Here is a 56,240-nt window from a genome sequence, read left to right as displayed (position 1 = left end):
GGGCGCCTGCGGCGAGGCCTGCGTCTACGACCCGGTCAAGGCCAAGCAGCTCTACGACAGGTCGGGCGGCTTCAAGGGCACGCTGGAGCTGTACTTCTCCAACGCGCAGCCCAGCTACGCGCAGTGGATGCAGATCGTGGCGAACTCGCTGCGGCAGAACCTCGGCATCAAGGACATCCAGTTCCGGCAGCTGCCCGCCTCCGACTACTTCTCCGCGATGTCCAAGCGCACCCAGAAGGGCCCCTACCGGCAGAACTGGGAGGCCGACTACCCGAGCGCCCAGAACTACCTGCAGAACATGTGGGGCGAGGCGGGCAACAAGATGGGCTGGCGCAACAAGGAGTTCAACGACCTCATCGCCAAGGGCAACGCCAGCGCCGACCAGGCCGAGGCGCTGAAGTACTACAACCAGGCCGAGGACATCGCGATCCGCGAGATGCCGCAGATCCCGCTGTGGACGTGGGCGGGCCAGGGCGGGCGCTCGTCCCGCGTCGACAACGTCGTCATCACCCCCTACGCCACGGGCATGCTCGCCTACGACGTGACGGTGAAGTGAGCCGCGGATGTGGCGTTACGCCCTGCGGCGTCTCCTCCAGGCCGTCCCGGTCTTCCTCGGCACCACGCTGCTCATCTACCTGATGGTGTTCACCCTGCCGGGCGACCCGATCACCGCGCTCGCCGGGGACAAGCCGATCCCCGCGTCCGTCGCGCACGCGCTGCGGGAGCGCTACAACCTGAACGACCCGCTGCTCGTCCAGTACGCCAAGTACATGTGGGGCCTGCTGCACGGCGACCTCGGCGAGAACTACGACGGGCAGCGCGTGGCCGACATGCTCACCGGACGCTGGGGGGTGACGGCGCGGCTCGCCGTCACCGCCTGGCTGTTCGAACTCGCCGTCGGCGTCGCGCTCGGGGTGTGGGCCGGGCTGCGGCGCGGCAGGCTCGCCGACACCCTCGTGCTCGGCGGCACCACGTTGATCATCGCGGTGCCGGTGTTCGTGCTGGGCTACAGCGCGCAGCTGCTGTTCGGCGTGAAGTGGCCGATCCTGCCGTCGGCGGGCACCGACGACGGCTGGCCGGTCAGCTACCTGCTGCCCGGCATCGTGCTCGGCTCGCTCGGGCTGTCCTACGTCGCCCGGCTCACCCGCACGAGCCTCGCCGAGAACCTGCGCGCCGACTACGTGCGCACCGCCCGCGCCAAGGGCCTCCCGTGGCGGCGCGTCGTCGTCCGGCACGCCCTGCGCAACTCGCTGATCCCGGTGGTCACCTATCTCGGCATCGACTTCGGCTCGCTGATGGGCGGCGCCATCGTCACCGAGGGGATCTTCAACCTGCCCGGCGTCGGCCAGCAGGTGTTCCAGTCGATCCAGCTCAAGGAGGGCCCGGTCGTGGTCGGCGCCGTGACGCTGCTCGTGCTGGTGTTCATCGTGGTCAACCTGCTCGTGGACCTGCTGTACGGGCTGCTCGACCCGCGCATCCGGTACCAGTGAGGGAGGGGAATGTCCGTCCAGGAACCCGAGACGGCGGCGGTCGCCGAGGCCGGCGGGCCCATCGCCGACGGCCGCGCCTCGCTGTGGAGTGACGCCTGGTACGAGCTGCGGCGGCGCCGCCTGTTCTGGGTCTGCGTCGCGGAGCTCGCGCTCGTCGGGCTGATGGCCGCGGTGCCGCGGCTGTTCACCGGCCGGGCCGTCAACACCGACTGCGACCCCAACCAGGCCAAGGCCGGGCCGTCGGGCGCGCACTGGTTCGGCACCGACACCGCGGGCTGCGACTACTACGCCCATGTCGTGCACGGCGCCCGCCCGACCCTGCTGATCGGCCTCACGGTGACGCTGTTCGCGCTGGTCATCGCGGTCGTCCTCGGCTCGCTCGCGGGCTACTACGGCGGCCTGCTCGACGCGGTGATCGCGCGGATCACCGACGTGTTCTTCGGGTTGCCGTTCGTGCTCGGCGCGACCGTCATCCTCGTCGCCTTCCCCGGCCACGGCGTCGGCGCGATGACGCTGGTGCTGGTGCTGCTCGGCTGGACGACGATGGTCCGCATCATGCGCGGGCAGGTCATCGCCGTCCGGGACGCCGACTACGTGCAGGCCGCGCGGCTGCTCGGCGCGTCCGACCCGCGGATCATGCGCAGGCACGTGCTGCCGAACGCGATCGCGCCGGTGCTGGTCGTCGCCACCCTCAACGTCGGCAACGTGATCGCGGGAGAGGCCACGCTCGACTTCCTGGGCGTCGGCCTCCAGTACCCCCAGGTGTCGTGGGGGCTGCAACTCAACCAGGCCCAGTCGTACGTGCTGGACCACCCGCACCTGCTGCTGTTCCCCGCGGTGTTCCTGACGGCCACGGTGCTCGCCCTGCTGCTGCTCGGCGACGCCGCCCGCGACGCCCTCGACCCGAAACTGCGGTGACCATGGACGACAAGGAGAGGACGCCGCGCGACGCGCCGCTGCTGGAGGTGAGCGACCTGCGCGTGGAGTTCACCGTGCGGGGCCGTACCTTCCGCGCGGTCGACGGCCTGTCCTACACCCTCGCCGAGGGCGAGACGCTCGCGGTCCTGGGAGAGTCGGGGTCGGGCAAGAGCGTCGCGGCGCAGGCCGTCATGGGCATCCTGGACAGCCCGCCCGCCCGGATCACCGGCGGCTCGGTCCGGCTGCGCGGCGAGGAACTGCTCGGCATGCCCGAGAAGCGGCGCCGCGCCTACCGCGGCGACCGCATCTCGATGATCTTCCAGGACGCGCTGACCGCGCTGAACCCGGTGCTGACCGTCGGCGACCAGATCACCGAGATGCTGCGCGTGCACCGGGGCCTGAAGCGCGCCGCCGCCCGCGAGGCCGCGGTCGAGCTGATGGAGCGCGTCCGCATCCCGTCGGCGCGCGGCCGCCTGGCCGACCACCCGCACCAGTTCTCCGGCGGCATGCGGCAGCGCGTCATGATCGCCATGGCGCTGGCGCTGGAGCCGGACGTGCTGATCGCCGACGAGCCCACCACCGCGCTCGACGTCACCGTGCAGGCGCAGATCATGCGGCTGCTCGCCGGGATGCGCGACGAGCTGCGCATGGGCATGGTCCTGATCACCCATGACCTCGGCGTCGTCGCGGGCGTCGCCGACCGGATCGTCGTCATGTACGCCGGGGCCGTCGCCGAGCAGGCGCCCGCCCGCGCCCTGTACGCCCGGCCCGCCCATCCCTACACCGCCGGGCTGCTCGCCTCGGTGCCGCGCCTGGACCGCCCCCGCGGCGCGCTCACCCCGATCACCGGCGCGCCGCCCGACCCGGCGGCGCTGCCGTCCGGCTGCCCGTTCCGGCCGCGCTGCCCGCGCGCCGAGGCCGTCTGCGCCGCCGAGCGGCCGCCGCTGGTCACCGTCGCGCCCGGGCACGCGGCGGCCTGCCACTTCGCCGAGGAGGTGCACGGTGCCCGGTGACGCGCCGATCCTGCGGGTCGACGACCTGGTCAAGCACTATGCCGTGACCCGGGGCGTGGTGTTCAGGCACCGCGTCGGGACCGTCAAGGCCGTCGACGGCGTCTCCCTGGAACTGCGGCCCGGGGAGACCCTCGGGCTCGTCGGCGAGTCCGGCTGCGGCAAGTCGACCCTCGCCAGGCTGCTGCTGGCCGCCGAACGGCCCACCTCGGGCACGGTGGACTTCGACGGACGCGACGTCTCCGCGCTGCCGCGCCGCGAGCTGCGCGCCCTGCGCCGCCGTATCCAGCTCGTCCTCCAGGACCCCTACTCCTCGCTCAACCCGCGCATGACGGTCGGCGACATCGTCGGCGAGCCGTTCGAGATCCACCCCGACGTCGTGCCGAAGGAGCGCCGCCGCGACCGCGTCCGGGAGCTGCTGGAGCTCGTCGGGCTCGACCCCGGCCACGTCAACCGCTACCCTCACCAGTTCTCCGGCGGCCAGCGCCAGCGCGTCGGCATCGCCCGCGCCCTCGCGCTCGGCCCCGACGTGGTCGTGTGCGACGAGCCGGTGTCGGCGCTGGACGTGTCGGTGCAGGCCCAGGTCATGAACCTGCTGGCGAGGCTGCAACGCGACCTCGGCGTCGCCTACGTGTTCATCGCGCACGACCTGGCCGCCGTCCGGCACATCTCCGACCGGGTCGCGGTCATGTACCTCGGCCGGATCGTGGAGACCGGGCCCGCCGGGGAGATCTACGAACGCCCCGCCCACCCCTACACGCAGGCCCTGCTGTCGGCGGTGCCGGTGCCCGACCCCGAGGCCGCCTGGGCCGGCCGGATCGAGCTGGAGGGCGAGCCGCCGTCGCCGATCGACCCGCCGTCCGGCTGCCGGTTCCGCACCCGCTGCTGGAAGGCCGCCGACGTGTGCGCCGAACGCGACCCCGCCCTGGAGGTGCGCCCCGGGACGGCCCACCCCGTCGCCTGCCACTTCGCCGAGGCCCGCCCGGCGGGGGCCCCGGCCGCGGAGACGGGCGCCGGGCCGGGCTCCCCGCCGAGGCCCTGACCCGGCGCTCAGCGGCGCGCGCCCTCCCGCGCCTCCAGGAGCGGCAGGCCCGCCGCGAACCGGCGGAGGAAACCGGCGGTCGGGGTGTCCGCCGCCGCGACGGTGTCCGGGGCGCCCTCCGCGACCACCGCTCCCCCGTCCGGGCCGGCTCCCGGCCCCAGGTCGATCACCCAGTCCGCGGACGCGGCGACGGGGATGTCGTGTTCGGCCACGACGACGGTGTTGCCCGAGTCGAGCAGCACGTCGAGCGCGTCCACCACGCGCTGGACGTCGGAGGGGTGCAGGCCCGAGACGGGCTCGTCGAGGACGACGAGCCCGGCCCTGCGGCTCGCGGCGCCGCGCTGGATCGCCGACGCCAGCTTCAGCCGCTGCGCCTCGCCGCCGGACAGCTCCGTGGCGCTCTGGCCGAGCTGGAGGTAGCCGAGCCCGACCCGGTTCAGGGCCCCCAGGGTCTCCGCGAGCTGCGGGGGCTCGGGGAAACGTTCCACGGCCTCGGCGACGGTCAGCTCCAGCACCTGGTCGATGGCCAGCCCCCGATACCTGATCTCCAGGGCCTCGGGCCCGTAGCGCCGCCCCTCGCACGCGTCGCAGACCACCCACACGTCCGGCAGGAAGTGCATGTCGACGAGCTTGCGCCCGTAGCCGGTACAGGTCTCGCAGCGGCCGCCACCGGCGGTGTTGAAGCTGAACCAGGAGGCGTTGACGCCGCGTGCGCGCGCCGGGCCGGTCTCGGCGAACAGCTTGCGGACGATGTCGAACGCCTTGCTGTAGGTGGCCGGGTTGGACCGCGGCGTGCGTCCGAGCGGCTCCTGGTCGACGACGGCCACCCAGCCGAACCCCTGGAGACCGGTGACCTCCCCCACGGTGTCGGTCGCGGCCCCGTTCAGGGCCGCCTCCACGCCCGTCCCGAGCGCGCCGAGCAGGCTGCTCTTGCCGCTGCCGCTCACCCCGGTCAGGCAGGTGAGCCGGCCGACGGGGAAACGCACCCGGTCCGCGGTCACGTTGTGCGCGCGCAGGCCGTGGAGCTCCACCCAGCCGGTGCCGTCCCCGACCGGGCGGCGGGTCCGGCGCAGCCGCGGTCCCTCACCGGCCAGATAGCGCCCGGTCAGCGACTCCGGGTGGGCGACCGCGTCGGCGGGCGGCCCCGACACCAGGACCTCGCCGCCGAGACGGCCCGCGCCGGGCCCCATGTCGATCACCCAGTCGGCCCGCGCGACCAGCTCGGGGTCGTGCTCGACGAGCAGCACCGTGTTGCCGGCCTCGCGCAGCTCCAGGGCGATGTCGAGCAGGTGCGCCTTGTCCGCCGGATGCAGCCCGGTCCCGGGCTCGTCCAGGACGAAGATGACGTCGCTCAGCTCGGTGCTGAGCTGGGCGGCGAGCCGGGTCCGCTGCGACTCGCCCCCGGACAGCGTCGCCGCGCTCCGGGAGAGCTGGAGATGGGCCAGGCCGAGCCGGTCCAGGATCCCGAGCCTGCGGTCCAGGTCCTGGAGCAGCGGCTCCCCCACCTCGCGCTGCCGGGGGTCCAGGGCGTCCGCCACGCGCTTCACCCAGCCGCGCACCTCCCGCACCTCCACCTCGATCAGCTCGGGGTAGGCCAGCCCGCCGAGCCGCACGGACCGGGCCACCTCGTCGTACCCGCTGCCGCCGCAGGTCCCGCAGGGCTGCTTGCGCATGTACGGCAGGTAGCGCTGCTTGGCGCTGGCCGTCTGGGCGTTCACGAACACCCGTTCCACCTCGGCGAGCGCGCCCCGCATCGGCTGGTTCGAGGTGTAGGTCATCCGGGCCGTCTCGTTCCTGTTGGGTACCTCGACGGTCGCCTCGATCCTCTCCTCGCCCGTGCCGTACAGCACGCAGCGGCGGAACCCCTCCGGCAGCGACCGCCACGGCAGGCCGAGATCCACGCCCCGCTTCTCGGCGAGCGCCGGTACGAGCGCGTGCTCCCCCGACCGCCACTTCGCGAACCAGGGCGAGGCCCCCTCGAACAGCGGGAGCTCCGGGCGGGTGATGACCAGCTCCTCCCGCGCCCGCCAGCGTCCGCCCACCCCGTGGCAGTCCCCGCAGCCCCCCTCCGGCGTGTCGCGGTCGAAGTGAGCGGTCGTCAGGTGCCCGTCCCCGCCCCCGGCCGCCGGGTCCGCGCCGATCTGCGGAAGGCGGGAGTACAGCAGCCCCAGGTGCCCGTCGATGCCGGTGATCGTCGCGACCGTGGAGCGGGGGTTGCGGTTCAGGCGGCGCTGGTCGACCGCGAGCGTCACGCCGAGCCCCAGGATGCGGTCGACCCGAGGCCGGTTGCGCTGGGTGATGTACTGCCGCACGAACGGCGAGAGCCCCTCCAGGTACCGTAGCTGGGCCTCGTTGTGCAGGGTGTCGATGGCCAGGGAGGTCTTGCCGCTGCCGCTCACTCCGGTGAACGCGACGAGCCTCCCCTTGGGGATGCTCACCGACACGTCCCGCAGGTTGTTGGTACGGGCCCCCACCACGTCGATGGTCGCGTACCCCATGCTCGCGACGTCCCGTACGAATGCCGTCAACCTTCGTCCACCCTCTCGCACCACAACGGGGTGGGGGCTGGCACGCCCCCACCCATGCCGAACGGACCGGTCACACCGTCACGCGGTGGCCGCTTCACCAGATCTCTCGTCCCTCACCGACCCCGGACCGGGCCGCCGCTCAGGACCGGGACGCCGCGGTGATCCTCGCGATGTCGGGGGCGTAGACGCTCATCCAGTGCGGACGCAGCCGGTAGTAGACCACCTCGTCGTCCCAGTCGAAGGAGTCGTCACCGTAGAACTCCTTGAAGTAGGCGAGCAGGTAGGGCCAGTCGGCGGCCGGCTCGCCGTCCCGGGGGTTGAGGATCTCCACCGTGCCGTGCGTGAACACGCCCAGGTCCTCACCGCGCATGTGCGCGGCACTGACGGCGGGACGGGCGGCCAGGTGGCGGGCCTTGGCGGCGCCGGGCGCCGTGCCGAAGTGCCACCTGCCGTGCAGGAAGTGCCCGTCCACAGCGCTGATCCGCGGTTCGCCCGTCGCCGTCACGGTGGACAGCGCCAGGGTGCACATGCCGGTCAGCACCCCGGTGAGCTGCTCCGCGGTCAGGGTCGTCTCGGCGTTGATGATCGAGCGAAGGTGCGAGGTGGAGCGGGAGAGGGAGGAGTCGAGGAGGGCCTGGAGCTCCTTGAGCTCTTCCGGCGTTTCGCGCATGGAAATCCTTGCCTGACTGTGCGGTGTCTGTCCGTGGGACCGGTCCGCGTCCGTCGGCGGCGCCGACCGGTGGAACCACCCTCGCATCGAAACCTGACAGCCTGTGTCAGGCTTTATCGCCCATGGGACGGCGAAGGGACGAGAACCGCCGAGCCTGGCGCGTTCGAGGCCGGCGTTGTGCCCGGTGGTCCTAGGCCGTGTTTCAAAGCCCTGGCCCACGGCGCTCGCCTGGCGGCTCGCACCTCACCAGGGCTCGGCGAGCGCGACATCGCTTCGCGATCTGACCTGCGGGCCCTCGCCTCCGGCGTCGGGCCCGCAGGTCAGGTAACGCGCTCGCGTGCGCGGCTGAGGCCCACTTTGAAACAGGCCCTAGGCGTTCCCCGCCAGGCCGCGCTTCATCCGCAGGGACCGCTTCGAACGTCCCCTGCAGGGTTGTCGTTGGTGGCGATGGACCGGCCAGAACCGTGGCCCTGGGTCCGGTAGGTGATGCCTATCCACAGTGCCGTCCGGCGCGACCTGCATCGCACTCCGGGTCCGCGGACGACCCATGGCGCGCCCACCCGGCGAAATTGGAGGCTTGACGCCGCTGGCATGATCGCCGCATGGCGGAAATGACGTTGCGGGCGTTGACGGCCCGGCTGGTGGAGTTGGGTCTGGTGACGCCGCAGCAGGCCGAGAACGCGTTGGCGTCGGCCGACTACGCCGACCTCGAGCAGTCTCCCGTTCACCTTGTCGGCGAACTCATCGAGTATGGCCTGGGGGTGCATACCGACCACGGCGACGTGGACAGCCTCCAGGAGGAATACGAGGACATCCTCACGGAGGCCGCGGCGTGCTCGGGCCTGACCGTCTCCGACGTCGAGCTGGTCGAGAGCGCCGAGACGGCGGACCAGGAGACCGGGGGAACCCACGAGGTCGATCTCCTGCGTTTCCACCTCGACGGCGAGCCCCGTGCATGGGAGGTGGAACACCTGTCCGACGAGTACATCGACCATATGGCGCTCGTGTCCCATCTCAGCGATCTCGAACCGGGCGGCGACGACCAGCGCTGCTTCCACCCGGTGGGTGAAGCAGAAGAGGTCCCCTTCATGTACCTTCTGGCCACCCCCGAGCACGCACGCATCCTGCGGGACGAGTTCGGCTTCCCCATCGATGTCGAGGAGGCTCCCGCGGAACAGCCCACCCCACCTTCACTCCCCCGAACGGCTCACGGCTCATAACGGAGTTCGGGTGCGACACCTTCCCGGGACGCCCGTGACGTCCAGGTGGTGAAGGGGCTGCTCTGACCGGCTCGAACAAAGTCAGGCTGGAGGGGGCCGACATCGAACTGCGCACACCGCGCCTGATCCCGCGCCGACGGCTTCCCGAGGATCACGAACGTTACGTGGAGCTGTTCACCGACTCCGAGGTAGCCCGGCACATCTTCCTGGGCCGCCCGAAGGATCTGGTTCGGCGCTACGGCTTCAGACGGTTCCGTGGTGTCCTCCTCCGAGGTAGCCCGGCACATCTTCCTGGGCCGCCCGAAGGATCTGGTTCGGCGCTACGGCTTCAGACGGTTCCGTGGTGTCCTCGCCCTCCGAGCGGCTCATCGGGGAGAGCCGGGAGCTGCTGATCTGGAAAGTCGGCGGTTCCGTGGTCACCCGTCGTCGGTGGTCGGGTCGGCGAGGTCGACGAGCAGGTCGACGAACGCCAGGGCGGGCGGCGTCTGCCCGGTGGCGGACCACAGGACGCTGTAGTCGAGGGTCGGCCCCTCCTGGAAGGGCACGAACTCGCTGAGCTGGAGGTCCAGTTCGCCGCGGCGCAGCGGTCCGAACGGGTCGTCGAACTGGATCTCCTGGATCCGCACGGCGCAGTCGTCGTCCCTGCCCCGGAGCACCTCGACCGCCCGGAAGGCCAGGTCGGCGCACCAGGGGGTGGTGTGGCCGACGCGCAGGGCGCCGGTGATGCCGCGCGCCTCGGCGACGGCCCGGTCGACGGCCTGCTGGATTTGCAGGTGGGCGGGGAGCAGGTCGTCGCGGAGCCGCTCGCCCAGCGGGGTGAGGCGGACCGTGCGGGAGGTGCGTTCGAACAGCGGCCCGCCGATGCGGCGTTCGGCCTGATCGTGAACCTGATGGTCATCGCTGTGCCGGCACAACTCGCATCGATGACCGGCCGGGCAACGCTGTCTTGCCGACATCGCCGTTGTTCGACGGTGGTCCTCCCGCCAGGCTGTTGGCAGGCGCCCTCGCCCTGCGGGGCGGCGCGCCTCTGGTCGGGCTTGTCGGGGATGGAGTGGACATGAGCAGGTGGGCGTTGGCCCCGGGAGCGGATCTCGCCGATCCGGCGCTGGAGGGGACGGGCCGGTCGGAGGAGGGCCGGGCACCGCGAATCGGCGACGGCCCGCCGGTCATGCGGTCCGTTTCGTTCACCGGCGACGCGGGGCTCGGGCGCCGGGGATGACGAAGACCGCCATCAATGCCCGGCCCTGGCCGACGCGGGTGCGCGTCTCCCGCGTCGAGCCGGCGCGGGAGGAGCCGGACGGGCCTCGCGTGCGGGCCTGGCACGCGGTGGTCGCCGCGTCCATGGCCCAGGACGCGCCCGGTACCGCGCCCGCGGCCCCCGGCCGGTTCCACGCCGACCTGAACGCCGGGACGACGGTCGTCTGGGCGGCCACCCGCGCCGGACAGGTCGTGGGACTGGCGGTGCTGCGCCTGCCGTCCACCACCGTCACCGGGCGCGCGCAGGTGCACGTCCACCCGGCCCATCGACGTCGCGGCATCGGCGGCCGGCTGGTGGCCGCGCTGACCGCCGAGGCGCGCGCCCGCGGCCTGTACGGCGTCATCATGGCCGTGCCCGCGGGCGGGACCGGCGACGCCTTCTGCCTGCGCCGCGGCCTGACCCGCCTGCGCACGCTGCACCATCTGCTGCTGTCGCTGCGCGAGCTGCACCCGGGCTGGCTGGACGAGATGGTCGCGGTCGAGCACCCCGGCTACCGGCTGACCGAGACGGCGCGGATCGCTCCGCCCGGCCGCCAGGACGCCGTCCCGGGCGACGTGCTGCTGACCGTCGCCGCCGAGCACGGCCGCAAGGTCGTCGGCTGCACCGAGGTGGTGGTCCCCAGGGACAGCGGCCCCCAGGCGACCCAGCACGACCGCCCTCCGGTCGACGGCCACCACCTGGGGCTGGACCTGTGGGTCAAGGCGGCGATGCTACGCCTGCTGTACGACCGGTACCCGCAGGTCACCCAGGTCGCCACCGACAACCTCGAACACGACGCCGCCCTGCTGGCCGTCAACCGCCACCTGGGATTCCGGCTGCACCACCGCATCACCGAATACCGCCTCGACATCCCCGGATCGCCGGCCACGAACTGATCGGCCATGACATCCCTCATCTGCGTCCCGCGTCGTGTCGCACGGTTACGATCGTCTGAGTGTCGCGACATGAGCCGGTGAGGGGGACCTCCGATGGTCACCGATCCAACGATCATGCGAATCGGCCAAGGGGTGGAACTGCACCACCAGCAAGGCCGGCGTGAGGACGCTCGCGAACTCTTCGCGCGGATCTGGGACGACGTCGGCGGCGAACAAGGCGACCCGTTGCACGTCTGCGTCCTTTCCCATGCGATGGCCGACGTGCAGGACGACGTGCGTCAGGAGCTGGTCTGGGACCGGCGGGCGCTCGCCGCCGCCGACCTGATCACCGATGAGCGGGTGGCGCGGGCCGGGGTGACGATCTCGGTGGCCGCCCTGTACCCGTCGTTGCACCTCAACCTGGGCGAGTGCTATCGCAAGCTGGGAGAGCTCGACCGTGCGCGTGAGCACCTCCAGCAGGCGCGGGCCACGGTCGGCGCGCTTGACGACGACGGCTACGGGCGGCTCATCCGGGGTGGTCTGGAACGGCTGGAGCAACAGCTGGCCGCCGAGTGAGCGCGTTCCCTCGCACGGCCGGCCGTCGTCGAGGCGCGGCTGCGCGGAGCCTCGCGTTCACCAGCTGATCCCGGCCGCCACCGGCCGGTGGTCGCTGCCGGTGGTCGGCAGCACCCGCGCGTTCACCGGCTCCACGCCCCTGACCAGGATCTGGTCGATCCGCACCACCGGGAACCCCGCCGGCCAGCTGAAGCCGAAGCCGTCCCCGGCCACCTCCTGGGCCGAGCGCATCCGCGAGGTGATGCCGTCGAACGCGCGGTCGTCCATGGTGCCGTTCAGGTCGCCGAGCAGCACCACCCGCTCATTCCGCTCGGCGGCGATGGCCCTGCCGAGCGCCTGCACGCCCCTGTCCCGATGGGCCGTCCCGAAGCCCGCCCTCGGATTCACCCGTACGGACCCCAGGTGGGCCACGTACACCGCCAGTGGGCCCCGGTCCGTGGCCACGGTGGCGCGCAGCGCCCGGTTGTAGGTCATCTTGACGTCGGTCGGCTTGGTGGCCGCCAGCGGCCCGTAGTCCATCTGGATGTCGACCGGCCGGATGCCCGACAGCGGCAGCCTGCTCCACAGCCCGACCGTGCCCTGCACCGTGTGGTGCGGGTACGCCTTCGCCAGCTCCTTCTCGTAGGTGCCCCGGGCCTGGTGGCTCAGCTCCTGCACGGCCAGCACGTCCGCCCCGGAGGCGGCCAGGTCGCGGGCGGTGCCGGCCGGGTCGGGGTTGTCGGCGCCGACGTTGTGGCTGGCCACGGTGAGGTCGCCGCCCGGCCGGGACCTGTCGCCGAGCAGCCCGCCGAACAGGCTCAGCCACACCGTGACCGGCAGCAGCAACGCGGCCACGGCGGAGGCGGAGCGGCGCCACAGGGCCCCGGCCAGCAGCACGGGAACGAACAGGCCGAACCACGGCAGGAACGACTCCACCAGGCTGCCGAGGTTCCCGACCCGGTTCGGGATCCGCGCGTGCAGCAGCATGAGCAGGCCCAGCAGCAGCGCCAGTGCCGCGAGGACCAGGCCGCGCCTCCAGGGCTCCGGCCGGGAGCCGTTGCGGATCGCCCTGCGGACGGCCGCGCGCCAGGTACCGGCACCGGTATCCGGACGTTCGGCGTCGCCCTGGCCGCTCTCCGCCGTCTCGACCCGCACCATCGTCTGTCCTCGCTCGCTGTCGGTCACTGCTGCATCCTCGGGTCCTGGGTGGGGTCGGCGTACACACACGGGCAACCGCGATCGATCGCTTCGGGGCGTAGTTCGTAGTGCCAGGGCTCGTTGCGGTAGATCGGGCACACCCCGTACCGAGCGCCGTGTTCGGACAGCCACGCCGTCGCGTCGGAGCGCCCGATGTCGACCGCGTCCCCCGACACGTGAGGAGATGTCGCCGCGGTGGCCACCCATCGGGCGGCGGCCTCTTGCGACCCGTACCGGGAGACCGCCTCGCGAAGAAGCCGGTTCTGGTACTCCGGGGAACACCAGCCGCTGTTGACGCGGAACTCGACTCCGTCGTCCGCGGCGTCCGCCGCGGCCCGGCGGAGGGCCCTGAGCAGAGCCGGGTCGAGGTTGGCCACGGCCGGAATCGCGTCATCGAAGACCGTCACGCCGTCGGGAACGGCACCGTCGGCCTCGCCGAGCGCGCCACGGCGCTCACCGCGGGGAGCGTTCGAGGGTGACGCGGCCGAGGACGAGGAGGGCAGGACGGTCGAGGAGTCCTGCGCCCGGCAGCCGAGGGCCGTGGTGATCACTGCTGTGACGACCATCAGGCCGACGGCGAGGAACCGGTGGATCCGGCGCGCCGCTCTTGGTGCCGATGGTGGGGTTGGGGCCATGCCGCCAGTCAAGGCGGCGTGGTGTTGCCAGCACGTATGCGTTTTTCGATACGCCGACGATATGTGCCCGCTCGTAGCATCGACGGCATGCGCGTGCCGGCCGTCGCGGGCGGGCCCTCCATGGCGGGAGCCGTCCGCGAGGGCCTGCGCCTCGAAGCGATCGCGGCCGACATCGCCGCCGTGTCAGGCGTCGGCCACCGCATCCGCCCCCGGCCGGAGGCCGGGCCTGAGGGAGGCGAACGTGGACAGGGCACCCGGGTTGAGCGTTCGTCTCAAACTCACCGTCAGCTACGCCGGATTCCTCATGCTCGCCGGTGTCCTGCTGCTCGCGGCGGTGTGGATGTTCCTCCTGCGTCACGTCCCCGAACGCGCGCTCCTCGTCTCCTCCGACACGCCCACGTACGGTGTTTTCCCCGTCCGGTCCAACCTTCTGCGCGTCTTCGCCCCGAGGGCGGCCGCGGTGCTGGCGTTCCTGCTGGCGTTCGGCCTGGTGGGAGGGTGGATCCTCGCCGGCCGGATGCTCACTCCCCTGACCCGCATCACCAACGCCACCCGCCTGGCCTCGGCCGGGTCGCTCTCCCAGCGGATCCGGCTACCGGGCCGCACGGACGAGTTCCGCGAACTCGCCGACGCCTTCGACACGATGCTCGCACGCCTCGAAGCGCACGTCGCCGAGCAGCGGAGGTTCGCGGCCAACGCCTCGCACGAGCTGCGCACCCCGCTGGCGATCTCCAAGGCGCTCCTCGACGTGGCCCGCACCGACCCGGGCCACGACACCGGCCAACTCATCGACCGCCTCCACGCCGTCAACACCCGGGCGATCGGCCTCACCGAGGCGTTGCTCCTGCTCAGCCGCGCCGACCAGCGGTCCTTCCCCCGAGAGCCCGTCGACCTGTCGCTCGTCGCGGAAGAAGCCACCGAAACGCTCCTCCCCCTGGCGGAGAAGCATGGCGTCACCGTCGAGACCAGCGGCGACGTCACCCCCACGGTCGGCTCCCAAGCGCTCCTGCTCCAGCTGGCCACGAACCTCGTGCACAACGCGATCGTCCACAACCTGCCCGAAGACGGCACCGTTCGGGTCGACACCGGCGTCCGCCCCGAGACCGTGGTGCTCTCTGTCGAGAACACCGGCGAGAAGCTCACCCCACAGCAGGCCTCGACACTCACCGAACCCTTCCAGCGCGGCACCGAACGCGTCCACACCGACCACGCGGGCGTCGGCCTCGGCCTGGCGATCGTCAAGACCATCACCCACGCGCACGACGGGACGCTCACCCTCACCCCGCGCCCTGCCGGCGGCATCCGCGTCACCGTGGAGCTACCCCGGACCACCCCGGTGTGACGGAGAGGAGTGGTGTCGATTCCTACCGTGACGCATACTCGGTTCCATGGCACCGCCCACAGGTCCGGTGGACCACGCGCTGGCACCGGCGGCGCAGGCGGCACCGCGGCCGAGTTCGGCGCGGAACCGGCCCGCCGGCTGGGCCGATGGGTCCCCCACGACGGCTTCCAGATGATCATCCTGGACCCGCTGTCGCGGGCGGGCCGCCTGTACGCCCAGCGCGACTGCTACAGCAACCAGGCCAGCCACGCGTTGAAGATCCCCAGAACATGACCGGGAGCAGCGGGACCCCCTTCGGCCGCTTGCTGGGCGGCCGTCCCGTCGAGCTCCTCGCCCGCCTGACCGCCTGAGCCTGCGGGTCGCCGCGTCCGTAGCGCCCTCATCGGCGTTGATGGCAGGAGCTAGGGTCGTGCGACGGTGACTCGGCCGTTGGCGGCCACCAGGGAGACCTGGGGGCCGCCTTTGCCGCAGTGGGGTCCGTTCGCGTAGACGGCCTGCGGGGTCGTGGTGATCTGCTGCTTCAGAACGCTCTCGCCCTGCGCGTCGCGGAGCGTCAGTGTGACCTGCACCGGGGACTCCGGCAGGTCGTTGACGTCGGCGAACCCGTTCTTGGCTCCGGTCGGGGAGGCCGTGGCGGCGCAGGCTCCGTCGGGCCCGTCGGCGCAGCCCTGGGGCACCGCCGTCGTGGAGTCCCTGAGCTCCGTCCTCGCGGTGCGGCAGACGCCGTTCCAGCAGGTCTTCACCGTCGCGTCGGTCGCTTTGGCAGCCAGCGGCGGCTCGACGGTCAGGCCGATTCCCCGCGGGGTGCCGATCGCCGTGCACTCTCTGCCGTTCGTCAGCCCCGTCGTGCCGCAGCCGGCCAGGGCGAGCGCGGCGAAAGCCAATGTCGCGATGCGCGTAGGGGAAGGCATGGACCTGTGACGTACCCGAACGCGCCCCGGTTCCCGCCCGGATGGTGACGCGACCGGAAGGATTCACCGCTCCCTGCACTGGCGCAACGCTCATGGGACGTTCGGGAACAACCTCCTGAGCGCCCGCCCATCCGCCAGGTCACGCGTGTGCACCAGGGGCTCCACGAGCCCCGTGGTTCAGCGGATCCCGCCGCCCGGTCCGCGTGCACGGCGTTCGTCGGACCTTGGCAACCCCTGAATCTGGGGATACTGCGGCCGCCTGCCGCCGGGCGAGTGTGAGTACCGCACCGATCCGTCATCGCACAGGAGGCGACATGCTCACCAAGCTACGACAGCCGGACTCACCCTCGTTCTCGGGGTCAGCGGTCTGGGCCCGGCCCCCGCCGCCGTCGCCGCCCCGGCGGCACCGGCACAGGGCGGGGCGGCGGCCGCGCCCGCCTTCAACGCCAGCGGCGACTACCAGCTCTTCCAGAGCAGGGGCGGCACCACCAGGGTCAACGTGACCCAGGACGGCAGCGGCAGGCTCTACGGGTCCGCGTCCAGCAGCGCGGGGGCCGGGACCATCGAGCAAGGGGCGGTGGAGGGCACCGGCATCTCCTTCACCATCGGATGGTCCTTCGGATCCCGAGGGCGGTACGTCGGCTCGCTGGGCCCCGACCGGCGCCTGTCGGGCACCGCCTACGACCTGACCATCCCCTCCAGCCAGGCGACCTGGATCAGCGACCGCACCTTCTAGGCGCGTATCCAGAAGTTCTGCGTGTATCCCGGTGTGAGGTGGCTGGGGCGGGAGTGCGTTGACAAGGGCCTCGCCGGGGGTTGGATCGAGGTTGCGCCCATCCTCCATCCGCCCGGCGAGGTCGTGGTCGGTATGCGCCTGCCGCGATGGCCCCGTCCCCGCCCTGGGAGCGCCCGGTCGAGCCGATCTTGTCCAGGTCGGCCCTGCCCGCGAACACGCCGCCCAGACTGGTGGGCCGGTAGATGGTGTGCGCGGTTCCTGTTGCCTGCACCGTCACGGCGAACGGGCCGGGGCCTGCCCGGTTCTTGTTGACCGACGGGCAGCCGGTGCCCGGCGGCGGTGTCGTGGGCGGGTGGTTTGTGGCGTGGTGCCTCTATGGGGGTGGGGCAGGGGCAGACCGGGGTGAGTCCCGATCAGAAACCAGACGCTGCCCACCGTCCATGGGAGCTTGTCGCGCTGTTCGGCCCTGCGGCGTGTGCGCCGTGCCGATCGGTGCTCGACGCACTGCATTTCACTTGATCGTCCGGACAGGGTGCCGAACGGCTGGAAGGATGCCGGGGACATGTTGGCCCGACGAGCGGCGGTGGCGGTGGCGGTGCAGGACGACTATCTCGCCCGATGCGGACGGGCGATCGATGAGCTCAAGAACAGCGACCTCCTCCACGTGGAGAAGGCCGAGCTCCAAGCGACCGCCGTCGATGTGCTCGCAGATCCCGACTGGGTCTTCGCGGACATCGCCGAGCGCACCGGGCTGACCTTGGCGTCTGGCGTTCGCGAATACTTCTTCCCGGCCGACCGGGTGCAGGTCTTCTGGTACAGCACGAGCGAACCTGATCTGAGAGGCGAGTTCTGCCTCAAGCACCTGCACTGGGCGCTTTTGAGAGGCGAGGTGCCGCAGAACGCGTTCGGGGCGGTCAGCCAGGATCCCGCGAAGATGGAGGTGCTCGGTCAGCTGCGCTTCCTGGACCAGGAGCCGATGGCCGGGACGGGGCGGCTCACCGCACTGCGCATCACACCCGGTGAGGACGACCCGCAAGTGTGGCTCTATGACACCAACCACGAACGCCTCCAGCCGCTCGACCTCGACTACGCGGGTTACCTGGAGAACCTACTGGTCACCAAGGGTGCCTACGGATGGCAGTACCTCTTCGCCGACGTCGATTTCAGCGAGCCGGAGTTCCACGACGCCGCACGGCATCTGTCCGACGTGCTGCGTGTGTTCCCGGAGATGTTCCCCGGCCACGACTTCGCGCCCCTGCAAGAGCGTTTGGAAGAGCGGCTCTGAAAGGGTGAGGCCCCGGTTCTCCTGAGTGTGGGGCGCGTCCGTCTCGAAGGTGGGATTGGTGAACGCGATGGTGTTCGCGGTCGAGGCGGAAAGGTCGAGTCCAACCTGCGACACGTTCCCCAGCCGCCGGGTCGTCAGCGGTGAGCAGAACGGCCGGTTCCGCGCCACAGGTGCTCCGCGGTGCGGAGGGTCGTCTCGCGGCCTCGGCCTGGCCGTACGCGGAGGCCGCGTCGTGCACCAGCGCCCCTCTGTCCGCACTCACGGTGGAAGCCAGTCCCGTGATCAAACAGGCCGGGTGTGACCCCCAGCTCAACGGAGCTTGCGGGAGAGCCGCCCCTGTCGGTTCCCAGGCGTCGCGACACGGTCGGTTCGGGGAGCCGCTGTTCTTCGGGCGTCAGGGGTGTTCCGGCAGTTGGGACTCGATGCCGTCGAGCATGCGCTGCAAGCCGTAGTCGAACTGCTCGCGGCGTGTCCGTTCCGGCTCGCTCCCGGCCAGGGCGACGTACAGTTCGCGCATCTGCGGGTGGTCCCGGGTGGACTCCTCCAGGGCCGGTCGCACCGAGCGCAGCCACTCGTCCTCGGTGAGCCCGCCCTGCCGGACCTTGTTGAGGGTGGCGGCCTCGACGGTGGCGGCGCCGATGACGAACGAGAACACGGCGTTCAGGGCGCGGTCGGCCGCCAGCAGGGGAAAGTCCGCCGACCGCAGCACGGTCAGCGCCCGGTCGAACAGGTGCGTCAGGTTGGGACCGAGGTAGGCCATGCCCACCTCGCCGAGCAGGCCGGAGGTCCACGGGTGGCGCAGGATCGCCTCGCGCGCGCTGTGGGCGAGTTCGGTGACGGTGGCGCGCCAGTCGGCCGGGTCGCCGGTGTCGGGTAGCCGCATCTCACCGTAGATCTCGTCGACGACGAGTTCGATCAGCTCGCTCTTGTTGGTGACGTGCCAGTACAGGGCGTTGGCGGCGGCGCCGAGGCGGGCGGCCAGCCGCCGCATGGTCAGGGCCTCGAGGCCCTCCTCGTCGAGGAGCCGGACGGCCTCGGCGACGATCTGGTCCCGGGTGAGCGCCGGACGGTCGCGCCTCCGCCGGGGCGGCCGGGTCCACACCGAGGGAAACGCCTGGTCACTGGCTGCCATCGCGGTCGCCTCCCCGTTCGTCGTCGATCCCGGGCGATTATCGCACAACGTCCACTTCTTGAACGACGTCCATGAGTCTTGTACGTTGTCCATGAATCGGAACGTCGTCCAAGAAGGGAGGAACCATGGAACGACATCCACGCCGCTGGCTGATCCTGGTGGTGCTCTGCCTGAGCACCCTGATCCTGGTGATCGACAACAACGTGCTGATGGTCGCGATCCCGGCGCTCACGCGGGACCTGGGCGCCACCGCCCGCGACATCCAGTGGATCACCGACGCCTACATCCTGGTCGCGGCCGGGCTGCTGCTCACCGCCGGCAGCCTGGCCGACCGGTTCGGCCGCCGCCGCGTGATGGTGGTCGGGCTGGCCGCGTTCGGGGCCGCCTCGCTGGCCGCCGCCTACGCCGACAGCCCGGCCCAGCTGATCGCCGCCCGCGCGCTGATGGGCGTGGGCTCGGCGCTGGTGCTGCCCAGCACCCTGTCGATCCTGATCACCGTGTTCGACGAGGAGGAACGCCGCAAGGCGACCTCGGCGTGGTCGGCGGCCGCCGTCACCGGCCTGATCGGCGGGCCGATCCTGGGCGGCGCGATGGTCACGCACCTGCACTGGGGCTCGGTCTTCCTGATCAACGTGCCGGTCGTCGCGGTGGCGATCGCCGCCGCCTACCTGCTGATGCCCGAGTCGCGGGCCCCGGCGCGCCGGTTCGATCCGCTGGGCGCGGCGCTGTCGCTGGTCGGCATGGTCGCGCTGGTGTGGGCGATCATCGAGCTTCCGCAGCGCGGGCTCGGCGACCCCGCGACGCTGTCGGGGCTGGCGGTCGCGGCGGTCGTGCTGACGGCGTTCGTGCTGTGGGAGCGGCGCGTGGCCGAGCCGATGGTGCCGCTGGCGCTGTTCCGGAACCGCGACTTCACCGGCGGCAGCCTGTCACTGGTGCTGGTGCAGATCGGCAACGGCGGGCTCGTCCTGGTCATCACCCAGTACCTGCAGTTCGTCCTCGGGTTCACGCCCACCCGCGCGGGGCTGGCCATGGTGCCGCTGGCGCTCGCCGTGATCGTCACCAACGGCGTGGGCGCCGCCCTGGGCCAGCGGGTCGGCAACCGCGTGCTGACCACCGCCGGACTGGGGGTGCTGGCGGGCGGGTTCGCCCTGATGTCGACGTTGCGGGCCGACGACGGGTTCGCCACGGTGACCGCCACGCTGGTGGTGTTCGGCATCGGGGCCGGGCTGGCGCAGCCCGCCGCCATCGCCGCGCTGATGGGGGCGGTGCCCGCGCGGTACGCCGGGGTCGGGCCGGCCCTCAACGACACCCTGCAGCAGGCCGGGGCCGCGCTGGGGGTCGCCGTTCTCGGGAGCCTGCTGACGGGCGTGTTCACCGGGGCCATGCCCGGCTCGGCTCCCGAGGTGGCGCGCCGCTCCATCGGCGAGGCCCTGGCGGTCGCCGAACGGACCGGCGACCAGGCGCTGGCGGCGTCCGCGCGGCAGGCGTTCACCGACGGGCTGGCCGTCACGTGCTCGGTGAGCGCGTGCGCGGTGCTGGGCGCGGCGGTGCTGGCGTTCGTCCTGATCCGGGGGCGCGGGGCCGGCCGCACCGCGCCCGTCGAAGAGCAGACCCCCGTGACCACCTCCTGAAAGGAAACCTCATGAACGCGCTTCCCCCCGCCATCACCGAGATGCCGACGCGTCGGCCCGCCGGCCGCCCCTTCGACCCGCCCGCCGAGCTGGCGCGCATCCGCGCCCAGGGCCCGATCACCCCGCTGCTCTACGATGACGGGCGCCAGAGATGGCTGGTCACCGGGCACGCCCAGGCACGGGCCGTGCTCGCCGACCCCCGGTTCTCCTCCCGTTACGAGATCGCGCACTACCTCGACCCCCAGTACACCGACATCCCGCCCGCCGGGCCCGGCGAGTTCATCGGCATGGACGCCCCCGAGCACACCCGTTTCCGGCGTCTGCTGGCGGGCCGGTTCAGCGTTCGCCGGATGGGCCTGCTGACCGAACGCGTCCGGACGTTCACCGCCGAGTGCCTGGACGACATGGCCGGGCGGGGGCCCGGAGCGGACCTGGTGGAGACGTTCGCGCACCCCGTCCCGGCGCAGATGATCTGCGAGCTGCTGGGCGTGCCCTACGCCGAACGCGGTGACTTCCAGCGCTTCGCCGGGACCCTGAACCGGCAGGACGTGACGCTGGAGGAACGGACCGCCGCCGCCGTCGCGATCGGCGAGTACATGACCGACCTGGTGCGCCGCAAGCGCGCCGAACCGACCGACGACCTGCTCAGCGAACTGACCGACAGCGACCTCACCGAGGAGGAGCACGTCGGGGTCGGGGGGATGCTGCTGGCCGCGGGCCTGGACACCGTCGCCAACATGCTGGGGCTGGGGACGTTCGCGCTGCTGACCCACCCCGACCAGCTGGCCGTGCTGCGCGACGACCCCGACGCCGTCGACCGGGGCGTGGAGGAACTGCTGCGCTACCTGACGATCGCGCACACCGACTTCCGGACGGCCCTGGAGGACGTCGAGATCGACGGCGTGCTGATCGGGAAGGGGGCGACCCTCGCGATCTCGCTGCTCGCCGCCAACCGCGACCCCGCCGTCTTCCCCGACCCCGACACGCTGGACCTGCGCCGGGACGCGGCCGGTCAGATGGCGTTCGCGCACGGCGCGCACCAGTGCCTGGGGCAGCAGCTCGCGCGGATGGAGCTGCGGATCGCGCTGCCCGCGCTGCTGAACCGGTTCCCGACGTTGCGGCTGGCGATCCCGGCCGAAGAGGTGCCGGTGCGCTCCGAGGCCGACGTGTACGGCGTGGAGCGCCTGCCCGTCGCCTGGGACCCGGCCTGAACCCGCCGAGAGGAGACCACCATGGCCGTGAACGGACTGCCGCTGGCCCGGCCGGAGGGCCGCCCGCTGGACCCGCCTCCCGAGCTGGCGGAGATCCGCGCCCGTGCCCCGATCAGCCCGATGACCTATCCCGGCGGGCATGAGGGATGGCTGGTGACCGGGTACGCCCAGGCCCGCGCGGTGCTCGCCGACAACCGGTTCAGCGCCCGCTACGAGCTGGCGCACCTCCCCTACGGGGACTTCGGGCGGTTGCCGCCCGCCCCGGCCGGCGACATCAGCGCGATCGACCCGCCCGAGCACACCCGGTACCGGAGGCTGCTGGCCGGCGCGTTCACCGTCCGCCGGATGGCGCTGCTGGCCGAACGGGCCGAGGAGATCACCGCCGGCCTGCTGGACGCGATGGCCGGGCAGGGACCGCCCGCCGACCTGGTGACGGCGCTGGCCCAGCCCCTGCCGGGTCTGATGATCTGCGAGCTGCTGGGCGTCCCGGCCGCCGAACGGGAGAGGTTCCAGCGGCACGCCGCCGCGGGGATCCTCGGCACCGACGTCACCCCCGACGACACGTACCGGGCGTGGGCGGCGCTGTCGGAGCACATCGGCGCGCTGGTGCCGGTCAAACGCGCCGCGCCCGCCGAGGACCTGATCAGCGACCTCGCCGCCGGCGACCTGACCGACGAGGAGATCACGGGGCTGGGGGTGTTCCTGCTGGGGGCGGGGCTGGACACCACCGGCAGCGTGCTGGCGCGCGGCGTGTTCGCGTTGCTGACGCACCCCGAGCAGTTCGCCCTGCTGCGCTCCGACCCCGGGCTGGTCGAGGGGGCGGTGGAGGAGCTGCTGCGTTACCTGAGCATCGGCCCGTGCGGGCTGCGGACCGCGCTGGAGGACGTCGAGGTCGACGGTGTGCTGATCCGCGCGGGGCAGACCGTCACGATCTCCCAGCCCGCCGCCAACCGCGACCCGGCCCGCTTCCCCGACCCCGACACGCTGGACGTGCGGCGCGACGCCGCCGGGCACCTGACGTTCACGCACGGCATCCACCAGTGCCTGGGGCAGCACCTGGCGCGGCTGGAACTGCGGGTCGCGCTGCGGGAGCTCATCGCGCGGTTCCCCACGCTGCGGCTGGCCGTCGAGCCCGGCGACGTCCCGATGCGCGACGAGTACGCCAACGTCTACGGGCTGTACCGGCTTCCGGTGGCCTGGTGAGGAGGAATCCCGTGAAAGTGATCGTTGACGAGGAGCGGTGCGTGGGCGGCGGGCAGTGCGTCGCGGCCGCGCCGGACGTGTTCGACCAGCGCGACGACGACGGCGTGGTGGTGCTGCTGGATCCGGCGCCGCCGCACGAACGCGCCGCCGCGGTCCGCGAGGCGGCGATGCTGTGCCCGGCCGCGGCGATCGTCGTGGTGGACACATGACGTCCGACGTGCTGATCGTCGGCGCGTCGGTCGGCGGCCTCACCGTCGCCGAGGCGCTGCGGCGCGGCGGCCACACCGGCCGCCTGCGGCTGGTCGAACCCGACCCGCACCCGCCCTACGACCGGCCGCCGCTGTCCAAGCAGGTCCTCACCGGGCTCTGGCCGCCCGACCGGGTGCGCCTGCGCACCCCCGAGCAGCTGGAGGCGCTGGACGCCGAGTGGGTGTGGGGCCGCGCCGAACGCCTGGACGCCGCCGCCCGCACGGTGGAGCTGGACGGCGGCCGGGCGCTGGCGTACGACACGCTGGTCATCGCGACCGGGCTGGTCCCGCGCCGCCTGCCCGGCCCGGAGCCGGCGGGGGGGCACACGCTGCGTTCACTGGACGAGGCGTTGGCGCTGCGCCACGCCCTGCCGGACGCGGACCACGTCGCGGTCGTCGGGGCCGGCGTCCTCGGCTGCGAGATCGCGGCGGCCGCCCGCGCGCTGGGCCGGGAGGTGACGCTGGTCGATCCCGGGCCGGTGCCGATGGCCCGCCACCTCGGCCCGGAGCTGGGCGGACGGGTCGCCGCGCTGCACCGGCGGCACGGGGTGCGGCTGCGCCTCGGAACCGCCGTGACGGGCCTGGTCGGCGAGCGGGGCCGGGTGGGCGGTGTCGCGCTGGCCGACGGCGCGGTCGTGCGGGCGGACCTGGCGGTGGTGACGATCGGGTCCGTTCCGGCGACCGCCTGGCTGGAGAACAGCGGCCTGGCGCTGGCCGACGGGATCGTGTGCGACGCCCGCTGCCGCGCCGCGCCGGGCGTGTACGCGGTCGGGGACGTGGCGCGCTGGCCCGACCCGGTGACCGGCGTCGGCATCCGGGTGGAGAGCCGCACCAACGCCACCGAACAGGCCCTCGTCGTCGCCGCGAACATCCTGGGCGACGAGCGCGCGCACACCCCCGTTCCCTACTTCTGGTCCGACCAGTACGACACCAAGATCCAGGTGCACGGAAGGGTGGGGGGCGGCGACCGCGTCCGCTACCTGGAGGGCACGGCGGCCGACGACCGCTTCGTGGCACTCACCGAGTCGGACGAGGGCCGCACCACCGCCGCGATCGGCTGGAACCACCCGCGCGGCGTGCGAACGGCCCGCGCCCGCCTGACCGCCGCGCCCTCCCCACCGTGACCACCGGGGCCGGGCTCCCAGCCCGGCCCCGACGCGCGTCGCCGATGTCCCTGGTGGAGCGCATGTCTCACGGAGGTCGGTTCACGCGGATGGCGAACGTCGGGGAGGCGCCTCGGATGTGCGGGCCGCGCATCACGACCACGCGGTGGGACAGGGAGGTGCCGCCGCCGGGAGCGGAGAAGGCGAGCGTGGCTTCCGGCCGGTCCCCGGGACGCGGCCGGAGGGCCCGTCGATCCCGCGCTGGAGGCAGGACCGGTGCCGGGCCCGGTCGGCGGTGGTGGCGTCGGTGACGCCACCACCACCCGGACGTCCCGCGCCCGTTCCGTTCCAGCGGATGCGGCGCCTGCCGTTCCCGTGAGCCCGGCCGCCAGTCCCGCCACGACGACCGCTGTTCTGAGCATCATCACACGCCCCCGTGGATGTCCGGACGCCCCCGGTGCGGGAGCGGCGGATCACCGCGCCCTTGTGCGGTATGGCCCGGACGGGCGTCGGAGGGTTCGCCGGACGACTCACGCGTCACGCCGGGGACGCGTGAACGGGAGCCGGGTCGCTGATCAGTGGGAAGGCGTGTTCGTGCCCTGGTCCGCCTCCCGCCTCCGGGAGGCGATGAGGCTGGTGACGGTCGTCACCGCGAGCACCAGGACGATGAAGCCGAGCGAGAACGCGATGCTGATCTCCGGGACGTGCACCCCCGACTCGTGCAGGGCGTGCAGCACCAGCTTGACGCCGATGAAGCCCAGGATGACCGACAGCCCGTAGGACAGGTGGACGAGCCTCCGGAGCAGCCCGCCGATCAGGAAGTACAGCTGGCGCAGCCCCATCAGCGCGAAGGCGTTGGCGGTGAAGACGATGTAGGGGTCGTCGGTCAGGCCGTAGATGGCCGGGATCGAGTCCAGGGCGAACAGCAGGTCGGTGGAGCCGATCGCCAGCATGACCACCATCATCGGGGTCATCACGCGCCGGCCGTTCTGGCGGACCAGCAGCTTGGTCCCGTGGTAGCGGTCGGCGACGCCGAAGCGGCGCTCGACGGCCTTCAGCAGCTTGTTCTCCTCGTACTCCTCGTCGTGGCTGTCGTGGCGCGCGTCCTGGACGAGCTTCCAGGCCGTCCAGATCAGGAACGCGCCGAAGAGGTAGAACACCCACGAGAAGGCCGAGATGATCGCGGCGCCGGCGGCGATGAAGCCCGCCCGCATCACCAGGGCCATCAGCACGCCGACCATCAGCACCCGCGCCTGGTACTGGGTCGGCACCGCGAACTTGGCCATGATCAGGACGAAGACGAACAGGTTGTCCACGCTCAGCGACTTCTCGGTGATGAAGCCCGCGAAGAACTCCCCGGCGGGCTGCGCCCCCGCGAAGACGAACAGTCCCAGCCCGAAGGCGGCGGCGAGGGTCACCCACACGGCCGACCAGATGCCGGCCTCCCTGGTCGACACCTCGTGCGGCTTGCGTCCGATGACGAAATCCACCGCGATGAGCACGCACAGGGCCGCCACCGTCAGCACCCACATGCCCACAGAGACGTTCACGGTTCCTCCATCACTCCGCTGGAGCGCTCCAGCCACTTCCGGGGACTATGACAACGCGTACCGAAGCCCTGAAGATCCCAGGTCACAGAGGGTATCGGTCGGGTCGGCGTCCGGCCGGAACGACCACCGGTCCCCTTCGGTCAGCGCGGCGCGGCCGGGGGCATCACGGTGATGTCGAGGGCGGGCAGGCGGCTGGGGCGCAGGCCGAACATGCGGGCGAAGGCGTCGCTGAAGTGCGAGGGGGAGGCGAAGCCCGCCTCGGCGGCGGCGTCGGTCAGGGTGGCCCGCTCGGCGATGGCGCGGGCGGCCAGCAGCATGCGGGCCCACAGGCGGTAGCGGCGGAACGTCGTGCCGGTGTGCGCGGCGAACAGGCGCAGGAACCGCGAGGTCGACAGTCCGCACCGGCGGGCCGCCTCGGCGGCGGTCAGGGACGGGTCGTCCAGCAGGCGCCGGGCGGCCGCCCGGATGCGCGGGTCCTGAACGGTGGGTCCGGGCGGCGCGGCCATGTCGAGCCACTCGGCCGGGCGGGCGTCCAGCGAGATCAGGTCGTCCTCGCGGCGGTGGCCGGTCCGGACGGCGGCGTCGCCCGCGCGCATCGACGCGGCGCACGCCGCCAGCCGGGCCGTCGAGGGGTCCAGGTAGCAGAACCGCATGCGGGCGCTGTCGGCGCGCAACCGGTGGACCTGGCGCGGCGCGATGAGGGCGCTGCGCACCGGGGGTGTGATCCCCGCGGAGGTCTCGACCGTGAAACCGCCGTCCAGGGCGAGCGCCAGGCAGGCGACCGAACCCGAGTGGGACGTCAGGTCCAGGGCGGGCCCGGTGTAGACGGCCTGCCCGGGCCACAGCCACAGGCGGCACGTTCGTGGAAGCGCGTCGGTCGGCACCGCTCCATGATCCCAGCAGGTGGGCGGAACGAGGAGGAATTCATGGAGCAGATCGTCGTCGCCGGTATGGCGGCGTTCTTCCTGGCGATGGGGCTGTACGGGCTGGCGGCGCCCGCGGCGCTGGTCAGGCCGTTCGGGATGGAGGCCGCGACGGCGGACGCCCGGACGGAGGTCCGCGCCGTGTACGGCGGTTTCGGCGTCGCCGTCGCCGCCGCGCTGGTCCTGGCCGTGATGCGGGAGGAGGCGCGCGACGGCGTCGTCCTGGCGGTCGGGATGGCGCTGGGCGGTATGGCGTTCGGGCGGCTGGTGGCCCGGTGCGTGGAACGCCCTTCGGGGTTCTACCCGTCCTGGTTCTACTTCTGGGTCGAGACCGTCGGGGCCCTGGCGCTCGTCGCCTGCGCCAGGTGACCGGGGGCCGGGTCCGCGGACCGGTGCGGGCCCGACCGGATGGTCCGTCAGGCCACGGTGACGGGCAGGGTGGTCAGGCCGTTGATGAGCATGCTCGCCTGCACGGTGAGCTCCTCCGGCGGGACGGCCAGGCGCAGCTCGGGGAAACGGTCGACGAGGGCGCCGAGCGCGATCCTGGCCTCCAGCCGGGCCAGCGGCGCGCCGAGGCAGTGGTGGATGCCGTGGCCGAAGGCCAGGTGCGATGGCGAGGGCCGGGTGATGTCGAGGCGTTCCGGGTCGGGGAACCGCCGCGGATCGCGGTCGGCGGCCAGCAGCGCGGGCAGCACGACCTCTCCGGCGGGGATGGTGACGTCGCCGATCCGCACCGGGGCCGCGGTCCGGTAGGGGATGCTCACCTGCGCCGGGCCGTTGAAACGGAGCAGTTCCTCGATGGCCGCGGGCCACCGTTCGGGGTCGCCGCGCAGCAGGTCGAGCTGGTCGGGATGGGTCAGCAGTGCCTGCAGGCCGCCGCAGATCAGGTGGGCCGTGGTCTCGTAACCGGCGACGAGCAGCAGGAAGACCATCGAGGTCAGCTCGTCCTCCGACAGCCGGTCGCCGTCCGCGCGCGCCGCGACCAGCCCCGAGATGAGATCGTCGGCCGGGTCGGCGCGCTTGTGCCCGACCAGCTCCCGGATGTACTCGATCAACGAGGTCGCGGCGGCGACGAAGGTCTCGGCGGGATGGACCGAGCCGTTGATGGCCACCGTCGTCCACTCCTGGAAGTCGCGCCGGCGCTCCTCCGGCACGCCGAGCAGCTCGCTGATCACGGTGAGCGGGAGGGGGAGGCCGAAGGCGGCCAGCAGGTCGACCGGCGCGCCGTGCTCCCCCGCGGCCGCGACGTCGTCCAGCAGGCGGTCGACGACGCGCCGGATGCCCGGCTCCAGCCCGTCGATCCGCCGCCGGGTGAACGCGCTGGACACCAGCCGGCGCAGCCGCGTGTGGTCGGGCGGGTCGGCGCCCAGCAGGTGCTGGTCCATCGCCGCGGCGAGGTCGGCCGGGACGGCGTCGCGGTGCGGGCCGTCGCCGCCCTTGCCCTTGATGACGTCGGGATGGGCGAGCGCTTCCCGCGCCTCCGCGTAACCGGTGATCAGCCAGACCGGGACACCGGTGAACAACGTGACCCGCCGCACGGGTCCGGCCGCCGCCAGCTCGGCGAACGCGGCGTGCCGCGCGCTCGGCGCGGCCTCGACGAACGGTGAGGTCACCGGGGAAGAATCCGCCATGCTCAACTCCGATCAGGGCCGCCGTCCGGCCGGCGACCGGGACAGACGGATCCGACCCTACTCTTCAAGATCGAATAATCGCCCCCTATGACCTGGAACCGGGTGTCTTCGACGTGATCGAGGCTCCTCGACGGCGCCGAGCGGCCCGTGGCCCGGGTGCCGTGGGGAACATGCGGCGGCGCAGCCACAGCGACACGTACACCAGCGCCACCAGGACGGGGACCTCGATGAGCGGGCCGACGACCCCGGCCAGGGCCTGACCGGACGTGACGCCGAAGGTGGCGATGGCCACGGCGATGGCGAGTTCGAAGTTGTTGCCGGCGGCGGTGAACGCCAGGGTGGCGGTGCGGTCGTAGGGCAGGCCGACGGCGCGGCCCAGCGCGAACGAGCCGCCCCACATGGCGGCGAAGTACACCAGCAGCGGCAGCGCGATGCGGGCGACGTCGGCGGGCTGGGAGGTGATCGTCTTCCCCTGCAGGGCGAACAGGACGACGATGGTGAACAGCAGCCCGTACAGCGCCACCGGGCCGAGCCTGGGCAGGAGGCGGGACTCGTACCAGTCGCGGCCCCGGGCCTTCTCACCGGTGCGGCGGGTCAGGTATCCGGCCAGCAGCGGGACGCCGAGGAACACCAGCACGTTGACGACGATCTCTCCGGCGGAGAAGTCGACGCCGCCGGTGGCCAGGCCCAGCCAGCCGGGCAGGAGGTCCAGGTAGAACCAGCCCAGCGCGCCGAAGGCGACGACCTGGAAGAGGGAGTTGAGCGCCACCAGCACGGCGGCGGCCTCGCGGTCGCCGCAGGCCAGGTCGTTCCAGATGATGACCATCGCGATGCAGCGGGCCAGGCCCACGATGATCAGGCCGGTGCGGTACTCGGGCAGGTCCGGCAGGAGGAGCCAGGCCAGGGCGAACATCACGGCCGGGCCGGCGATCCAGTTCAGCAGCAGCGACGACAGCATCAACCGGCGGTCGCCGGTGACGGTGTCCAGGCGGTCGTAGCGGACCTTGGCCAGCACCGGGTACATCATGACCAGCAGGCCCAGGCCGATCGGCAGGGAGACACCGCCGATCTCGACCTTGGACAGCACGTCGTCCAGGCCGGGGACGGTGCGGCCCAGCAGCAGGCCGAGCATCATCGCCGCGAGGATCCAGACCGGCAGGAACCGGTCCAGCGTCGACAGCCTGGCGACCGGGTCGGGGGCCGCGGGCGGGGCGCCGGTGACAGGCTGGCTGGTCTGCGTCACGGGCAGGCCCTTCGGGTGTCTCGGGTGTAGGTCCGGCGGACCGCGTCCGCCAGCTCGGCGTAGTGGGCGGCGAGCCGCTCCAGGGGTTCGGGACGCAGCCGGTAGTAGACGAAACGGCCGCACGGCTCGGTCTCCACCAGCCCGGCCTCGCGCAGCGCGCGCAGGTGGTTGGAGATGTTGGTCTGCTTGGCGCCGGTCTCCTCCACCAGGTGGCACACGCACAGCGCCTCGCGGGCCAGCAGCTCCACGATGCGGGCGCGCAGCGGATCGGCCAGCAGTCGGATCACATCATTCTCGACTGACATCACCATGGGCTGATACGTTAGCAGCCGATGAACCCGCAGGCCAAAGCCCTACGGTGAGGGAACGGGTCAGGAAAGGCGGTGGCGTCCGTGTCGCATGACGGACTCCCCGCCGACCGCCACCACCCGCTCTCCGGGCCGGGGCGTCGCGTACCGCGGCCGGCGCCTCCGCCACGAGCATCCTCCGGAAGGGAAGAACCCGTGCCCGAGAAGCCCAGCGTGCTGTTCGTGTGCGTCCACAACGCCGGTCGCTCCCAGATGGCCGCCGCCTACCTGTCCCACCTGGCCGGCGACGCCGTGGAGGTCCGCTCGGCCGGATCGGCCCCCGCCGACACCGTCAACCCGGCGGTGGTGGAGGCCATGGCCGAGGAGGGCGTCGACATCTCCGCCGAGACACCCAAGATCCTCACCGTCGACGCCGTCCGGGCGTCCGACGTGGTCATCACGATGGGCTGCGGCGACACCTGCCCGGTCTTCCCCGGCAAGCGCTACCTGGACTGGACCCTCGACGATCCCGCCGGACAGGGCCTGGACGCCGTGCGCCCGATCCGCGACGAGATCCGCCGGCGCGTCGAGAAGCTGATCAGTGAGCTGACGACCGTCCCGCGGTGACGGCTCGGCCCGTGTGACGGCTCGGCCCGCGTGACGGTGGTCGCTCTCCGTCTCCACACCTCCCCCGTCACGTTAGGCTGGAGATCTCGGGTGAGTGATCCACGGCCGTACGGCCCCGCCGATCCCTCGGTGGAACGCCCGGCCAGGCGCGGGCTCGGGGCTCTCCGGGTGGCGCACCGGCCGACCGCGTCCCCCGGCCCGCCCGGCACCGCCTGACGCGCGCACGCCGTGGTGCGCGCCTCCGGCCCGCACCCGACCGTCATCCCCCTCACCGCCACCCGCCCGCCGGGCGCGCACGAACCGATGTCTGGAGAGACTTGTCCCTGCCTGCCGTCCTGACGCGTTACGTGACGTCGGGGATCCCGGTCACTCCCAGGCTGCTGCGCACCGAGGCGCTGGCCGGGCTGGTGGTGGCGCTGGCGCTGATCCCCGAGGCGATCTCGTTCTCGATCATCGCCGGGGTGGATCCCGGCATCGGGCTGTTCGCCTCGTTCACCATGGCCGTCACCATCGCGATCGTCGGCGGCCGCCCCGCCATGATCTCGGCCGCCACCGGCGCGGTCGCCCTGGTGGTGGCGCCCCTGGCCCGCGAACACGGCCTGGGCCACCTGGTCGCCGCCGTCATCCTCGGCGGCCTCTTCCAGGTCGCGCTGGGCGCGCTCGGCGTGGCCCGGCTGATGCGGTTCGTGCCGCGCAGCGTGATGGTCGGGTTCGTCAACGCCCTGGCCATCCTGATCTTCATGGCCCAGGTCCCCGAACTGGTCGACGTGCCCTGGCCGGTCTACCCGCTGGTCGCCGCCGGTCTCACCCTGATGGTGCTGTTCCCCAGGGTCACCAGGGTCGTTCCAGCGCCGCTGGTGTCGATCGTCATCCTGACCGCCATCACCGTCGCCGCCGGGATCGCCGTCCCCACCGTCGGCGACAAGGGCGCCCTGCCCTCGTCGCTGCCGGTGCCGGGCCTGCCGGACGTGCCGTTCACCCTCGGCACCCTGACCACCATCGCGCCTTACGCGCTGGCGCTGGCGCTGGTGGGGCTGATGGAGTCGCTGATGACCGCCAAGCTGGTCGACGACATCACCGACACCCGCTCGAACAAGACCCGCGAGTCGATCGGCCAGGGCGTCGCCAACATCGTCACCGGGTTCTTCGGCGGCATGGGCGGCTGCGCGATGATCGGCCAGACCATGATCAACGTGAAGGTGTCGGGCGCCCGCACCCGCATCTCCACCTTCCTGGCCGGAGCCTTCCTGATGGTGCTGTGCATCGTCTTCGGCCCGCTGGTCTCCGACATCCCCATGGCCGCCCTGGTCGCCGTCATGGTGCTGGTGTCGGTGGGCACCTTCGACTGGCACTCGGTCGCCCCCGCCACCCTCAAGCGCATGCCGCCGGGCGAGACCATGGTCATGGCCGTCACCGTCGCGGTCGTGATCGCCACCGACAACCTGGCAGTCGGCGTGGTCGTCGGCTCGGTCACCGCCATGGTCGTCTTCGCCCGGCGCGTGGCGCACCTGGCCGAGGTCACCGCCGTCACCGACCCCGACGGCGCCCAGGTCGTCTACCGCGTCACCGGCGAGCTGTTCTTCGCCTCCAGCAACGACCTGGTGTACCGGTTCGACTACACCGGCGACCCCGACCAGGTGGTGATCGACCTGTCGGCCGCCCACGTCTGGGACGCCTCCAGCGTCGCCGCCCTGGACGCCGTCACCACCAGGTACGCCCAGCGCGGCAAGACCGTCGAGATCATCGGCCTCAACGAGGCCAGCGCCCGCATGCACGGCGCCCTGTCGGGCGAGCTGGCCGGCAGCCACTGACCGGCGGCCAACGACCGGCTCAGGCGGAGCCCTTCGCCCGGCGTTTCCACCAGTTCGACGGCGACCGGGTCCGTGACCCGCCCGGCCGCGGGGCGGCCTGCTCGGCGCGCGGCTCGGGCCCGCCGGGGGGCTCGGGGCGCGAGCGGCGCCACTCCTCGACGGCGCGCTCGACGTTGAAGGGCACCAGGGCGAGCGGAGGGCCGGGCGGCGGCGTCCTGATGGCCTCCACGATCTTCTTGTTGACCTGGTCCAGGATCGCCCGGACCTCGTCCTCGGAACGGGCCCGCGCCGCCTCCTCCCGCGCCCGCTCGGCCTCCTTGCGCAGGGCGAGCGACGGGGGGACGTAGGTCAGGTTCTCACTGCGCAGCTTCTGCTTGATCCACCACATCTCCTCCAGCGGCCGGCCGGCCCCGGGGATCGGCTTGCCCGCCCCGGGCAGGTCGTCGAACTCGCCGCGTTCGGTCGCCTCACGGATCTGCCTGTCGATCCAGGTCTCGAAGCTGACACCGATGGGTTTGCGCTCGGTCATGGGCGGGCGGACCTCCTTCGCAGCCGTCACCACCACCCTACGTTCGCCCTCAGAACGTCAGCAGGAGCCCTCGGGCGGGCAGCAGGTCCGCAGGTAGTCCTGGAGTTCGGTGAGGGAACGCTCCACGGCGGTGGCGTCGATGCGGTAGTGGACCTGCTTGCCGTCCTTGCGGGAGGTCAGCAGGCCGCCGCGGCGCAGCAGGGCCAGTTGCTGGGAGGCGGCGGGCTGGGAGATGCCCAGCCGTCCGGCGACGGTGCCCACGGTCAGCTCGACGCCGCCGGCGAACAGCTCCAGCGTCCTCTGGCGTTGCTCACTGGCCAGCGCCCTGAGGAACTCCCGCGCCCCGTCCCCCAGCCGGGCGGTCGTCTCCTCGGACGGGCGCGTCGCCTCGGCCATGCCCCGGCCTCCCGTCACCATCGCCTCCCCCGGGTCCGCGTTCCCACCCTACGCCGCCCATCAACATATTGACATATAATAAAATGACAATATGTTGGTGGGCATGTCCTCAGACGCCCCCTCCTCCGTGATCGTCGTGGGCGGCGGGCAGGCCGGTCTGGCCGCCGCCCACGTCGCCCGCACGCTGGGCCTGGAACCGCTGGTGCTGGAGGCCGCCGACCGGCCCGCCGGGTCCTGGCCGCACTACTACGACAGCCTGACCCTGTTCTCACCGGCCCGCCGCAGCGCCCTGCCGGGCCTCCCGTTCCCCGGCGATCCCGACGGCTACCCCGCCCGGGACGAGGTCGTGACCTACCTGGGCGACTACGCCTCCCGGCTGGACGCCGACATCCGCACCGGCCGGCGCGTCGAGCGGGTCACCGCCGGTCCCGGCGGCCTCGACGTCCTCACCACCGGCGGGGAGAGGTTCGCCGCGCCGATGGTCGTGGCGGCGACCGGCGCCTTCACGCGTCCGCACCACCCCCGGCCGCCGGGACTGGCGACCTTCACCGGACGGGTCCTGCACTCGGCCGGGTACCGCTCCCCGAAGGGCTTCGAGGGGCGGCGGGTGGTGATCGTGGGCGGCGGGAACTCGGCGGTGCAGATCGGCGTCGAGCTGGCCGCCGTCGCCCGCGTCACCCTGGCCACCCGGCGTCCGTTGCGCTTCGTGGCGCAGAAGGTGCTGGGCCGGGACATGCACCTGTGGCTGGCCTGGACGGGGCTGGACTCGGCCGGATGGGCGCGGCCGCTGCTCACCGGCGGCAAGGGCACCCCGGTGTTCGACACCGGCGCCTACCGGGCCCGGATCGCCACCGGCGCCCCCGACCGCCGCCCCATGTTCACCCGCCTCGACGGGGACCACGTCGTGTGGTCCGACGGAACGCGCGAGCGGGTGGACGTGGTACTGCTGGCCACCGGGTACCGGCCCGGCGTGGACTACCTCGGCGGCCTGGGCGCGCTGGACGACGCCGGGCGGCCGCTGCATCGCGGCGGGGTCTCCACCGTCCATCCGGGGCTGGGTTACGTGGGACTGGAGTGGCAGCGCTCGTTCGCCTCGGCCACGCTGCGCGGAGTCGGCGCCGACGCCCGCCACGTGCTGACCCGGCTGCTCGGGCGGGCTCGCGCCCGGTGACGGCCACCGCACGCCATCGACGTGGGGCGCCCCGGACGGTTCAGGACGTGAACGCGGGCAGGGCGAACAACCCCGACAGGCGGGTCAGCCTCTCGGGCACGACCCGGTAGTAGACCCAGGTCCCGCGCCGTTCGCCGTCGATCAGCCCGGCCTGGCGCAGCACCTTCAGGTGGTGGGAGATGGTCGGGGCGGTCAGCTCGAACGGACCGGTCAGATCGCAGACGCACGCCTCCCCGCCCTCGCTGGAGGCGATCAGGTTCAGCAGCCGCAGCCGGACCGGGTCCGACAGCGCCTTGAACACCCTCGCCAGTTCGGCCGCCTCCGCCTCGCCGAGCGTCGGGCCGCTCAGCGGCGCGCAGCAGGCCGCGCCGCCGGCGGTGACGTCTTCGATCTCCAGCAACTTCGACATGCTTCTAATTTGACATCCATCTATCCAGAGATGCAAACTCGACCCTGATTAGACAAACTTCAAAGCAGTGAGGTCGGTGAGGGAAACGCCTCGCCGACCCGGATCGCCCGCCTGCCGCGCCCGTCTCCGGCTCCCGCCCCTCCGAACCGTTCGCCACCTCAACCGCGAGGAGAGACCATGAGCACCACCGAGCCACAGGACCCCGCCGCGCCCCAGGCCGCCGATGGCGGCTGCTGCGGGGTGAACGCCTGCTGCACCGACGCCGAGCGGTCGACGGACCCCACCCGCACCGTCATCGAGGCCAAGACCGACGCCGGATGCGGCTGCGTCGCCGACCGGCGGGACGACGGGCTGCCCGTCGTGGTGATCGGAGCCGGGCCGACCGGGCTGGCCGCCGCCGCGCACCTGGCCGAACGCGGCCTGGACTTCCAGGTCCTGGAGGCCGGGCCGCAGGCCGGAGCGGCCATCGCCGGGTGGGGGCACGTGCGGCTGTTCTCCCCCTGGCGCTACGACACCGACGCCGCCGCCCGCCGCCTGCTGGAGGCCACCGGCTGGACCGCGCCCGCCCCCGACCACCTGCCCACCGGCGCCGAACTGGTCCGCGACTACCTGCTGCCGCTGTCGCGCGTCCCGCAGTTGGCCGACCGGATCCGCACCGGTGCCCGCGTGCTGGCCGTCACCCGCCAGGGCGTGGACGTCACCCGCACCATCGGCCGCGAGTCCCGTCCCCTGCTGGTGCGCGTCCGGTACGCGGACGGCCGCGTGCAGGACATCACCGCCCGCGCGGTCATCGACGCCTCGGGGACCTGGGGCCGCCCCAACCCGCTGGGGCATTCCGGACTGCCCGCCGTCGGTGAGCGCGAGGCCGCCGCCCACATCACCGGACCGCTGCCGGACGTGCTGGGCCGCGACCGCTCCCGGTTCGCCGGGCGCCACACCCTGGTCGTCGGCATGGGCCACTCGGCCGCCAACACCCTGCTCGCCCTGGCCGAACTCGCCCGGACCGAGCCCGGCACCCGCATCACCTGGGCCGTGCGCGGCTCCTCGGTGGCGCGGCTGTACGGCGGCGGCGACGCCGACGGCCTCCCGGCGCGCGGCGCGCTGGGCACCCGCCTCAAGGCGGCCGTCCAGAGCGGCGCGATCGAACTGGTGCGTTCCTTCACCATCACCCGCCTCGACGCCCCCGGCGGCCCGGACGGCGGTCCGGTCGCCGTCACCGGCACCACGCCCGAGGGCGAGCGCGTCCTGACCGCCGACACCGTGGTGGCCGCCACCGGGTTCCGTCCCGACCTGGACATGCTGCGCGAGGTCCGCGTCGAACTGGACCCCGCCACCGAGGCCCCGGTCAGGCTCGCCCCGCTGATCGACCCCAACTTCCACTCCTGCGGCACCGTGCCCCCGCACGGCGAACGCGACCTGGCCCACCCCGAACCCGGCCTCTACCTGGTCGGCATGAAGAGCTACGGCCGCGCCCCCACCTTCCTGATGGCCACCGGCTACGAGCAGGTCCGCTCCGTCGTCGCCGCCCTGGCCGGGAACCGCGAGGCCGCCGACACCGTCCGGCTCGACCTGCCCGAGACCGGCGTGTGCTCCACCGACCTGGTCACCGAGGACCGGGCCGGGAACACCGCCGCCGGTGAGGCGGACGGCGGCTGCGGCACCTCCTGCGGCACCGACGCCGCCCCGAGCGGCGTCGCCGAACCGGTCGAGGCGGCCTCCTGCTGCGGGTCGTCGCCCGAGCCGGTCGCCCTCGGCGTCGGCGCGCCCGCCGGGGTGGGGTTCGCCACCGGCCGCGTCCACGGCCACTCCGGCGACGCCGAACGCGGTGACTCCTGACCCGTGAGCGGCACTCCCCCCGCCCTCCCGGCGGCGGACCGCCCCGCCGCCGGGACCGGCGACCGCCCGCGCGGCGTGCTCACCACCCTGTGCGTCACCGAGATCACCAGCTGGGGCGTCCTCTACTACGCCTTCCCCGTGCTGGCCCCCACGATCACCGCCGACACCGGCTGGTCCGCGCCCGCCATCACCGCCGCGTTCTCCGCCGCCCTGGTCCTCTCCGCCGTGGTCGGCGTCCCCGTCGGCCGCCTGCTGGACCGTCGCGGTCCCCACCTGCTGATGACCGGCGGCTCCGTGCTGGCCACCGCCGCCGTCGCGGCGATCGCCCTCGCGCCCGGCCCGGCCTGGTTCGCCGCCGCCTGGGCCCTGGCGGGCGTCGCCATGGCGGCCGTCCTCTACCAGCCCGCCTTCGCCGCCCTCACCCGCTACCACGGCCCCGGCCGCCTGGCCGCCCTGACCACCCTCACCCTGGTCGCGGGCCTGGCCAGCACCGTGTTCGCGCCCCTCACCGACGCCCTGGCCGACCGGCTGACCTGGCGCCACACCTACCTGGTCCTCGCCGCCGTGCTGGCGCTGGTCACCATCCCCCTGCACGCCATCGTCCTGCGCCGCCCCTGGCCCGCCGCCGACCGCACCGCCGGGCACGACGCGGCCGGTGAGGCCGAGCATCGTCAGGTGCGCGCCATCACCCGCAGCCGTCCCTTCGTGCTGCTGGGCGTCGCCCTCGCCCTGTCGGCCTTCGCGATGTACGCCGTTCTGACCAACCTCATCCCGCTGCTCATCCACCGGGGCGCCAGCCCCACCCTCGCCGCCTGGGCGCTGGGTCTGGGCGGCGTCGGCCAGGTCGCCGGACGTCTGGGACACGGCTTCCTCGCCCGCCGCACCAGCGTGCGCACGCGCACCGCGGGCGTGCTGGCGGTCTCGGCCGCGACGACGGCCGCGCTGGCGGCCGTCCCGGGCCCGGCGGCCGCCCTCATCGCGATCGCCGTGCTCGCCGGTGCCGGCCGGGGCATCGCGACGCTGCTCCAGGCCACCGCCGTCACCGACCGCTGGGGTCCCGCCCACTACGGCGCCCTGTCCGGTGTCCTCGCCGCGCCCGCCACCATCGCCGGGGCCCTGGCGCCCTTCGGCGGCGCGGCGCTGGCCACGGCCCTCGGCGGCCATCCCGCCCTGTTCCTGGCCCTGGCCTCGGTCGCCGCCGTCGCCGCCGTCCTGTCGTTCGCCGGCGTTCCCCCGCGCGCCGAGCCGCCGCGGTGACCGGGAGCCGCGGCGTCAGCCGAGGGCGCGGGCGGTGACGGCGGCGTCGAGGAGGCGCAGCCCTTCGGGACTGGCCAGGTCCAGGCCGGTCAGCTTGGCGATCCTGGCCAGGCGGTAGTCGAGGGTGTTGCGGTGGATGCTCAGCTCCGCCGAGGCGCGGCTGCGGTTGTGGCCGTGCCGGACGAACGCCTCGACGGTCGTCAGCAGGTCGGGGCGGGCGTCCAGGGGGTCCAGCTTGGCGGCGAGCCCGGCGAGGGCCCGTCCGGGGCGGGCCAACTGGTATTCGAGCAGGACGTCGTCCAGGCGATAGAGGCCGGGCGGCCGGTCCAGGCGGCCGACCAGGTCGGCCACCGCTCTGGCCTCCTCCAGCGCGCCGGGAACGGCCGACCGTTCCGGCGCGGTCGCGACGGCGGCGGTGACCGGGCGTGCGGTCGCGTCGGCGATGCGCGCCAGCAACTCGGGCAGGCCCTCCGGGCCGGCGGGCGGGGCGGGCAGCAGGACCGTGCCGCCGTCGGCGGTGAGCGAGGCCAGCACGTCGGCCTGCTGGTGGGCGTCGAGGGCCGCCTGGACGCGACGGACGGTCCGGCGCGGATCGGACGGTCCGGGCTCCAGGGCGAGCAGCAGCACCAGGTAGGCGGGGGCGAGGGACACTCCGGACTGTTTGGCCAGCTCATCGGCCGGTTCCCCGGCCAGCAGCGCGGAGATCAGGGTGTGGCGCATGTCGCGGCGCTGGCCTTCGAGCTGCTGCTGCTCGTGCAGGTGGGCCAGCGCCACGGCGGGCAGGACCGCGGCCAGATAGCGCAGGGCGTGGGCGCCGTACCGGCGCAGCTCGTCGGCGGTGGCGTCGGCGGCGAGCCGTTCCCAGCAGGCCAGCGAACCGGCCAGGTACGCCGACAGCGCGGCGTCCAGCGGCAGCCCGTCGGCCGCGCGCCGCGCCGACCAGTCGATGACCTCGGTCAGCTCGGCCGCGTCGGGCGCGCGGTCCTCCCGCAGCGTCGTGGCGACCAGCCGGATCGACGCGGTGAACGCCCCGCTCACCTCGCCGTCCAGCGATTCGCGGGGGAGGTTCCGGTAGAACGGGACCTCCGCGGCGCACCGCTCGACCGCCGCGCGCGACAGCTCGGGCAGCCGGGCCAGCATGCGCTGCGCGAATCGGAACATCGCCCAATGTTCTCACGCGGACATTGCCCCGAATGCGCAGGGACAGCGCTTCCGGCGCGTGGCAGATTGTGCTTCCACCCAGGACCTCGTCCCTCTCACGAAGCCGAGGATGTCCCATGCGCCGCTCCCTGCCCCTCGCCGCGACGCTCGTCGCGGCGCTGCTCTGCTCCCCCGCGACCGCCGACGCCCGGACCGCTCCCGCCGCCGTTCACGCCGCGGACCGGTGGAACTCCCCCGGGCCCCACCCCGTCGCGGTCCGGCCCGGCCTGGTCACGACGCTCTACTACCCGGGCGACATCGCGTCGAGCGGGCGGCGGCACCCCGTCATCATCTGGGGCAACGGCACCGGGGCCACCCCGGGCGTGTACGACGGGCTGCTCCGGCACTGGGCCGGCCACGGCTTCGTCGTCGCCGCCGCCAACACCCCCGCCTCCAACTCGGGCCGGGAGATGCGCGCGGGCATCGACCGGCTCACCACGCTGAACGCCGCGGACGGCCCCTTCCGCGGCAAGGTCGACCTGGACCGCGTGGGCGCGACGGGCCACTCGCAGGGCGGCGCAGGCGCGATCAACGCCTCCGCCGACGACCGCGTCGACACGACCGTGCCGATCCAGCCGGGCCCGCTGGCCGGCGCCTCCTCCCTGCACGGCCCGGTCCTCTACCTGGCCGGGCAGAACGACTCCATCGTCCCGCCGTCGCTGGTGCGCGGCTTCTACGACGCCAGCGGCCACGTTCCGGCGGTCTACGCCGAACGCGCCGGCGCCACCCACTTCACCCCCACCGGCGACGGCGGCGGCTTCCGCGGGGTGACCACCGCGTGGTTCCGCTACCACCTGATGGACGACGCGCGGGCCAGAGGGGTCTTCTACGGCAAGGACTGCGGGATCTGCGCCGACAGCGCCTGGAGCGACGTCCGCCGCAACGCCCGGGTCGAGCCGGCGCCCGCGACCGACCGCTGACCCGGACGGGGAGAGGCCGCCGCCCGCGTCGTCAGTCGGCCCCTGGCAGAGTGCGGGTCCGCGCGAAGGCTCCGAGCCAGGCGGCGGACGGTTTGGGCGTTCGGGCGAAGGTACGGCGGTCGACGGCGATGAGGCCGAACGTCGGGGCGTAGGACCCCCACTCGTAGTTGTCCAGGGCGCTCCAGTGGAAGTAGCCGCGCACGTCGACGCCGTCCTCCATCGCCGAGCGCAGCGCCGCCAGCGCGCCGGTGGTGTAGGCGACGCGGCGCGCGTCGTCGTCGGTGGCGATGCCGTTCTCGGTGACGATCAGCGGGACGCCGGGAACGGTCGCGGCGGTGTGCCGCAGCGCGTGCCCCAGCGCCTCGGGGTAGTACTCCCAGCCGGTGAGGGTGCGTTCGGCGTCCTCGGGCACCGGCAGCGGGCCGTCCGGTCCGATGAGGTTGCGGGTGTAGGACTGGACGCCGATCCAGTCGTCCCGGCGGGCCGCCTCGAGGAAGACGTCCTCGTGCGGGTGCCGGAGGGCCGCCGCCACGTCCTCCGCCCCGGGAAGCGCCTGGTAGACCTGGTTGGCCACGGACCAGCCGGTGCGCACGTGCGGGGCGGTCTCCTTCACCGCCGCGGTCGCGGCGCGGTGGGCGCGGGCCAGCGCCTCGGTGACGGCGGCGTCGGGGAGCGGCATCCCCACGGCGGGGATCGCGCCGCCGCCCTCCAGCAGGGACCGGGTCGCGGCCATGACGGCGACGATGTTGGGCTCGTTGATGGTGCACACGTGCGCGACGCCGTCCTGGAAGACCGGTGCGGCCGCGCGGACGTAACGGGCGAACAGCTCGGCCGAGTCGTCGGCGGCCCAGCCGCCCCGCGCGGCGAACCAGCGCGGGCAGGTGAAGTGGTGCAGGGTCACCATCGGCCGCAGCCCGCGTTCGAGCGCGCCCTCGACCATCCGCCGGTAGTGGGCGATGGCGGCGGCGGAGAACTCGCCGGGCGCGGGCTCGACGCGCGCCCATTCGACGCTGAAGCGGTAGTCGGTGAAACCGAGCCCGGCCAGCAGGTCCATGTCCTCGCGCCAGCGGTGGTAGCTGTCGCAGGCGTCCCCGCTGGGCTCCTTGATGTGGGACGAGCCGAGGTCGCCGTGCTCCAGGGCCCACCAGTCGGAGTTGGTGTTGCCGCCCTCGATCTGGTGGGCGGCGGTGGAGGCGCCCCACAGGAAGTCGGCGGGAAGACGGAGGTCGGTGCTCACGGGTGTCCTTCGCGTCGGGACGTCGAACGGGCGCCGCGTCCGCGGCCGCCCCACCCTAGAAACAAAAACCTAGCAGCGCAAGGTTTTGGGGTGGCTAGACTACCCCGCGTGACCACCCGCCGACCGCGAGGCCCGTACGCCAAGTCCACGGCGAGACGGCGGCAGATCCTGGACGCGGCCCTGGCCCTCTACGCGGAGGCGGGCACCCGCGGGGTCTCGGTCCGGGAGATCGCCCAGCGCGTCGGCATGACCGACGCCGGTGTGCTGCACCACTTCGGCAGCCGCGAGGCGCTGCTCACCGCCGTGCTGGAGGCCCGCGACCGCGCCGACGCGGAGGCGTACGGCGACGTGCGGGAGGACCCGGGCGCGGCACTCCAGGTGATCGCCCACAACGCCGGCACGCCGGGCCTGGTCAAGCTGTTCCTGGACGTCGCCGCCGCGGCGGCCGAGCCCGGCCATCCGGCCCACGGGTACTTCGCCGAGCGTTACGAGCGCTACCGGGACGGGACCGCCGCGTTCCTGAAGTCCTCCGCCGAGGCTCCGCCCGTTCCCACCGCGCGGGCCACCCCGGTCGACGCCGCGTGGGCCGCCCGGATGCTGCTGGCCGCCATCGACGGCCTGCAACTCCAGTGGCTGCTGAACCCGGACATCGACATGGCCGCGGACCTGGCCGCCCTGCACCGCGTCCTGGCCACCGCCCTCGCCGACCGTTCCGACGACGGCTGACCGGCCGCCAGGCGAACACGACGGCCCGGTCCTTTCGGCGGCGCCTCGGCCCGGAGGTGGCGCGGGGCAGGGTCAGGCCGCCGGGAAGCGGGCCACCCAGCGGCGCTGCCATGGTGTCTCCACGGCCTTGGGGTGGTGGTGCCGGCGGGCCCACGCGACCGCGTCCGCCGGGTCCAGCCCGGACAGGATCGCGAGGCAGGCGATGACCGTGCCGGTGCGGCCCACGCCGCCCCCGCAGGCCACCTCGGCCGCCGCGCCGGACCGGGCCTTCTCGTGCAGCGCGCGGATCTGCCGGACCGCCTCGCCCGAGTCGCGGGGCAGCAGGAAGTCGGGCCAGTCGATCCAGGTGTGCGGCCAGGACAGCGTCCCCTCGTGGCGGCGGCGCAGCCGCGCGGAGCCGAGGTAGAGCCCGACCTCGGGGGCGGGGCCCTCGGGCAGGGGGCGGCGCAGGCCCCGGCCGCGGATCCAGGTGCCGTCGGGGAGCCGGATGGCGTCGGTCAGCGGCGATGTGATCATCGGGTCACGTCCTCCAGGTGGTGTCGTCGTGCGCGGTGGTTGGCGACGTTGACGCGGTTGCCGCAGAGGTCGGGCATGCAGTAGCGGCGGCGTCCCGCCCTGCTGGTGTCGACGAACACGCCCCGGCAGCCCGGCGCCTCGCACGCGCGGAACCGGTCGTGTCCCAGTGCCCGCACCGCGCCCAGCAGCCCGACCGCGACGAACGCGGCCAGCTCGTCGGCCAGCGGCGCGTCCGGCGCGGTGGGGACCCGCCACTGCCACCGGCCGTCGTCCCCGCGCTCCAGCACCGGGGCCTGCCCGGCGCGCCGGATCAGCACCGACGCGCCCGCGACGGTCTGCTCGGCGGTCTCGGTCTCGATGACGCCCCGGACCTCGCGGCGCAGGAAGTGCACCTCGCGGACGTCCTCCTCGGTCGGCGGGCGGCCGCCGGCGAGGGCGTCGAGGCGCAGGCCGCGCTCCGCGAGGAAGGCCGCCAGCGCGCCCGGACCGGGCAGCGCGTCCCCCGTGACCCGGACGGTGGGCGAGGTGGTGACCAGGTCGGTCGCGACCGCCGCGCCCGCGGCGTAGTCGTTGATGGGGATCTTCACGGCACCTCCGCGTAACCGGTGTAATAAAACTATAACCCTTACGAGGCGCCGTCGGCACCCGTTCGGGAACGCGGTGCCGCGCCGGTCTCAGATGGCCGCCGCCACGACCCCGAGGCCGAGCAGGGCGAGCAGGGCGGAGCTGGTCCAGTGCAGCCCCTGCGTGACCGCGGGGCGGCGCAGCCAGGCCGCCGCCCGGGCCGCGGCGACGGCCACCAGCGCCAGCCATACGAAGGCCACCACGGCGTCGATCACCCCCAGCACCATGATCGAGAAGGGGGTGACGTCCCCCGCCGGGAGGAACTGCGGGACGACCGCCAGGAAGAACAGTCCGACCTTGGGGTTCAGCAGGCAGGACAGCAGCCCCGACCGCAGCGCCGGGCCGACGCCCGCCGCCGCGGGTTCCCGGGGCGGCTCCTCGTCCGGCCCGTGGCGCCGCGCGCGGTATCGCAGCCCCGTGACGCCGAGGTAGAGCAGGTACAGCCCTCCGGCGATCTTGAGTGTGGTGAAGGTGGCCGCCGACCGCTGGAGGAACGCCGACAGGCCGAACGCGACCGTCGCCGCCCACAGCAGCGAGCCGGCCCCCGAGCCCGCCGCCGAGGCCATCCCGTCCCGCACGCTCGACAGCCCCCAGCGCAGCACCAGGAACGTGTCCGGTCCCGGGGTGATCGCGAGGACCAGGCACAGGCCCGCGAAGGCCAGCAGTCCGGCGACGGTCACGAGGGCTTCTCCCTGGAGTGGGTGGGGAACGCGCCCGCTCAGGCGCCGATGGTCACCCCGAGGCTCCGGCCGTGGTCGCGGACCTCCGCCCGCGCCGCCGCCAGGTCGTCGAGCGTCAGTCCGGGCATGACCGACTCGACGTAGTCGGCCATCGCCTCCTCGCGGTCGATGACGTCCCGGCCCCTCCACTTGCGGGCCCGGGCCTCGTGCACGCGCCGGCCGGGCGTCCGCAGCCCGAGTCCGGCCGCGCGGTCGCGGGCGCGGTCGGGGTCCAGCAGCATCGTGAAGTCCAGCGAGCCCGGTTCGGGGGACAGCACCTCGACGTCCAGCGCCGCGACGCCGCCCGCGGCGGTGTCGAGCAGCGCCTTCATCGAGTCGACGTTCTCGCGCAGCAGCGTCGCGTCCATGCCGAGATGGCCGACGACGAACCCGACCTTGAGCAGCAGCCCCTGGTCCCGGGCCACCCGGAGGGCCCGGACGTTGTGCTCGAACATCAGCTCCGCCCGGTAGCCCGACGCGGCGTCCCGGATCGGGACCAGCGGCTTCCTCATGGCCTGCAGGGACACCGGCGTCCCGGCGTCGAGGCCCACCATCAGCTGCCGGACGCCGAGCCCGCGCAACGTGGCGGCGCGGCGTTCGTCGGACAGGCCGTCGGCGCGGGCGTAACCGACCATCACCGGCCGGTCGTCCTCGGGAAGGTCCGTCCACCAGCCGGGAGGCGACTCGGCCATCTCCCGGAGCAGCCTGCCGAACGTCAGCGGCAGTTCGTCGGCGGTGAGGTAGAGGTAGTCGTAGCCCGCCCGGAACGCCGCCTCCACCAGCGCCCACGCCGCGGGGGCGTCGGGGACCGAGTTCCGCCACATGCCGCCGTACTGGATCGAGCAGAACGAGCAGGCGTCGTCGCGGGCGAACTTGATGCACCCCCGGCCGATCTCGACCGGCGCCCCGGCGGTGACCGTGCGGCCGGTGAGGCGGGCGAACGTCGGCACCACCCGGCCGTGGAAGTTCTCGTGGTACAGCTTGGAGTGCTCGAACACGCGGTCCAGCAGCGAGTAGTCGATCGCCGTGTGGATGGGCTCCTCGCGCTGCGGGGTGGCCACGACCCTCTGCCCGTCGAGGACGACGAGCCCCGGGTGGTCCGGTGGGGACACCTCGCCGCCCGCGCTCAGCGTTCGGATGAGGTCGACGAAACCTCCCACGACCTCGTTGCCGACGAACGCGTAGTCGATGACGCGCGTCCGGGAGGTCAGGCACTCGCGGGTGAGCGCGGTCAGGTGGTCGTTGCCGAAGACGGTGACGATCCGCTCGTCGATCCTCTTGGCGGCGGCGCACAGTTGCAGGCCGGCCTCGTAGGTCGCGGTCAGCGCGCTGACGCAGATCGCGAGGATGTCGCCGGCGTTGGCCTCGACGTGCGCCAGGACGTCCGGCCAGGGCACGACGGTGCCGTCGACGTAGACCGGCTCCACGCCGGGCACGGCGCGCAGCGCCGAGGCCAGGGTGAGCACCCCGAGGTTGGGGAAGTCGGACCAGTCGGTGTGCTCTTCGGGCCTGGTGACGGTGCACGAGGCACCGTCGATCACGGTGTTGGAATTGGGCGGGCTGACGACCAGGACTTGCATTCGCCTTCTTCTCCGTCAGAGGGAACAGTGCCGGAGGTCGCAGCGGGGACTTTCGATGGAGGGCTGGGGGCCGACGTTACCGGCCCGCTTCGGGCCTTCCCGACCGGCCGGGGGCGATTTCAGATAACGGGAAACAGGACATTGACCTAATTGGTCAATGCGAAGTAACGTCACGCCTCCGGCGGCGCCGCGCGATCACATCGCGCAGGTCGCCGCCGAACGCCACGCCCCCCGCCGCATTCGCGGCGTCCCAAACCCCGGCGATGGCGACGCCGCCCTTCGTCGGCGCGGGGACCGTTCACCGGGCCGGCCGTCCGATCGTGGCCATCAGCCGGTCGCGGCCCCCGAGGGGGCGGCGGTCCGGGCGCGGTGGCGGCGGACCGCGTCGCGGTTGGCGCAGCGGTGGGAGCAGTAGCGCTGCCGGCCGGTGCGGGAGGTGTCGGCGAAGATCGTGTCGCACTCGGTCACGGCGCAGCGCCGCAGCCGGTGCATGCCCCGTCCCGCCAGGTGCAGCGCCGTGCCGACGGAGATCAGGGAGAACAGCACCGCGCCGAGCGGCTGCCCGTCGTCGCGGTAGTGCAGGTGCCAGCCGCCCGCGTGGTCGGTCAGGCGCGGGTAGGCGGCGGCCTCCGCCAGCATCCGGTTGGCCAGGGCGGCGCGCTCGCGTTCGCCGGTGGCGTCGACGACCTTCTCCCAGGCGTCCAGCACGGCCCCGAGACGGTCCAGGTCCTCCTGCGAGACCGGGCGTTCCAGCACCAGCCCGGCGGCGCGGCAGCGGTCGGCGAGTTCCCCGGGGGTCTCCGGCCGCCGGTTGGCGAGGTCGGCGGCGAGGTTCACGGCGTCCTCGCCGTAAGGGTTGAGATGCACAAGACCATTACAGCAGGGTGGTCGGCATGGCACAACACACCGGCGTACGGCCGGCAACGGAGGACGACGTCGCGGAACTCGTGCGGCTGCGGGCGCTGCTGTTCGAGACCCTCGGCGGTGACTACTTCAACCCGGCCTCGGGTGACGGCGCGTGGCGGGACGCCCTGGCCGTGGTCCTGAAGGAACGGCCGGCGGACGGCACCATGCGGATCCTCGTCGTCGACGGCGGCGATGGCCTGGCCGCCTGCGGCATCGGCAGCGTCGAGACGCGGCTGCCCGGACCGCACCTGCGCAACGGCCGGGTCGGGCTCGTGATCGGCATGGTCACCGACCCGGCGCACCGGCGGCGCGGGCACGGTCGCGCCATCATGCGCGGCCTGCTCGACTGGTTCCGGGACCAGGACGTCGCCCGCGTGGACCTGTACGCCTCCCACGACGGCGCGCCGCTCTACCGCGAACTCGGCTTCGTGGACCATCCCGACCCCGCCCTGTACTGGCGGCCATGACCGTCGTCCGGCCCGCCCGCGACGCGTCCCGCTACCGCTGGGTCATCCTCGGCGTCGCCACCTTCACCCAGGCCGCCGCCAGCTTCTTCGTGCAGGGCATCGGGGCGATGGGCGTCCACCTGCAACGCGACCTCGACCTGAGCACGGCGCAGCTCGGGCTGCTGATCTCGGCGGCCCAGCTGGTCCCGCTGGTCGGGCTGCTGGTGGCCGGGGAACTGCTGGACCGCCACGACGAGCGCTGGGTCGTCGGCGCCGGTCTCTCCCTGGTCGCCGTCGCCCTCTGCGCGGGGAGCCTGGCGCCGGGGTACACCGCCCTTCTCCTCGTGCTGCTGGTCGTGGGCGCGGGGTACAGCACCGTCCAGCCCGGCGGGAGCAAGTCGGTGGCGACCTGGTTCGACGGCTCGCGGCGGGGGCTCGCGATGGGCGTCCGCCAGGCGGGCCCGCCGCTGGGCGGGGCGTTCTCCGCGGCCGTGCTGCCCTTGCTGGCCGCGACCCACGGCTGGCGCGCGACGCTGGTGGCGGGCGGGATCGTCGCGTTCCTGGGCGCCGGGGCCTTCCTCGGCCTCTACCGCCGGCCGCCCGGCCGCGCCGTCGCCGCGGGCGGGACGCGCGCCCCGCTCGCGGCGCAGGTCCGCGCCCGGCTGCGGATGCTCCGCGAGCCGTCCATGGTGAAGATCATGCTGTCGGGGACGAGCCTGATCTCCGTCCAGTCCGGCGTGCTCGTGCTGACCGTGCTGCACCTGCACGACGTCGCCGCGATCCCGGCCGGGACCGCGGTCGGCGTCTTCGTGGCGGTCCAGGTGGCGGGCGTCGCCGGTCGCATCGGGCTGGCGGCCTGGAGCGACCGGCGGCGATCGGGACGGTACGCCTGCGTCGTCACCTGCATGGTCGCCGTGGTCGCGGGAACGGCGATGCTGACGACGCCGCTGGGCCGCTCCCCCACGGCGGCCTGCGTCCTGGTCGTCTGGCTCGGGTTCTTCGGGTTCGGCTGGTACGGCCCGTGGGTGGCGTACGTGGCCGAGTCGGCGCCCCCGGAACGGACCGGGTTCGCCCTCGGCCTGGCCATGTCCGCCAACCAGGTCGTCATCATCCTGACGCCGCCGCTCCTCGGCCTGGTCCGGGACCTCACCCACAGCTTCACACCGGCCTGGGGCCTGCTCGCCGCGACGACCGCCGTCGCCCTGGCGATCGGACGGCGGAGGAGGTGACGAGCCGTTCGGGGACGGGGCGCGGTGCCCCGCCCTCGAATCCGGACCGGCCTCTAGGTGCAGGCCACGGGGTTGACCTCCCACCGCTCGATCGTCCGGCCGAGGTTGGGACGGGCCCTCTGCCCGGACCTGACGATGTCGTAGGTGTACCACTTCCCCGCGGAGTTGGTGGTCCTGAGCTCGGCGCACCACCCGGGGCCGATGTAGTAGCCCCTGGCCTGGCCCCAGCCGAAACCGGCGGCGCAGTCCGTACGCTGGCCGACCGGCAGCACCTTGTCGTAGAGCCCCTGGACGTAGAGGTTGCCCGTTCCCCTCCAGTCGTGCATCACTCCGACGCCGACGGAACCCTGGTTGCTGATGTAACTGGTCGCCGACACGCACACTCTGGCGGCCGAGGCCGACGCGGCGTTCGCGGTGACCCCCATCGGAAGAACGGCGACCACCGGCACAGCCAACACCGCCGACCTTCTCGGATATCTCATCGTGCCCCTTCCCGTCAGGCCCGATCCCGGGGATGAGGTTCAGAGCCAACCAGCCGGCGCCTTCATCACGGCGTCAGATCGCTTTCATCCCCGCTCAGGAGCACGAGAGCGCCGCGCCTCCCTTTCACGGGGCGTGCGGTGCCAGCAGCAGGGCGGCGTGGTCGACGACGGCGTCCAGGTCATCGCCCAGGCCGCCGGTCAGCCACTGCTGGGCGAGTTCCACCATCGCTCCGGTGAACATCGCGGCGCCCACGCGCGCCAGGCGCGGATCGACGGCGGGACGCGTGCGCGTCTCCTGGCGCAGGACCTCGTCCATCAGCGCGGTCTGGGCGGCCTGGCGGCGGGCGGCCAGCACCGGGTTGGCGCGGGCCTCGGTGAACAGCACCCGGCCCCGGCGCGGGTCGGCCGAGCTGAAGTCCAGCACGCCGCGGATGCCGGTCCGGATCCGTTCCGCCGGGTCGTCACCGGCCGCCTTCAAGGCCGCCAGGAGCCGTCCGGTCAGCTCGGCGGCGACCGCGTCGTAGACCGCCCCCAGGAGCTGGTCGGTGTCGGTGAAGCTCTCGTAGAAGTAGCGGGCGTGCAGGCTGCAGGCCCGGCACACCGCGCGGACCGACACCCCCGCCTCACCCTGGGTGCCGAACAGCTCGAACGCCGCCTCCACCAGCCGGGCGCGGCGCTCCTCGCGCCGGGCGGCCAGCGGGACGCCGGCCCATCGGGTCGCCGCGGTCCTCGTGTCGTTCGCCACCGGCCCAGCCTATCCGCCCCACTTCTGGCTACACCCGTAGCCAGAAATGCCCTACTCTGGTCACACCTGTAGCCAGAGTTGGGAGTCGGCATGGTCCCCCTGCCTCACCGCACGCTCGTCCGGCCTCTCGCCGAACGGTTCGACGACCACTTCGACACCCAGGTCAGGTCCCGCTTCTTCAGGGGGCTGGAGTTCGCCGGGCCCGAGGGCGACCCGGGATGGTTCGGCCCCGACAGCGCGGTGTGGTACGTGCACTCCCACACTCCCCTGCTGTCCTTCGGGCTGGCGTGCGCGGCCTTCCTGGAAGGGCTGGACCCCAGCATCTACTGGATGGGCGTTCACCACTCCCGGCTCATCGCCAGGGACGACGACGGAAGACCGACCGGCGGACTCGACCAGGAAGGGGCCGCCGTTCGGTTCGGGCACTCCCTGTCGTTCTTCATCGGCACCGCCTACGGCTCCACCGCCACCGCCGAACGCCTCGCCCGGACCGTGCGCGCCATGCACCACACCGTCAAGGGAACCCGTCCCGACGGCCTGGCTTACGACGCCGACGACCCCCGATGGCTGCGCTGGAACTACGCCACCGTCGTGTGGGGGCTGGCCACCGCCCACGAGCGCTACCACCCCCGCCCGCTGCGCGGGAAGGACCTGGACCGCTACTACGGGGAGTTCGTCCGCGTCGGGCACGCCCTGGGCGGAACCGACCTGCCCACCACCAAGGCCGAGACCCTCGAATGCCTCAAGGCGCACCTGCCCTGCCTGGCGCTCACCCACGGCCAGGCCGCCCGCACCGGCCCCAACCTCCGCGACGCCCCCACCACCCTGCTCACCGGCCCGTTCATGGACTGGGCGATCCGCGACACCCTCCCCCGCTGGGCCGCCTCGATGGTCATGCACCGCCCGCCCAACCCCGTCGAGCTGCGGGCGCGCCGCACCGCCCTCTGGCTGGTCCTCAACGGCGTCCACGCCACCATCGGTCCGATCAGGGAGTTCCGGCAGGCGCAGGCCAGGGTCCCCGCCGGCACCACCCGCGCCCCCGTCGCCCCCGCCCACACACCGGGCACCGACCCGGCCCGCACCCGCGAACAGGCCGAAGCCATGGCCTGACCTTGGTGGCTGACAGGTGGAGCCCTCCTACGTCGTGGACAGCCGCTACCTCGCCCCATCCAGACCAGGGACCGCCCCTCCTCCCTGCGGGACGGCCACCCGATGGCCGGTCAGCCGTAGAAGGTGACCAGGTCGCGCAGCGGTAGCGGTCCATCAGGGACCTCGCGTGCGAACGCGTTGAAGTCGAGCGTCTCGTCCACCGCGGCCAACAGCACCTTGACCAGGTCGGCCGCCACCACCTGGTCAACGATCCCGCCGTACACCTGGCGCATCCGCGGCATCCGCGCGGCCGGCACATGCCCGATGACCGGCATGTGCCTCGATAGCGGCGTACCGGCGAACGGATGGTCGTACATGAATCGCACTGGCGTGAGCTCACGAGGCACGCCGGCACTCTCGAACTCCTCGCTCGCCTCCCGCAGGTACTGCGCGCCCAGCCGCAGCGGCCCGAAATCGAAACGGGTCGACTCGTCGTACTCGATCAGGTCCTGCCATACGAGGGCATAGACGTGGCCGGCCTCCGGGTCCTTGGGACGATCGCCGAAGATGTCGTCCACGGCCTCGACCATCGTCCGAGACGCCTCCAGCTCCCAACGCGCGTCGACGGCCGCGGCCCGTTGCCGGCTCGTCTCCACCGTGCCGGGCGCGGGACGCCGGATCGAGGCGGCCATCTTCTCGATGCTCACGCTGTAGATCGTGAACTGCGAACCCATCGGTCTCCTTCGTCCTGGTCGCCACGTGCACCGCGTAGGACGCGATCATGCACATCACGGTTCCCGCGCGGCCATGACAGCGGTCACCAAGAACTCCCCGGGTACGGCCGGTTGTGGTGGGACGCTGGGTGATCGCGGTGAGGCGGATGCCCGGCTTCCCCGCCCTCCGATGGACCGGGCTGCGACGGCCACGAGGTTCGTCCTGGCGCCGAGGGCATAGCGGCGTACCGGTGCCTTCTGTTCAGCCCTCGGCGTCGAGATCGTCCGATCCCAGGACCGCTGACCGGCGCCCACCCGTCATGAGGTTGTGTGACAGCGACGCCGACGTGCGGCGTTCCCCACGCGTTCCGAAACCCCCGCCCGTTCCCCCCGGCACCCCGTGGGTGAGAACCCGCCTGCCGGATCGGGTCCGCTGTGATCGCCGGGGCGATCCTTGACGGGCTGTGACGCGGTGCTGGCGCCGCTACGGCACCGGTCGGGTGACCTTCGGTGGCTTCCTGCTGGCGGTGGTGGCCTACGGGCTGCTGTACACCTTCACCCAGTCCGGCGCGGCGGTCGGCACCGGCGGCTCACCGGACGCCTGCCGCGCCGCGCTCATCGTCCCGGTGGTCGTGGTGCTGCCGGGGACGGCGGCCTGCGCACCCCCAGACCCACCGCCTGCCCGAAGGCCACGGCGCGCGCAGGCTGGGTTTCCCCGCGCGTTCTCGGGCCGAGGAGTACGAGGGGCCCGAGGGGCTGGGTCCGTTCTACCTGGTGGCCGCCCGCGACGGCAGGGTCGGTGAGGCGCGCGTCAGTCGTGCCGGGTGTTCCGCACCGCCGCCACCAGCTCGTTCACGACCTCGAAGTCCAGCCCGATCCCGAAGGTGCGGAACTTCACCAGCGGGATGCCCCGCGCCAGGGCGAGCAGCGCCGGGGGCGGGCCGCCGCCGTTCCGGCCGCCGAACGCGCCGCCCAGCCGTTCCCGCAGCACCGGCCCGCCGACCGGGTGGTCGAGCCACTCGCCGAGCGTGGACATCCCGTCCAGCGCGGGCACCCACCCGTCGCCGGGCGTGCTCAGCTCGGCGCGCAGCCGGATGTCGCGGGAGGACGCCCCCACCTCGACCGTGAACCGCCCCGGGTCGATCCGCCGGCCGCCGCGCGCCACCGACCACCGCGCGAGGTCGCGTCCGGTGAGGCCGAACGACACCGGGGCGCTCTGCCCGGGCTCCAGCGCGACCTTGGCGAAGCCGCGCAGCTCGTGCCGGGGCCGGGTGGGGCGCTCCTCGTCGAAGGCCACGTAGAGCTGGACGACCTCGTGCGCCGCCCGCCCGCCCGTGTTGGTGACGGTGAGGCCGACGTCCCAGGTGTTGTCCCCGGTCTCGCGGACCTCCAGGTCGGAGTACTCGAAGCGGGTGTAGCTCAGCCCGTGCCCGAACGGGTAGGCGACCTCGGTCCCGAGCGTGTCGTGGTGCCGGTAGCCGACGTAGCGGCCCTCGCCGTAGACCACGTGCCCGTCGCTCCCCGGGAAGTGCAGGTGGGAGGGGACGTCGGCGAGGCGCAGCGGGATCGTCTCGGTGAGCCGTCCCGACGGGCTGCACGCGCCCAGCAGCAGGTCGGCGACGGCCGAGCCGCCCGCCTGGCCCGGCAGCCAGCACTCCAGGATCGCCGAGGCCGCGTCCCGCCACCCGGCCACCGACACCACGCCGCCGTTGGCCAGCACGACCACGACCCGGGGGCACCGTCCGGCGATCCGGCGCAGCAGGCGCACCTGGACGTCCGGGAGGTCGAGGGTGGTGCGGTCGAAGCCCTCGGACTCGGCCTCGTCGGGCAGGCCGAGGAACACCAGCGCGACGTCGGCGTCCGCCGCCGCGTCGGCGGCCCGGCGTTCCAGGTCGTCGTCGGCCGCGCCGTCCAGGCGGTATCCGGCGGCGAAGGTCAGGGTGGTGGCCTCGCCGGCGGCGGCGGTCAGGGCGTCCCAGGCGTTGTCGAGCCGGGTCGGCACCACGTGCGAGCTGCCGTTCCCCTGGTAACGCGGGGTGCGGGCCAGCTCGCCGACCACGGCGATCCGCTGCCGGGCGTCCGGGTCGAGCGGCAGCAGGTCCTCGTCGTTCTTCAGCAGCACGGCCGAGGCGCGGGCCGCCTCGCGGGCCAGCTCGTGGTGGGCCTCGACGTCCCAGCCGTCGTGGCGTTCGGCGGAGGCGACGCGCTCGGCCAGCGCGCGCACCCGGCCGGCGGCGCGGTGCACGGCCGCCTCGTCCAGGCGGCCGGAGCGGACGGCGTCCACGATCTCGTGGTCGGTGCCGGTCGGCGGCATCTCCAGGTCGAGCCCGGCGGCGAGCGCCGCCACCCGGTCGTCGACCGCGCCCCAGTCGGAGACGACCACGCCGTCGAAGCCCCACTCCCCGCGGAGCACCTCGGTCAGCAGCCACCGGTTCTGGCTGGCGGGCACGCCGTTGATCCGGTTGTAGGCGCTCATGACCATGAACGGCCGGGCGTGCCGCACGATGTGCTCGAACGCGGGCAGGTAGATCTCGCGCAGCGTCCGCTCGTCGACGTCGGCGCTGACGCGCATCCGGTCGGTCTCCTGGTTGTTGACCGCGAAGTGCTTCACGCACGCGCCGATCCCGCGCGACTGGATCCCGGACACGACGCCCGCGCCCATGACGCCGGTCAGGTGCGGGTCCTCGGAGAAGTACTCGAAGTTGCGGCCGCACAGCGGCGAACGCTTGATGTTGACGCCGGGTCCGAGCACCACGTCGGCCCCGAGCGCGGCCGCCTCCACCGCCAGCGCCGCCCCGACGCGGCGGGCCAGGTCCGGGTCCCAGGAGGAGCCGAGCGCGACCGCGGGCGGGAAGCAGGTGGCCGGGACGCTGCGGGTGAGGCCCAGGGCGTCGCCCGCCTCGGGGTCCTGCCGCCGGATGCCGTGCGGGCCGTCGGCGAGGGTGACGGGCGGGACCGCGTCGCGGACGGCGGCGGTGGTCCAGGTGTCGGCGCCGGAGGTCAGCGAGGCGGCTTCGGCGAGGGTCAGGTCGGACCGGGTCATGTGCTCCCTCTGGAGGTCAGGGGCCGGGTGCGGGTTCGGGGGTCAGGTCGAGGTCCAGGCCGAGCTGGCGGATGAACGCCGTGACCGCGGCGTGCATGTCGACCGCGTCGGGTTCCAGCAGCCACTGGGTCTGCAGCCCGTCCATCAGGGCCAGCAGTTGCCGGGCCGCCAGGGCGGGGTCGTGCCCCGGCGGCGGGTCGGCCCTGGCGAACAGCGCGGCGAACGCCCCGGTGAGCTGCTCGCGCAGCACCCGGTAGCGGTCGACGAAGTAGGCGTGCGCGGGGTGCTCGGGGGCGACGGACTCGCCGGAGATCTTCACGTAGAGGCCGACCAGTCCCGGCGTGGTCATGTTGCGGGCCACGAACCCGACGACGGTCCGCAGCACGCCCTCGGGGGTGGCGGTGCCCGGGCCGAACAGCAGCCGGGCGTCGACCCGGTCGCGGCGGCCGAGCACCTGGACGAGCAGCTCCTCCTTGCCGGGGAAGTGGTGCAGCAGCCCCGCGTGGGTCAGCCCGGCGTGCGCGGCGATGTCGCGCAGCGACACCGCGTGGAAGCCCGAACGGGAGAACAGTTCGGTCGCGGAGTCGAGGATGCGCGCGCGGGTGCGCTCGCCCTTGGTCATGCGGCGTGGGGACTGCTCGGTCACGGGCCGGGGCCTTCCTGGGACGTCGGGTGGGTTCGGGCACGTCAGGACCGCGCCGTGGGCGGGTCCGGTCCTGCGCCCACCGTACGGCCGTCCGTCTCCGCCACAAGCCGCGGGCAAAACCTACCACGTGGTTAGTTTCGGCTGTATGCTCCCCGGCAACTCGCCGAGACGGCGGTTTCGTCCGCATAACGGAGTGGATCCATGAAGAAGAGCACCAGGGCCGTCACCCTCGCCGCGTTCTGCGTCACCGCGGCGGCGGCCCTCACCGGATGCGCCGGCAGCGGGGGCGAGGGCGGCGCGGGGTCCACGACCCTGACGATCGCCACGATGACGCTGCCCCAGAGCCTGGACCCGGCCGACGCCAACGGCAGCGCGCTGCCGTTCTTCCAGGCGGTGTACGACACGCTCGTCAAGCGCGAGCCCGACGGCTCCTACAGTCCGATGCTCGCCACCGGGTGGAAGTACGACGACGACCGCACCGAACTCAGGCTGACGCTGCGCGACGGCGTGACGTTCGACGACGGCACCCCGTTCGACGCCGCCGCCGTCAAGGCGAACATGGAGCGCTTCGGCAAGAAGGCCGGCGCGCAGGCCAAGACGCTCAAGGACGTCAGGTCCATCGAGGTCGTGGACAAGACGCACGTGACGCTCAAGCTGTCCCAGCCCAACCCCGCGATGCTCTACTTCCTGAGCGACGCGGCCGGTCTCATGGCGAACCCGAAGGCGTTCGACAAGCCCGGCGACCCGTTGAAGACCAGGCCCGACGGCACCGGCCCCTACGAGCTGGACTCCGCCAAGTCCGCCATCGGCACCCGGTGGGTCTACACGCGGGCCCGCGGTTACTGGGGCACCCGCCTGCCCTACGAGAACCTCACCATCAGCTACTTCAACAACGAGACCGCCATCGTCAACGGCCTGCGCACCGGCCAGATCAACGCCGCGCTGCTCCAGGCCGCCGACCAGCAGGCCGCCGTCGAGAACGACCGGAAGCTGAGCAAGGCCAAGCAGGAGTTCGACTTCCAGGGCATCGTCCTGTTCGACCGGGGCGGCGCGCTGGTCCCCGCGCTGCGCGACCCCCGCGTCCGGCAGGCCCTGAACCACGCCATCGACCGCCGGACGATGCTGGACAAGATCCGGCAGGGGCGCGGCGAGGCCACCGCCCAGATCTTCGGCACCCAGGCGGCGGGCTACCTCAAGGAGCTGGACTCCCACTACGCCCACGACCCGGCCAAGGCCCGCGACCTGCTCAGGCAGGCCGGGTACGCCTCGGGGTTCACGCTGCGGCTGCCGCGCGTGACGGCGATCGTCCCCGACGCGCTGGCCTCGTCGCTGCAGACCGACCTGAACGCCATCGGCGTCAAGCTGGCCTGGGAGAACGTCGACGCCGGCGCCATCCGGAAGATCTTCACCGACCGCGCCTACCCCGCCATGGTCATGAACCTCGGGCAGCACGCCGTCGACTGGATCGGCATCAACGACTACGTCCTGCCCGGCGTCTTCAACATGTTCGGCACCACCGACGACACGGTGAGGGAACTGCTGCCGAGGATCCAGCGGACGGAGGGCGCGC

General features: G+C 73.1%; 55 protein-coding genes (2 of these 55 running past the window's edge). 28 read left to right on the top strand and 27 right to left on the bottom strand.

Translation table 11 applies throughout. The features are described from left to right. The 5 genes in view from HNR61_RS38530 to HNR61_RS38515 are tightly spaced (at most 9 nt apart) and all read left to right on the top strand, a layout consistent with a single transcriptional unit that may run on beyond the window. Positions 1–556 carry the final stretch of a peptide ABC transporter substrate-binding protein gene (locus tag HNR61_RS38530; protein ID WP_182848083.1) on the top strand. The gene continues 1,037 nt to the left of window position 1, outside the view, so 556 of the gene's 1,593 nt are visible here — the last part of the coding sequence; its start codon lies off the left edge, out of view; the stop codon is at positions 554–556. Between the two features lie 7 nt (positions 557–563). Then, positions 564–1,490: an ABC transporter permease gene (locus tag HNR61_RS38525; protein WP_067831980.1), complete on the top strand. Its 927-nt coding sequence runs from the start codon at positions 564–566 to the stop codon at positions 1,488–1,490. Positions 1,491–1,499: 9 nt separating this feature from the next. Further along, complete coding sequence (locus HNR61_RS38520) at positions 1,500–2,408, top strand: ABC transporter permease (RefSeq protein ID WP_182848082.1); 909 nt, start codon at positions 1,500–1,502, stop codon at positions 2,406–2,408. 2 nt (positions 2,409–2,410) lie between these two features. Next, on the top strand, positions 2,411–3,421 hold the full coding sequence (locus HNR61_RS48690) for an ABC transporter ATP-binding protein (protein ID WP_246444724.1): 1,011 nt from the start codon (positions 2,411–2,413) through the stop codon (positions 3,419–3,421). Then, positions 3,411–4,460, top strand: a complete 1,050-nt coding sequence (locus HNR61_RS38515) for an ABC transporter ATP-binding protein (protein WP_312898305.1) — start codon at positions 3,411–3,413, stop codon at positions 4,458–4,460. Before HNR61_RS48690 ends, HNR61_RS38515 begins: the two co-directional genes overlap by 11 nt. Positions 4,461–4,468: 8 nt before the next feature. On the opposite strand, the gene HNR61_RS38510 is transcribed toward HNR61_RS38515, so the two are convergent. Both HNR61_RS38510 and HNR61_RS38505 read right to left on the bottom strand, forming a co-directional pair. Beyond that, entirely contained in the window at positions 4,469–6,988 is a 2,520-nt protein-coding gene (locus tag HNR61_RS38510; RefSeq protein ID WP_246444723.1) for an excinuclease ABC subunit UvrA, read from the bottom strand. 139 nt (positions 6,989–7,127) lie between these two features. Then, positions 7,128–7,658 (bottom strand): pyridoxamine 5'-phosphate oxidase family protein, encoded by a 531-nt coding sequence (locus HNR61_RS38505; protein ID WP_182848080.1) that lies wholly within the window; start codon positions 7,656–7,658, stop codon positions 7,128–7,130. A gap of 602 nt (positions 7,659–8,260) precedes the next feature. Here HNR61_RS38505 and HNR61_RS38500 point away from each other — a divergent pair. Then, the gene (locus tag HNR61_RS38500; RefSeq protein ID WP_182848079.1) at positions 8,261–8,878 is read left to right on the top strand and encodes a hypothetical protein; all 618 of its coding nucleotides are present in this window, start codon (positions 8,261–8,263) and stop codon (positions 8,876–8,878) included. 416 nt (positions 8,879–9,294) lie between these two features. Here HNR61_RS38500 and HNR61_RS38495 read toward each other — a convergent pair whose 3' ends face one another. After that, positions 9,295–9,792 carry a LysR family transcriptional regulator gene (locus HNR61_RS38495; RefSeq protein WP_182848078.1) on the bottom strand — a complete coding sequence of 166 codons (498 nt, stop codon included), beginning with the start codon at positions 9,790–9,792 and terminating at the stop codon, positions 9,295–9,297. A gap of 301 nt (positions 9,793–10,093) precedes the next feature. Here HNR61_RS38495 and HNR61_RS38490 point away from each other — a divergent pair, with 301 nt between their 5' ends. Both HNR61_RS38490 and HNR61_RS38485 read left to right on the top strand, forming a co-directional pair. Beyond that, positions 10,094–11,011, top strand: a complete 918-nt coding sequence (locus HNR61_RS38490; protein ID WP_182848077.1) for a GNAT family N-acetyltransferase — start codon at positions 10,094–10,096, stop codon at positions 11,009–11,011. Between the two features lie 93 nt (positions 11,012–11,104). Next, positions 11,105–11,566, top strand: a complete 462-nt coding sequence (locus HNR61_RS38485) for a tetratricopeptide repeat protein (RefSeq protein ID WP_182848076.1) — start codon at positions 11,105–11,107, stop codon at positions 11,564–11,566. A 57-nt stretch (positions 11,567–11,623) separates the two neighbouring features. Here the strand turns inward: HNR61_RS38485 and HNR61_RS38480 are convergent, their stop codons facing one another. Continuing rightward, positions 11,624–12,730, bottom strand: coding sequence for an endonuclease/exonuclease/phosphatase family protein (locus tag HNR61_RS38480; protein ID WP_312898304.1), 1,107 nt, complete (start codon positions 12,728–12,730; stop codon positions 11,624–11,626). Then, positions 12,727–13,308 (bottom strand): D-alanyl-D-alanine carboxypeptidase family protein, encoded by a 582-nt coding sequence (locus tag HNR61_RS38475; protein ID WP_220510312.1) that lies wholly within the window; start codon positions 13,306–13,308, stop codon positions 12,727–12,729. The genes HNR61_RS38480 and HNR61_RS38475 overlap by 4 nt, the downstream gene beginning before the upstream one ends. Before the next feature lie 310 nt (positions 13,309–13,618). On the opposite strand from HNR61_RS38475, the gene HNR61_RS38470 reads away from it, so the two are divergent. Next, entirely contained in the window at positions 13,619–14,719 is a 1,101-nt protein-coding gene (locus tag HNR61_RS38470; RefSeq protein ID WP_182848074.1) for a sensor histidine kinase, read from the top strand. A 401-nt stretch (positions 14,720–15,120) separates the two neighbouring features. Here HNR61_RS38470 and HNR61_RS38465 read toward each other — a convergent pair whose 3' ends face one another. Next, positions 15,121–15,603: a hypothetical protein gene (locus tag HNR61_RS38465; RefSeq protein WP_220510311.1), complete on the bottom strand. Its 483-nt coding sequence runs from the start codon at positions 15,601–15,603 to the stop codon at positions 15,121–15,123. Between the two features lie 526 nt (positions 15,604–16,129). On the opposite strand from HNR61_RS38465, the gene HNR61_RS47040 reads away from it, so the two are divergent. Together HNR61_RS47040 and HNR61_RS38455 are read left to right on the top strand one after the other, a co-directional pair. After that, the gene (locus HNR61_RS47040; RefSeq protein ID WP_220510310.1) at positions 16,130–16,366 is read left to right on the top strand and encodes a hypothetical protein; all 237 of its coding nucleotides are present in this window, start codon (positions 16,130–16,132) and stop codon (positions 16,364–16,366) included. A gap of 562 nt (positions 16,367–16,928) precedes the next feature. After that, the gene (locus HNR61_RS38455; RefSeq protein ID WP_182848072.1) at positions 16,929–17,651 is read left to right on the top strand and encodes a hypothetical protein; all 723 of its coding nucleotides are present in this window, start codon (positions 16,929–16,931) and stop codon (positions 17,649–17,651) included. A 394-nt stretch (positions 17,652–18,045) separates the two neighbouring features. Here HNR61_RS38455 and HNR61_RS38450 read toward each other — a convergent pair whose 3' ends face one another. Next, on the bottom strand, positions 18,046–18,783 hold the full coding sequence (locus tag HNR61_RS38450) for a TetR/AcrR family transcriptional regulator C-terminal domain-containing protein (protein WP_182848071.1): 738 nt from the start codon (positions 18,781–18,783) through the stop codon (positions 18,046–18,048). A gap of 125 nt (positions 18,784–18,908) precedes the next feature. On the opposite strand from HNR61_RS38450, the gene HNR61_RS38445 reads away from it, so the two are divergent. Genes HNR61_RS38445 through HNR61_RS38425 form a run of 5 tightly spaced genes read left to right on the top strand, consistent with a single transcriptional unit; the run spans position 18,909 to position 24,200 of the window. Beyond that, complete coding sequence (locus tag HNR61_RS38445) at positions 18,909–20,414, top strand: MFS transporter (RefSeq protein WP_182848070.1); 1,506 nt, start codon at positions 18,909–18,911, stop codon at positions 20,412–20,414. A gap of 11 nt (positions 20,415–20,425) precedes the next feature. Beyond that, positions 20,426–21,625, top strand: coding sequence for a cytochrome P450 (locus tag HNR61_RS38440; protein WP_182848069.1), 1,200 nt, complete (start codon positions 20,426–20,428; stop codon positions 21,623–21,625). 21 nt (positions 21,626–21,646) lie between these two features. Next, positions 21,647–22,828 (top strand): cytochrome P450, encoded by a 1,182-nt coding sequence (locus HNR61_RS38435; RefSeq protein WP_182848068.1) that lies wholly within the window; start codon positions 21,647–21,649, stop codon positions 22,826–22,828. 11 nt (positions 22,829–22,839) lie between these two features. Then, positions 22,840–23,037, top strand: coding sequence for a ferredoxin (locus tag HNR61_RS38430; RefSeq protein ID WP_067812847.1), 198 nt, complete (start codon positions 22,840–22,842; stop codon positions 23,035–23,037). Next, a complete protein-coding gene (locus HNR61_RS38425) occupies positions 23,034–24,200 on the top strand; it encodes an NAD(P)/FAD-dependent oxidoreductase (protein ID WP_182848067.1) in 1,167 nt (388 codons plus the stop codon). Before HNR61_RS38430 ends, HNR61_RS38425 begins: the two co-directional genes overlap by 4 nt. A 554-nt stretch (positions 24,201–24,754) precedes the next feature. On the opposite strand, the gene HNR61_RS38420 is transcribed toward HNR61_RS38425, so the two are convergent. Together HNR61_RS38420 and HNR61_RS50250 are read right to left on the bottom strand one after the other, a co-directional pair. Next, on the bottom strand, positions 24,755–25,729 hold the full coding sequence (locus tag HNR61_RS38420) for a TerC family protein (RefSeq protein WP_182848066.1): 975 nt from the start codon (positions 25,727–25,729) through the stop codon (positions 24,755–24,757). A gap of 140 nt (positions 25,730–25,869) precedes the next feature. Continuing rightward, a complete protein-coding gene (locus tag HNR61_RS50250) occupies positions 25,870–26,613 on the bottom strand; it encodes an AraC family transcriptional regulator (protein ID WP_220510309.1) in 744 nt (247 codons plus the stop codon). A gap of 42 nt (positions 26,614–26,655) precedes the next feature. On the opposite strand from HNR61_RS50250, the gene HNR61_RS38410 reads away from it, so the two are divergent. Then, positions 26,656–27,021, top strand: coding sequence for a DUF4345 domain-containing protein (locus tag HNR61_RS38410; protein WP_182848065.1), 366 nt, complete (start codon positions 26,656–26,658; stop codon positions 27,019–27,021). A 47-nt stretch (positions 27,022–27,068) separates the two neighbouring features. Here HNR61_RS38410 and HNR61_RS38405 read toward each other — a convergent pair whose 3' ends face one another. The 3 genes from HNR61_RS38405 to HNR61_RS38395 all read right to left on the bottom strand — a co-directional run bounded on the left by HNR61_RS38405 (position 27,069) and on the right by HNR61_RS38395 (position 29,837). After that, a complete protein-coding gene (locus tag HNR61_RS38405; RefSeq protein WP_220510308.1) occupies positions 27,069–28,265 on the bottom strand; it encodes a cytochrome P450 family protein in 1,197 nt (398 codons plus the stop codon). 103 nt (positions 28,266–28,368) lie between these two features. Then, positions 28,369–29,526 carry an ACR3 family arsenite efflux transporter gene (arsB, locus tag HNR61_RS38400; protein WP_182848063.1) on the bottom strand — a complete coding sequence of 386 codons (1,158 nt, stop codon included), beginning with the start codon at positions 29,524–29,526 and terminating at the stop codon, positions 28,369–28,371. Then, positions 29,523–29,837: an ArsR/SmtB family transcription factor gene (locus tag HNR61_RS38395; RefSeq protein ID WP_182848062.1), complete on the bottom strand. Its 315-nt coding sequence runs from the start codon at positions 29,835–29,837 to the stop codon at positions 29,523–29,525. The genes arsB and HNR61_RS38395 overlap by 4 nt, the downstream gene beginning before the upstream one ends. A gap of 192 nt (positions 29,838–30,029) precedes the next feature. On the opposite strand from HNR61_RS38395, the gene HNR61_RS38390 reads away from it, so the two are divergent. Together HNR61_RS38390 and HNR61_RS38385 are read left to right on the top strand one after the other, a co-directional pair. Then, complete coding sequence (locus HNR61_RS38390; RefSeq protein WP_182848061.1) at positions 30,030–30,440, top strand: arsenate reductase ArsC; 411 nt, start codon at positions 30,030–30,032, stop codon at positions 30,438–30,440. 317 nt (positions 30,441–30,757) lie between these two features. Then, the gene (locus HNR61_RS38385) at positions 30,758–32,251 is read left to right on the top strand and encodes a SulP family inorganic anion transporter (protein ID WP_182848060.1); all 1,494 of its coding nucleotides are present in this window, start codon (positions 30,758–30,760) and stop codon (positions 32,249–32,251) included. Positions 32,252–32,270: 19 nt separating this feature from the next. Here the strand turns inward: HNR61_RS38385 and HNR61_RS38380 are convergent, their stop codons facing one another. Next, the gene (locus tag HNR61_RS38380; protein WP_182848059.1) at positions 32,271–32,780 is read right to left on the bottom strand and encodes a DnaJ family domain-containing protein; all 510 of its coding nucleotides are present in this window, start codon (positions 32,778–32,780) and stop codon (positions 32,271–32,273) included. Positions 32,781–32,837: 57 nt separating this feature from the next. After that, positions 32,838–33,176, bottom strand: coding sequence for an ArsR/SmtB family transcription factor (locus tag HNR61_RS38375; RefSeq protein ID WP_182848058.1), 339 nt, complete (start codon positions 33,174–33,176; stop codon positions 32,838–32,840). A gap of 103 nt (positions 33,177–33,279) precedes the next feature. Between HNR61_RS38375 and HNR61_RS38370 the strand changes: the two genes are divergently transcribed. Then, positions 33,280–34,347, top strand: coding sequence for a flavin-containing monooxygenase (locus HNR61_RS38370; protein ID WP_182848057.1), 1,068 nt, complete (start codon positions 33,280–33,282; stop codon positions 34,345–34,347). Between the two features lie 40 nt (positions 34,348–34,387). Here HNR61_RS38370 and HNR61_RS38365 read toward each other — a convergent pair whose 3' ends face one another. After that, positions 34,388–34,756 carry an ArsR/SmtB family transcription factor gene (locus tag HNR61_RS38365; protein ID WP_182848056.1) on the bottom strand — a complete coding sequence of 123 codons (369 nt, stop codon included), beginning with the start codon at positions 34,754–34,756 and terminating at the stop codon, positions 34,388–34,390. Between the two features lie 177 nt (positions 34,757–34,933). On the opposite strand from HNR61_RS38365, the gene HNR61_RS38360 reads away from it, so the two are divergent. Both HNR61_RS38360 and HNR61_RS38355 read left to right on the top strand, forming a co-directional pair. Next, entirely contained in the window at positions 34,934–36,592 is a 1,659-nt protein-coding gene (locus tag HNR61_RS38360; RefSeq protein ID WP_182848055.1) for an FAD-dependent oxidoreductase, read from the top strand. Positions 36,593–36,595: 3 nt separating this feature from the next. After that, the gene (locus HNR61_RS38355; RefSeq protein WP_182848054.1) at positions 36,596–37,849 is read left to right on the top strand and encodes an MFS transporter; all 1,254 of its coding nucleotides are present in this window, start codon (positions 36,596–36,598) and stop codon (positions 37,847–37,849) included. Positions 37,850–37,864: 15 nt separating this feature from the next. On the opposite strand, the gene HNR61_RS38350 is transcribed toward HNR61_RS38355, so the two are convergent. Further along, positions 37,865–39,010, bottom strand: coding sequence for a PucR family transcriptional regulator (locus HNR61_RS38350; protein WP_182848053.1), 1,146 nt, complete (start codon positions 39,008–39,010; stop codon positions 37,865–37,867). Between the two features lie 116 nt (positions 39,011–39,126). On the opposite strand from HNR61_RS38350, the gene HNR61_RS38345 reads away from it, so the two are divergent. Then, the gene (locus tag HNR61_RS38345; RefSeq protein WP_182848052.1) at positions 39,127–39,969 is read left to right on the top strand and encodes an alpha/beta hydrolase family protein; all 843 of its coding nucleotides are present in this window, start codon (positions 39,127–39,129) and stop codon (positions 39,967–39,969) included. 31 nt (positions 39,970–40,000) lie between these two features. On the opposite strand, the gene HNR61_RS50245 is transcribed toward HNR61_RS38345, so the two are convergent. Then, positions 40,001–41,206 carry a glycoside hydrolase family 1 protein gene (locus tag HNR61_RS50245; RefSeq protein WP_182848051.1) on the bottom strand — a complete coding sequence of 402 codons (1,206 nt, stop codon included), beginning with the start codon at positions 41,204–41,206 and terminating at the stop codon, positions 40,001–40,003. A 108-nt stretch (positions 41,207–41,314) separates the two neighbouring features. Between HNR61_RS50245 and HNR61_RS38335 the strand changes: the two genes are divergently transcribed. Then, positions 41,315–41,932 (top strand): TetR/AcrR family transcriptional regulator, encoded by a 618-nt coding sequence (locus HNR61_RS38335; protein WP_220510307.1) that lies wholly within the window; start codon positions 41,315–41,317, stop codon positions 41,930–41,932. Between the two features lie 72 nt (positions 41,933–42,004). Here HNR61_RS38335 and HNR61_RS38330 read toward each other — a convergent pair whose 3' ends face one another. From HNR61_RS38330 to HNR61_RS38310, 5 genes are all read right to left on the bottom strand, one after another. Beyond that, entirely contained in the window at positions 42,005–42,448 is a 444-nt protein-coding gene (locus HNR61_RS38330) for a phosphatase domain-containing protein (RefSeq protein WP_182848050.1), read from the bottom strand. Further along, a complete protein-coding gene (locus tag HNR61_RS50240) occupies positions 42,445–43,035 on the bottom strand; it encodes a CGNR zinc finger domain-containing protein (RefSeq protein WP_182848049.1) in 591 nt (196 codons plus the stop codon). Before HNR61_RS50240 ends, HNR61_RS38330 begins: the two co-directional genes overlap by 4 nt. An 87-nt stretch (positions 43,036–43,122) precedes the next feature. Further along, the gene (locus HNR61_RS38320; RefSeq protein WP_182848048.1) at positions 43,123–43,752 is read right to left on the bottom strand and encodes a LysE family translocator; all 630 of its coding nucleotides are present in this window, start codon (positions 43,750–43,752) and stop codon (positions 43,123–43,125) included. A 38-nt stretch (positions 43,753–43,790) separates the two neighbouring features. Beyond that, complete coding sequence (locus tag HNR61_RS38315) at positions 43,791–45,371, bottom strand: B12-binding domain-containing radical SAM protein (protein ID WP_182848047.1); 1,581 nt, start codon at positions 45,369–45,371, stop codon at positions 43,791–43,793. A gap of 327 nt (positions 45,372–45,698) precedes the next feature. Continuing rightward, complete coding sequence (locus HNR61_RS38310) at positions 45,699–46,238, bottom strand: CGNR zinc finger domain-containing protein (RefSeq protein WP_182848046.1); 540 nt, start codon at positions 46,236–46,238, stop codon at positions 45,699–45,701. A 26-nt stretch (positions 46,239–46,264) separates the two neighbouring features. On the opposite strand from HNR61_RS38310, the gene HNR61_RS38305 reads away from it, so the two are divergent. Together HNR61_RS38305 and HNR61_RS38300 are read left to right on the top strand one after the other, a co-directional pair. Then, the gene (locus HNR61_RS38305; protein WP_182848045.1) at positions 46,265–46,744 is read left to right on the top strand and encodes a GNAT family N-acetyltransferase; all 480 of its coding nucleotides are present in this window, start codon (positions 46,265–46,267) and stop codon (positions 46,742–46,744) included. After that, positions 46,741–47,952: an MFS transporter gene (locus HNR61_RS38300; protein WP_182848044.1), complete on the top strand. Its 1,212-nt coding sequence runs from the start codon at positions 46,741–46,743 to the stop codon at positions 47,950–47,952. The genes HNR61_RS38305 and HNR61_RS38300 overlap by 4 nt, the downstream gene beginning before the upstream one ends. Before the next feature lie 53 nt (positions 47,953–48,005). On the opposite strand, the gene HNR61_RS38295 is transcribed toward HNR61_RS38300, so the two are convergent. Further along, positions 48,006–48,410 carry a hypothetical protein gene (locus HNR61_RS38295; protein ID WP_182848043.1) on the bottom strand — a complete coding sequence of 135 codons (405 nt, stop codon included), beginning with the start codon at positions 48,408–48,410 and terminating at the stop codon, positions 48,006–48,008. A 148-nt stretch (positions 48,411–48,558) separates the two neighbouring features. After that, positions 48,559–49,179, bottom strand: coding sequence for a TetR/AcrR family transcriptional regulator (locus HNR61_RS38290; protein WP_182848042.1), 621 nt, complete (start codon positions 49,177–49,179; stop codon positions 48,559–48,561). Between the two features lie 90 nt (positions 49,180–49,269). Between HNR61_RS38290 and HNR61_RS38285 the strand changes: the two genes are divergently transcribed. Further along, a complete protein-coding gene (locus HNR61_RS38285; RefSeq protein WP_182848041.1) occupies positions 49,270–50,289 on the top strand; it encodes an oxygenase MpaB family protein in 1,020 nt (339 codons plus the stop codon). Between the two features lie 110 nt (positions 50,290–50,399). Here HNR61_RS38285 and HNR61_RS38280 read toward each other — a convergent pair whose 3' ends face one another. From HNR61_RS38280 to HNR61_RS38270, 3 genes are all read right to left on the bottom strand, one after another. After that, entirely contained in the window at positions 50,400–51,002 is a 603-nt protein-coding gene (locus HNR61_RS38280) for a DUF7691 family protein (protein ID WP_425544499.1), read from the bottom strand. A gap of 790 nt (positions 51,003–51,792) precedes the next feature. Next, complete coding sequence (locus HNR61_RS38275) at positions 51,793–54,024, bottom strand: glycoside hydrolase family 3 C-terminal domain-containing protein (protein WP_182848039.1); 2,232 nt, start codon at positions 54,022–54,024, stop codon at positions 51,793–51,795. A 16-nt stretch (positions 54,025–54,040) separates the two neighbouring features. Continuing rightward, positions 54,041–54,670 carry a TetR/AcrR family transcriptional regulator gene (locus HNR61_RS38270; RefSeq protein WP_312898303.1) on the bottom strand — a complete coding sequence of 210 codons (630 nt, stop codon included), beginning with the start codon at positions 54,668–54,670 and terminating at the stop codon, positions 54,041–54,043. Between the two features lie 201 nt (positions 54,671–54,871). On the opposite strand from HNR61_RS38270, the gene HNR61_RS38265 reads away from it, so the two are divergent. Next, a protein-coding gene (locus HNR61_RS38265; protein ID WP_182848038.1) for an ABC transporter substrate-binding protein crosses the window boundary here: on the top strand, positions 54,872–56,240 show its 5' portion. Its footprint extends 167 nt past the window's final position; only the first 1,369 of its 1,536 coding nucleotides appear in the window; the start codon lies at positions 54,872–54,874; its stop codon lies beyond the right edge, outside the window.

The organism is Actinomadura kijaniata (assembly GCF_014138665.1).
Classification (GTDB): Bacteria; Actinomycetota; Actinomycetes; order Streptosporangiales; family Streptosporangiaceae; genus Spirillospora; species Spirillospora kijaniata.
This window is presented reverse-complemented; position numbering and strand designations above follow the sequence as displayed.

Coding starts and splice junctions, on each gene's coding strand:
- HNR61_RS38525 (WP_067831980.1), top strand. CDS start 564: ATGTGGCGTTACGCCCTGCGGCGTCTCCTCCAGGCCGTCCCGGTCTTC.
- HNR61_RS38520 (WP_182848082.1), top strand. CDS start 1,500: ATGTCCGTCCAGGAACCCGAGACGGCGGCGGTCGCCGAGGCCGGCGGG.
- HNR61_RS48690 (WP_246444724.1), top strand. CDS start 2,411: ATGGACGACAAGGAGAGGACGCCGCGCGACGCGCCGCTGCTGGAGGTG.
- HNR61_RS38505 (WP_182848080.1), bottom strand. CDS start 7,658: ATGCGCGAAACGCCGGAAGAGCTCAAGGAGCTCCAGGCCCTCCTCGAC.
- HNR61_RS38500 (WP_182848079.1), top strand. CDS start 8,261: ATGGCGGAAATGACGTTGCGGGCGTTGACGGCCCGGCTGGTGGAGTTG.
- HNR61_RS38490 (WP_182848077.1), top strand. CDS start 10,094: ATGACGAAGACCGCCATCAATGCCCGGCCCTGGCCGACGCGGGTGCGC.
- HNR61_RS38485 (WP_182848076.1), top strand. CDS start 11,105: ATGGTCACCGATCCAACGATCATGCGAATCGGCCAAGGGGTGGAACTG.
- HNR61_RS38475 (WP_220510312.1), bottom strand. CDS start 13,308: ATGGTCGTCACAGCAGTGATCACCACGGCCCTCGGCTGCCGGGCGCAG.
- HNR61_RS38455 (WP_182848072.1), top strand. CDS start 16,929: ATGTTGGCCCGACGAGCGGCGGTGGCGGTGGCGGTGCAGGACGACTAT.
- HNR61_RS38450 (WP_182848071.1), bottom strand. CDS start 18,783: ATGGCAGCCAGTGACCAGGCGTTTCCCTCGGTGTGGACCCGGCCGCCC.
- HNR61_RS38445 (WP_182848070.1), top strand. CDS start 18,909: ATGGAACGACATCCACGCCGCTGGCTGATCCTGGTGGTGCTCTGCCTG.
- HNR61_RS38440 (WP_182848069.1), top strand. CDS start 20,426: ATGAACGCGCTTCCCCCCGCCATCACCGAGATGCCGACGCGTCGGCCC.
- HNR61_RS38435 (WP_182848068.1), top strand. CDS start 21,647: ATGGCCGTGAACGGACTGCCGCTGGCCCGGCCGGAGGGCCGCCCGCTG.
- HNR61_RS38425 (WP_182848067.1), top strand. CDS start 23,034: ATGACGTCCGACGTGCTGATCGTCGGCGCGTCGGTCGGCGGCCTCACC.
- HNR61_RS38410 (WP_182848065.1), top strand. CDS start 26,656: ATGGAGCAGATCGTCGTCGCCGGTATGGCGGCGTTCTTCCTGGCGATG.
- HNR61_RS38395 (WP_182848062.1), bottom strand. CDS start 29,837: ATGGTGATGTCAGTCGAGAATGATGTGATCCGACTGCTGGCCGATCCG.
- HNR61_RS38380 (WP_182848059.1), bottom strand. CDS start 32,780: ATGACCGAGCGCAAACCCATCGGTGTCAGCTTCGAGACCTGGATCGAC.
- HNR61_RS38375 (WP_182848058.1), bottom strand. CDS start 33,176: ATGGCCGAGGCGACGCGCCCGTCCGAGGAGACGACCGCCCGGCTGGGG.
- HNR61_RS38370 (WP_182848057.1), top strand. CDS start 33,280: ATGTCCTCAGACGCCCCCTCCTCCGTGATCGTCGTGGGCGGCGGGCAG.
- HNR61_RS38365 (WP_182848056.1), bottom strand. CDS start 34,756: ATGTCGAAGTTGCTGGAGATCGAAGACGTCACCGCCGGCGGCGCGGCC.
- HNR61_RS38360 (WP_182848055.1), top strand. CDS start 34,934: ATGAGCACCACCGAGCCACAGGACCCCGCCGCGCCCCAGGCCGCCGAT.
- HNR61_RS38350 (WP_182848053.1), bottom strand. CDS start 39,010: ATGTTCCGATTCGCGCAGCGCATGCTGGCCCGGCTGCCCGAGCTGTCG.
- HNR61_RS38345 (WP_182848052.1), top strand. CDS start 39,127: ATGCGCCGCTCCCTGCCCCTCGCCGCGACGCTCGTCGCGGCGCTGCTC.
- HNR61_RS38330 (WP_182848050.1), bottom strand. CDS start 42,448: ATGATCACATCGCCGCTGACCGACGCCATCCGGCTCCCCGACGGCACC.
- HNR61_RS38315 (WP_182848047.1), bottom strand. CDS start 45,371: ATGCAAGTCCTGGTCGTCAGCCCGCCCAATTCCAACACCGTGATCGAC.
- HNR61_RS38305 (WP_182848045.1), top strand. CDS start 46,265: ATGGCACAACACACCGGCGTACGGCCGGCAACGGAGGACGACGTCGCG.
- HNR61_RS38300 (WP_182848044.1), top strand. CDS start 46,741: ATGACCGTCGTCCGGCCCGCCCGCGACGCGTCCCGCTACCGCTGGGTC.
- HNR61_RS38285 (WP_182848041.1), top strand. CDS start 49,270: ATGGTCCCCCTGCCTCACCGCACGCTCGTCCGGCCTCTCGCCGAACGG.
- HNR61_RS38280 (WP_425544499.1), bottom strand. CDS start 51,002: ATGGGTTCGCAGTTCACGATCTACAGCGTGAGCATCGAGAAGATGGCC.
- HNR61_RS38275 (WP_182848039.1), bottom strand. CDS start 54,024: ATGACCCGGTCCGACCTGACCCTCGCCGAAGCCGCCTCGCTGACCTCC.